The 45,067-nt window shown below is 40.7% G+C and carries 42 protein-coding genes; 19 read left to right on the top strand and 23 right to left on the bottom strand.

Features of this window, described 5'->3' with window-relative positions:
• Positions 1-145: 145 nt before the first annotated feature.
• Both FN732_RS07030 and FN732_RS07035 read right to left on the bottom strand, forming a co-directional pair.
• Positions 146-1,063, bottom strand: coding sequence for a transglutaminase-like domain-containing protein (locus tag FN732_RS07030; protein ID WP_142935860.1), 918 nt, complete (start codon positions 1,061-1,063; stop codon positions 146-148).
• 8 nt (positions 1,064-1,071) lie between these two features.
• The gene (locus tag FN732_RS07035; RefSeq protein ID WP_142935861.1) at positions 1,072-4,587 is read right to left on the bottom strand and encodes a 4Fe-4S dicluster domain-containing protein; all 3,516 of its coding nucleotides are present in this window, start codon (positions 4,585-4,587) and stop codon (positions 1,072-1,074) included.
• Positions 4,588-4,742: 155 nt separating this feature from the next.
• Between FN732_RS07035 and FN732_RS07040 the strand changes: the two genes are divergently transcribed.
• The 3 genes from FN732_RS07040 to FN732_RS07050 all read left to right on the top strand — a co-directional run bounded on the left by FN732_RS07040 (position 4,743) and on the right by FN732_RS07050 (position 6,552).
• On the top strand, positions 4,743-5,351 hold the full coding sequence (locus FN732_RS07040; protein ID WP_185954278.1) for a DUF2155 domain-containing protein: 609 nt from the start codon (positions 4,743-4,745) through the stop codon (positions 5,349-5,351).
• Positions 5,352-5,415: 64 nt separating this feature from the next.
• Entirely contained in the window at positions 5,416-5,820 is a 405-nt protein-coding gene (locus FN732_RS07045; RefSeq protein ID WP_142935862.1) for a CBS domain-containing protein, read from the top strand.
• Entirely contained in the window at positions 5,821-6,552 is a 732-nt protein-coding gene (locus FN732_RS07050; RefSeq protein ID WP_142935863.1) for a segregation and condensation protein A, read from the top strand.
• Between the two features lie 30 nt (positions 6,553-6,582).
• On the opposite strand, the gene FN732_RS07055 is transcribed toward FN732_RS07050, so the two are convergent.
• The gene (locus tag FN732_RS07055) at positions 6,583-8,112 is read right to left on the bottom strand and encodes a lytic transglycosylase domain-containing protein (RefSeq protein ID WP_185954279.1); all 1,530 of its coding nucleotides are present in this window, start codon (positions 8,110-8,112) and stop codon (positions 6,583-6,585) included.
• A gap of 265 nt (positions 8,113-8,377) precedes the next feature.
• On the opposite strand from FN732_RS07055, the gene FN732_RS07060 reads away from it, so the two are divergent.
• The 3 genes from FN732_RS07060 to FN732_RS07070 all read left to right on the top strand — a co-directional run bounded on the left by FN732_RS07060 (position 8,378) and on the right by FN732_RS07070 (position 11,132).
• On the top strand, positions 8,378-8,536 hold the full coding sequence (locus tag FN732_RS07060) for a bacterioferritin-associated ferredoxin (RefSeq protein ID WP_142935865.1): 159 nt from the start codon (positions 8,378-8,380) through the stop codon (positions 8,534-8,536).
• A 98-nt stretch (positions 8,537-8,634) separates the two neighbouring features.
• Entirely contained in the window at positions 8,635-9,942 is a 1,308-nt protein-coding gene (gene trmFO / locus FN732_RS07065) for an FADH(2)-oxidizing methylenetetrahydrofolate--tRNA-(uracil(54)-C(5))-methyltransferase TrmFO (RefSeq protein WP_142935866.1), read from the top strand.
• Positions 9,924-11,132 (top strand): LysM peptidoglycan-binding domain-containing protein, encoded by a 1,209-nt coding sequence (locus FN732_RS07070; RefSeq protein WP_142935867.1) that lies wholly within the window; start codon positions 9,924-9,926, stop codon positions 11,130-11,132. Before trmFO ends, FN732_RS07070 begins: the two co-directional genes overlap by 19 nt.
• Here FN732_RS07070 and FN732_RS07075 read toward each other — a convergent pair.
• Together FN732_RS07075 and nadD are read right to left on the bottom strand one after the other, a co-directional pair.
• Positions 11,118-12,326 (bottom strand): phosphoglycerate kinase, encoded by a 1,209-nt coding sequence (locus tag FN732_RS07075; protein ID WP_185954284.1) that lies wholly within the window; start codon positions 12,324-12,326, stop codon positions 11,118-11,120. The two genes, FN732_RS07070 and FN732_RS07075, sit on opposite strands and share 15 nt — an antisense overlap.
• Complete coding sequence (nadD, locus tag FN732_RS07080) at positions 12,319-12,960, bottom strand: nicotinate (nicotinamide) nucleotide adenylyltransferase (RefSeq protein WP_142935869.1); 642 nt, start codon at positions 12,958-12,960, stop codon at positions 12,319-12,321. The genes FN732_RS07075 and nadD overlap by 8 nt, the downstream gene beginning before the upstream one ends.
• A gap of 65 nt (positions 12,961-13,025) precedes the next feature.
• Here nadD and leuC point away from each other — a divergent pair, with 65 nt between their 5' ends.
• The 8 genes from leuC to FN732_RS07120 all read left to right on the top strand — a co-directional run bounded on the left by leuC (position 13,026) and on the right by FN732_RS07120 (position 23,238).
• A complete protein-coding gene (gene leuC, locus FN732_RS07085; RefSeq protein WP_142935870.1) occupies positions 13,026-14,303 on the top strand; it encodes a 3-isopropylmalate dehydratase large subunit in 1,278 nt (425 codons plus the stop codon).
• 12 nt (positions 14,304-14,315) lie between these two features.
• Entirely contained in the window at positions 14,316-14,924 is a 609-nt protein-coding gene (locus FN732_RS07090) for a DUF309 domain-containing protein (RefSeq protein ID WP_142935871.1), read from the top strand.
• A 38-nt stretch (positions 14,925-14,962) separates the two neighbouring features.
• Positions 14,963-15,292, top strand: a complete 330-nt coding sequence (locus FN732_RS07095; RefSeq protein ID WP_142935872.1) for a hypothetical protein — start codon at positions 14,963-14,965, stop codon at positions 15,290-15,292.
• The gene (locus FN732_RS07100; protein WP_142935873.1) at positions 15,292-16,182 is read left to right on the top strand and encodes a selenium metabolism-associated LysR family transcriptional regulator; all 891 of its coding nucleotides are present in this window, start codon (positions 15,292-15,294) and stop codon (positions 16,180-16,182) included. Before FN732_RS07095 ends, FN732_RS07100 begins: the two co-directional genes overlap by 1 nt.
• Before the next feature lie 31 nt (positions 16,183-16,213).
• The gene (locus FN732_RS07105) at positions 16,214-16,633 is read left to right on the top strand and encodes a DUF6884 domain-containing protein (protein ID WP_142935874.1); all 420 of its coding nucleotides are present in this window, start codon (positions 16,214-16,216) and stop codon (positions 16,631-16,633) included.
• A 4-nt stretch (positions 16,634-16,637) separates the two neighbouring features.
• Positions 16,638-19,394 (top strand): ATP-dependent DNA helicase, encoded by a 2,757-nt coding sequence (locus FN732_RS07110; protein WP_185954280.1) that lies wholly within the window; start codon positions 16,638-16,640, stop codon positions 19,392-19,394.
• Entirely contained in the window at positions 19,391-20,644 is a 1,254-nt protein-coding gene (gene dpdA, locus FN732_RS07115; protein ID WP_142935876.1) for a tRNA-guanine transglycosylase DpdA, read from the top strand. The genes FN732_RS07110 and dpdA overlap by 4 nt, the downstream gene beginning before the upstream one ends.
• A 482-nt stretch (positions 20,645-21,126) precedes the next feature.
• Positions 21,127-23,238: a putative bifunctional diguanylate cyclase/phosphodiesterase gene (locus FN732_RS07120; RefSeq protein WP_142935877.1), complete on the top strand. Its 2,112-nt coding sequence runs from the start codon at positions 21,127-21,129 to the stop codon at positions 23,236-23,238.
• A gap of 12 nt (positions 23,239-23,250) precedes the next feature.
• Here the strand turns inward: FN732_RS07120 and FN732_RS07125 are convergent, their stop codons facing one another.
• From FN732_RS07125 to FN732_RS07190, 14 genes are all read right to left on the bottom strand, one after another.
• Complete coding sequence (locus FN732_RS07125) at positions 23,251-24,048, bottom strand: TlyA family RNA methyltransferase (RefSeq protein ID WP_142935878.1); 798 nt, start codon at positions 24,046-24,048, stop codon at positions 23,251-23,253.
• Positions 24,045-25,331, bottom strand: coding sequence for an RIP metalloprotease RseP (gene rseP / locus FN732_RS07130; RefSeq protein ID WP_142935879.1), 1,287 nt, complete (start codon positions 25,329-25,331; stop codon positions 24,045-24,047). Before rseP ends, FN732_RS07125 begins: the two co-directional genes overlap by 4 nt.
• Before the next feature lie 34 nt (positions 25,332-25,365).
• On the bottom strand, positions 25,366-26,316 hold the full coding sequence (gene holA / locus FN732_RS07135) for a DNA polymerase III subunit delta (protein ID WP_142935880.1): 951 nt from the start codon (positions 26,314-26,316) through the stop codon (positions 25,366-25,368).
• The gene (locus FN732_RS07140; RefSeq protein WP_142935881.1) at positions 26,294-26,851 is read right to left on the bottom strand and encodes a 4Fe-4S dicluster domain-containing protein; all 558 of its coding nucleotides are present in this window, start codon (positions 26,849-26,851) and stop codon (positions 26,294-26,296) included. The genes holA and FN732_RS07140 overlap by 23 nt, the downstream gene beginning before the upstream one ends.
• Positions 26,848-27,429 carry a YqaA family protein gene (locus FN732_RS07145; protein WP_142935882.1) on the bottom strand — a complete coding sequence of 194 codons (582 nt, stop codon included), beginning with the start codon at positions 27,427-27,429 and terminating at the stop codon, positions 26,848-26,850. Before FN732_RS07145 ends, FN732_RS07140 begins: the two co-directional genes overlap by 4 nt.
• Positions 27,430-28,188, bottom strand: a complete 759-nt coding sequence (gene surE, locus FN732_RS07150) for a 5'/3'-nucleotidase SurE (RefSeq protein WP_142935883.1) — start codon at positions 28,186-28,188, stop codon at positions 27,430-27,432.
• Positions 28,178-28,429: a nicotinamide mononucleotide transporter gene (locus tag FN732_RS07155; protein ID WP_142935884.1), complete on the bottom strand. Its 252-nt coding sequence runs from the start codon at positions 28,427-28,429 to the stop codon at positions 28,178-28,180. The genes surE and FN732_RS07155 overlap by 11 nt, the downstream gene beginning before the upstream one ends.
• Before the next feature lie 66 nt (positions 28,430-28,495).
• A complete protein-coding gene (locus FN732_RS07160) occupies positions 28,496-29,767 on the bottom strand; it encodes a thymidine phosphorylase (protein ID WP_185954281.1) in 1,272 nt (423 codons plus the stop codon).
• 14 nt (positions 29,768-29,781) lie between these two features.
• Positions 29,782-30,393: a site-2 protease family protein gene (locus tag FN732_RS07165; protein WP_246051349.1), complete on the bottom strand. Its 612-nt coding sequence runs from the start codon at positions 30,391-30,393 to the stop codon at positions 29,782-29,784.
• A gap of 81 nt (positions 30,394-30,474) precedes the next feature.
• A complete protein-coding gene (locus FN732_RS07170) occupies positions 30,475-30,900 on the bottom strand; it encodes a histidine kinase (RefSeq protein WP_142935887.1) in 426 nt (141 codons plus the stop codon).
• A gap of 161 nt (positions 30,901-31,061) precedes the next feature.
• A complete protein-coding gene (locus FN732_RS07175; RefSeq protein WP_142935888.1) occupies positions 31,062-31,478 on the bottom strand; it encodes an arsenate reductase ArsC in 417 nt (138 codons plus the stop codon).
• The gene (locus tag FN732_RS07180; RefSeq protein ID WP_142935889.1) at positions 31,475-34,597 is read right to left on the bottom strand and encodes an efflux RND transporter permease subunit; all 3,123 of its coding nucleotides are present in this window, start codon (positions 34,595-34,597) and stop codon (positions 31,475-31,477) included. The genes FN732_RS07175 and FN732_RS07180 overlap by 4 nt, the downstream gene beginning before the upstream one ends.
• The gene (locus FN732_RS07185; protein WP_142935890.1) at positions 34,590-35,774 is read right to left on the bottom strand and encodes an efflux RND transporter periplasmic adaptor subunit; all 1,185 of its coding nucleotides are present in this window, start codon (positions 35,772-35,774) and stop codon (positions 34,590-34,592) included. The genes FN732_RS07180 and FN732_RS07185 overlap by 8 nt, the downstream gene beginning before the upstream one ends.
• Positions 35,761-37,050: a TolC family protein gene (locus tag FN732_RS07190; RefSeq protein WP_185954282.1), complete on the bottom strand. Its 1,290-nt coding sequence runs from the start codon at positions 37,048-37,050 to the stop codon at positions 35,761-35,763. The genes FN732_RS07185 and FN732_RS07190 overlap by 14 nt, the downstream gene beginning before the upstream one ends.
• 89 nt (positions 37,051-37,139) lie before the next feature.
• On the opposite strand from FN732_RS07190, the gene FN732_RS07195 reads away from it, so the two are divergent.
• From FN732_RS07195 to FN732_RS07210, 4 genes are read left to right on the top strand one after another with little or no spacing between them, the layout of a single operon-like run.
• A complete protein-coding gene (locus tag FN732_RS07195) occupies positions 37,140-37,874 on the top strand; it encodes a sulfite exporter TauE/SafE family protein (protein WP_142935892.1) in 735 nt (244 codons plus the stop codon).
• 10 nt (positions 37,875-37,884) lie between these two features.
• A complete protein-coding gene (locus tag FN732_RS07200) occupies positions 37,885-38,265 on the top strand; it encodes a rhodanese-like domain-containing protein (protein ID WP_142935893.1) in 381 nt (126 codons plus the stop codon).
• 3 nt (positions 38,266-38,268) lie between these two features.
• Positions 38,269-38,655 carry an ArsR/SmtB family transcription factor gene (locus FN732_RS07205; protein WP_142935894.1) on the top strand — a complete coding sequence of 129 codons (387 nt, stop codon included), beginning with the start codon at positions 38,269-38,271 and terminating at the stop codon, positions 38,653-38,655.
• A complete protein-coding gene (locus FN732_RS07210; protein WP_185954283.1) occupies positions 38,624-39,289 on the top strand; it encodes a carbonic anhydrase in 666 nt (221 codons plus the stop codon). Before FN732_RS07205 ends, FN732_RS07210 begins: the two co-directional genes overlap by 32 nt.
• Here the strand turns inward: FN732_RS07210 and FN732_RS07215 are convergent.
• Positions 39,286-40,260, bottom strand: a complete 975-nt coding sequence (locus FN732_RS07215) for a GDP-mannose 4,6-dehydratase (RefSeq protein WP_142935896.1) — start codon at positions 40,258-40,260, stop codon at positions 39,286-39,288. The two genes, FN732_RS07210 and FN732_RS07215, sit on opposite strands and share 4 nt — an antisense overlap.
• A 77-nt stretch (positions 40,261-40,337) precedes the next feature.
• Here FN732_RS07215 and smc point away from each other — a divergent pair, with 77 nt between their 5' ends.
• On the top strand, positions 40,338-43,832 hold the full coding sequence (gene smc / locus FN732_RS07220; RefSeq protein WP_142935897.1) for a chromosome segregation protein SMC: 3,495 nt from the start codon (positions 40,338-40,340) through the stop codon (positions 43,830-43,832).
• Here the strand turns inward: smc and FN732_RS07225 are convergent.
• The 3 genes from FN732_RS07225 to FN732_RS07235 all read right to left on the bottom strand — a co-directional run.
• Complete coding sequence (locus FN732_RS07225) at positions 43,829-44,245, bottom strand: NIL domain-containing protein (RefSeq protein WP_142935898.1); 417 nt, start codon at positions 44,243-44,245, stop codon at positions 43,829-43,831. The two genes, smc and FN732_RS07225, sit on opposite strands and share 4 nt — an antisense overlap.
• Positions 44,246-44,456: 211 nt before the next feature.
• Entirely contained in the window at positions 44,457-44,744 is a 288-nt protein-coding gene (locus FN732_RS07230) for an HU family DNA-binding protein (protein WP_142935899.1), read from the bottom strand.
• Between the two features lie 35 nt (positions 44,745-44,779).
• On the bottom strand, positions 44,780-45,067 hold a 288-nt coding region (locus FN732_RS07235; protein WP_142935900.1), incomplete at its 5' end, for an integrase core domain-containing protein.

A 45,067-nucleotide genomic window follows, 5' to 3' on the forward strand; every position in this document is an offset into this window, starting at 1 on the left:
TTGAATTTCTTTAATTGTTTCATTGGTGGACACCTCCTTTTGTTGGAGTTCAAATCTTATTTTAGGGTGTCCACCTTCTTTCTGAACTTCAACACCCTTTTTTCAAATTTTTTATGTAAAAGGGAGCTCTGGAGCTCCCTAAAAGTTACTTCACTTTAACTACTTTAAATTTGGTCTGAACATCCTGGTTTGGTTTTAAATCAACCTCTTCATAGGCTTTGTACAGGTAGTTAAGTCTCTCGCCATGCTGGGGAGGATTTAGGAGAATATCCCTTCCTCTCGTTATACCGATTCTATGGTCGCAAAGGTGACCAAAATAGTACCTTCTCTTTTCAGGGTGTTTTGAAGCTTCAGAAGCATCTATTCCGTACGTATAACCCTTAGGGAAAGCCATAACCCAACAGTGGTATCCTTTTACCTCTCCATTTCCATTTATCGGAAGGCCAATTTCAAAGACAGCAGGAATTCCAGCAGCTCTACATAGAGCTATGAATAGGGAGTGAAAGTCGGTGCAGTTACCGTGCTTTGCGCTACAGGCCCATATAGCATCTCCCCTTCCCCAACCTTTTCCTGTTTTACTGTACCTCATATGGGAAACTACGTAGTTGTAAATTGCTTTCATCTTCTCAAGGTCTGTTTTCTTTCCTTTCGTTATAGCTTCTGCAAGTTTCTTGAACTTCTCAACTGGAACGAGCCTATCTGAAAGGTAGTACCTTGCAGGAACAGGACAGTTTCTCTTTGTAGGTGACACTTCCTTTCTATCTATTAAGGTCTCTATTCTGATTCTAAACGGTTCTTTAATTCCATTTTCTTTTCTTACGTAGATAAATCTGTTTCCATACTCATCTTCCTTTGTTAAAAGGTATGGGTAGGGGGAGGAAACCTCAATTTTTCTGATTTTCTGCCATCTGCTTTCGTAGGGAATGGGAATCCAGATTTCTACCAATTTGGAATTGGGTTGAGGTTTAACGTCAACAGTTTCCGTAAGTTTATAGAGAGCTCCAAGGGCTCCCTGAGAGATAAGAGTTAAAAGAAGAGTTACTGTCATTAAAATTCTATTCATTCTCCCTCCTAAATCTTTTCTATCTTTACTCTTGTACTACTGAAATCGGGAATTCCTCCTATAGGTTCAACTAATGGGAGATTGAAGAGCTTTTCATCAAGTCTTGTCAGTTTGTTCATTGTGACTCCAACGCCTCTCCTCTTATCAACCCTTGTCCAGTTTCCTCTTGCAACCTTTTCTCCTCCTAAGAGAACTTTAGGAGCTCCCTCTATGTAAACGGGTGATGCTCCGTGCTGCCAGTGGCCAAAGTGATGGGAGTAGGCAACCGTTCCCGGACGAACGAGGTTTGTAACTTTAACTTTTGTAACTACCCCCTCTTTGTTACTCTTTGAGTAAACCCTTACTCTATCTCCGTCCCTTATTCCCAATTTTTTAGCATCTTCAGGATTTACCTTAAGCTCAAAATCGGGGTCATAGATGAGAGCCTGGTTGTAGACAATAGTCCTTGACTGTGTGTGTAGTGCCGACTTGTAGGTAATTACGTTAAAAGGATACTCTTTATCTACTTCTTCAATTGGCTTTCCAAAGTAGTCAGTTGATGGATAGTATTGGAGAGTTCCCCATAGTTTTTCCCCGGTCAGTGAATTTCTGCTCGTTCCAAGTTTTTCGTTCCAGATACATACCTTTGGAATTCCAAATTTGAAGTTACCGTTTTTATCAAAGGTTTTCTCGTAAGGAACGAAAACACCTCCTCTTACAAGGACTGTACATACTCTTTCCCACTCTTCCTTTGAGAGAGTGTTTTTAAACTTTGAAACTGGATAGTTTTCATCAACAAACTTGACCTCCTCCCTTGGAGCTCTTTTAACGTTTGCATTGTATGCAAGGTTTGAAATACCCCTCAGATAATAGTCTTCAGGAGTTACAAGTGGATAGAGTTTTCCGTCCTTTCCAGGAATTGCTCTCTCTCCGTATCCAGGAAGTTTTAAGTACCTTGATACGTCGATAATAAAGGTCTCCATACAGAATGGTCTTCCATCCTTTGTTCTTCCTGTTAGCGGTTCAACGACAGGTGTTCTTACAGCTGTAAACTGGCACCCCGGAGCGTGAGGTGTCAGAAATCCATAGTGGCCTTCGAGGTAAGTTACATCGGGGACTATATAGTCTGCATAGATGTTTGTCTCGTTTATTGTCGTGTCAATAGAGATGTAGAGGGGAACCTTTCCATGGTCTTTGAGTGTTTCTATGAATCTCCTTCCTCCAGGCATGCTGTAAATGAGGTCTGAGAAGTAGGTAATAACAACCTTAGCTGGATATGGATACTTCTGGTCTATTCCAGAGATTGCGGAGACGGATAGTCCTCCCTTTGTGAATGAGAACCATGGAAGCTTTGAGGGATAGCCTTTCTTCTTAAATTCTGTTGATTTTTCGTACTTTGCCTTCTCCCTTGATATTTTTACTCCCTTGGGCTTTTTCATTCCCGGGAACTTCTTAAGGTCGTACAGACCTCTTTGCCAGCTTGCAGCTCCCCTGCCGTTGCAGAGGTAACCACCCTTTTTGTTTATGTTTCCAACGAGAGCGTTCATCATTGCAAGGGCGTAACTAGCGTACGTTCCACCAACATAGTTGCCACCTCCGTGGTAGGCGTATGCAACTGCGTACGGAGAGTGTTCCCAGAACTCCTTTGCAATTTCTTCTATCGTTTTCTCATCAATACCCGATTCCCTGGCATAGAAGGATAAAGAGTGTTTCATAACACTGTCCTTCATGAGTTTAAACGCCGTCGCGACCTTTATTCCGCTAATTTCTCCTTCCCACTCAAGGAGAGCTCTATCTACAGAGGTTGAAGGGACAGGCCTCTCTGTTTCAGGGTTAATTACCACTTCCTCTTCCCGTCTTCCTTTCAGCCCTTTTACATCCCTTACTCTGAGAATTCTTCCAGCTTCCGGGTGTTTATCGTCGACAATTACCAGGTGAGTAGCATTTGTGTAAACGTTCCTCCCTGCCCTTTTTGCAGACTTCATTGATGGTATAGAGAGGAAATCCCTGTCGAACCACCCTCTTTCAAGCATTACCCTAATAAATCCCATTGCAAGAGCTCCGTCCTTAGTTGGCCTTACAGGAAGCCACCTGTGAGCATGGGCGACTGCCTTTGGAGCTCTCGGGTCTATTAGAACAAGCTTTAACTCTCCAGAGGCTATTCTCCTTGCTATTATTGCTCCCGATGTATTTACTCCCGGCTGTTGGGCAGAGTAGATGTTTGAACCAAAGACCAACATGTACTTGCTGTTCCAGTAGTCTGCCTTAAACTCTGCCTTCTTTCCATCTGAAAGTGCATAGTTACCCATCCTAAAACCGATACCGCAGATATCGGTATGTGCCAGGTAGTTCTTACTTCCTATTGCATTGAGTACCCACCTCTTTATAAAGTGGCTTCTGCCCCCCTGAGAGCGACCTGTAAACCAGACCAACTGGTTGCGTTTAGGTCCAAGTTCCGGAGCTTCCGGGTCAACAGGGTCGTCTGAGAGAACGTCCTTTATTCCCGGATAGTACCTGTTATCCCCTATCTCCTTAAAAAGATATCCCCCTTCAGAAACCTCCCTTATGAGCTGTTCCCAGCTTATGGGCTTAAACTTCCCCTCTCCCCTTTTTCCTACTCTCTTTAAAGGTTGTGTTATTCTGTAGGGATTGTAGAGGTAATCGTTGTCCATTTGGGGTTTTGCACAAGTTGTTGCAACGGCCTTAAAGCTCCTTTCAAGAGGTGTATCGTAGGGTATTTCCTTTCCTGAACGGTTGTAAGGGTGGTATGGATTTCCATCTACTTGAATCAACTTCCCATCCTTCACCGTAACCCTAAGTCCGCAGCGGGCATTACAGGCCAGACATACCGTATTAACGATTCTGTCTCCCTTTGGCTTCTTAGTTTCTGGGTAGGAATAGGGGTTTCCATTTTCTGTCTCTGGAACTATCACTGAGTGGTGGTTTTTAAGGAGGGTTCTTCTCACTTCAGGCCTTGAGTTTAAAAGCTCGGCCAACGGCCCTTCTGGTTTGTACAGGTTCCCGAAAATAAGAGCTCCACTTGGACAGACAGAGACACACCTTGGAATATCTCCTTCCTCAATAGCTCTCTCAAAACACATATCGCACTTTCTTGCCTTTCCTCTTTTATCAATTACTATTGCATCAAAGGGGCATGCAGGAACACACTTTTCGCATCCTGTACACTTTTTCTCATCTATAACAACGACTCCTCCTTCCCTTACAGAAATTGCATCAAATGGACATGCAGAAACGCACAGATGGTCAAAGCACTGTTTGCATATCTTCTCCTGGTCAAAGATTAATTTTGCCTTTGGATACTCTCCTATTTCCCTCTCCTTTATCCAAAAGAGGTTAATTTCGGGAGTCCCATTCAGTCCGTTTTCAAGCTGGCATGCTGCCATACATGCCTTACAGCTCATACACCTTCCCTGGTCGAAAATAAGAACAGGCTTAAATACTTCAGTTTGAGCCTTTCCGATTTTTACTCTGGCACCTAAAAGTACAGTAAGTCCAGCTACTTTAAGAAACCCCCTTCTATCCATACTTTCCTCCAAGGGTTTAATTCACACGTAATTTTAGAGAAATTTCTTCAATATTATAAATAGATACTATCTATTTAACTTTCCCCTTTGATAGCTGTTGTTTAAATACCCCAACTTGGTAGAATAAGGGAAAATTTTTATTGAAGGAGAGTGCGATGAACTTAAGGACAGCACTGATAGGTTTAGCTGTGTGTTTGACTGCCTTTTCATGTGGAGAAAAAAAGGCAGAAACTTCCTCAAAACAGACTACAAAAAGTGAAGTTGCTCCTAAACCCTTAACTTCCCTCGAAGAAGGGAACCAATCCAAACTTCCTCCAGGACATCCTCCGGTGAACAAGGAACTCCCTCCTGGCCACCCTGCGGTTAACAAGGACATCATGTCAATGCACACGAGTAAGGGAATGACAAAGTTTGACCGTCCAATAAACATTCCTGAGGAGGTTCAAAAAACCTGGAAGGTTGCGACCTTAGATATCGTTGATAAGGCCTCAGGAAAGGTTGTCAAAGAGTTCAAAGCTCATAAGGGGGATACTTTAAAGTACGAAGGGCTTCAGATAAAAGTTCTCTACATTGTTCCCCACTTAGTTCTCGACAACGGCTACACTTCAGGTTCTAACGAACCTCAAAACCCTGCTGTTCTCATAGAGGTTAAGGAAAACGGAAAAACAATATACGCTGGACCTATCTACCAGAAGTTTCCATCGATGTACAACATAAACCACCCTAAGTTTGTAATTCTCCTAAAGGGTATATCAAAAGGTTAATCCCTTTATCTCTCCCTCCTAAAGCCTTATTATTAGTATTAGAATACCTAAAAAGGAGGGAGAGATGCCTGTTAAAGACCTAATAAAGAGAAAAGTTGTTGTTATTGAGCCAGACGACCCAGTAAAGCTTGCCGCAAAGAGAATGGAGGACAAGTTAGTAGGAAGCTTAGTTGTCATTGATGGGGATAAACCAATAGGAATTATTACAGACAGGGACATTGCAATAAGGGTTGTTGGAGGGGAAAAGTCTCCAGATACTCCTGTCAGAGAGGTAATGACAAAGGACCCAATAACAATTAGTGAGGATGCTTCCTTCTTTGAGCTTACAAAGACATTCAGAGATAGTGCAGTTAGAAGGCTTATAGTTGTTGATAAGGAAGGAAGGTTAGTTGGTTTAATTTCAATTGACGATGTGATGGAGCTCCTTACAACAGAGTTTGCAAATTTGATTAGTGCTATAAGGGGATAGATGGAAATAAGGGTAGAGACTCCTGTTTTTGAGGGGCCTTTAGACCTTTTAGTTTACCTTATAAAGAAGAGGGATTTAAGCATATACGATATTCCTATTGCAGAGATTACTGAGGAATTTCTCAACTACATATACACAATGCAGGAGCTCAACATTCCCCTTGCCTCTGAGTTCCTCCTGATGGCCGCTACTCTTGCAAGAATAAAGTCTGAGTACCTCATTCCTAAGGAAGAGAGTGAGGACCCGAGAAGGGAACTGGTTCAAATAATAGAGGAGTACCTAAAGTCAAAAGAGGCAGCGAAGAAGTTAGAGAAACTGGAGGAGGAGGCTTTAAGGTCTTTTACCCATGACCCTTCTGATTTGATATTTCAGTTTCAGGATAGGATAAAGATTTCAAATACTGTTAACGATTTAAAGGAGGCTTTTAAGAGGGTTTTAGAGAAAGAGGAGAGAAAAAATAAGTTTAAGATAGGTATAAGAATTTCAAGTGAGACTTTTAAGGTTTCCGATAAGATAGAAGAGATAAAAAATGAAATGAAGGAGAAATACTTAATTCCTTTTACAGAATTTTTAAGAAAAAGTTCCTGTAAGGCTGAGCTTATAACCTACTTCTTAGCGATTTTGGAGCTTTCAAGATTGGGAGAGATAACAACTTTTACAGATGGAGAAGAAATTTTCATTTCCCGCCTCTTTCCCTTGAATAGGAGTACTAAACTATTAATTGCTAAATAAAAATTTATCTTCTATAAGGTCTGTTTTGTTTTAATGCTCTCTCGAATCTTTCTGTTGATGCCTCGAGAAAATCTTCCACTCGTTTCCCTTTCCATAGAGGTTTGAATAGAAGTACAGATTAACGTAGGTTCTTTTAACGTAGTTTCTCGTTTCAGAAAATGGAATGAAAACCTCATTTAAGAGTATCAAATCTTTAGGAGTCTTGGGAAACTTAAAGAGTTTGATAGCTCTCCTCACCCTTGAAGGACCTCCGTTGTACCCAGCTGCTGCAAGTGGGAAGAGTTTAAATTCTCTAAGGAGATTGTGTATGTAGTATGAGCCAAATCTGTAGTTCGTCTCCTCATCAAAGAGGTCTGAGGATTTAAACGAAGAGACCTTTAGTTTTTTAGCAATGTATTTTCCCGTTTTTGGCATTATCTGCATTAACCCTATTGCTCCACTTCTTGAGAGAGCTCTCTTTTCAAAGAGACTCTCCTGTCTTGCAATTGAAAGGGAGTAGACGTCATTCTCGAAAACAGAAGGTTTAGGATAGAGAACTGCAAGTAAATAAGGATACTTATTTATTTTTTTCCTAAAGGGAAGGGCCAATTTAATACCCTTCTTATAGTTACCACAGAGATACTGGGCAAGGGCATTTTGGGGAGATGGCCTATCTATTAGGGAGATAACATAGCATAGATTGTTTTTGTAGAGCTCTAAAAGTCCTTTGTTCCTTAATTTTAAGCTTCTAAAAACACTCTTTCTTCCAACTAAAAATTTTTTTGGAGGAGATAGGAGAAGGGAGTAAAAATCGGTCTTTCCCTTCCATTTGAAATGCTTAACACCACAGGCCTCCTCAAGAGCCCTTACTTCTCTACTCTGTGGTAGTTTCTTTAACTTTTCGCACTGGAAGTTGAATACGTAGTACCTTGCTAAGTAGTAGTTGTATATGTCTGGAAAGACCCGTGACAGCTCAAGGGCTTTCCTGAATAGGCCGAAATCGTTCATAAAAAACTTGTCTAAAATGTAAACGGATGCCAGTCTCTTAAAGGACTTTCTTGCCGAGCTCTTCATCAGTTTTTCATAGTAAAAAAATTTCTCTGGATACTCCTTTGACAGATAGGTCAGAAAGAAAAAGCTCTCCGGAACGGTGTCCGATGCCATTTTAAAAAACTTTTTAGAAAGTTCCCTCTTTCCTGCCTTTAAAAGTGTATAGGCTAAGAGGTACCCGTAAAATGGATCATCCTTGAGATAGTCTAAGTAAAAGAGAGCCTTCCCAATTTCCCTATTCTTCGCTGCTCTCCAAACTTTTCTTCTTAAAACTTTTGGTTTAAACAGATATTCAATTTTTCCTGAATTTTCGGTTAAGATATCCTCATCTAAGGAGTTGGTCTCCTTGAAGATTTCTGAGTAGATTTCTTTAGCTTTTTCTTCACTACCAATTTCCTTTAACGCTTTAGCTATTTCTAATTTTCCATAGGGATTTTTTGGCAGTGGAAGATTAGATACTACTTCTTTCGAGCAGCTGGATGAGGAGAGTAATAGAACAACTTCCCTTAAATCTGTTTTTTCCAGTTCCAAAAATGTTTTGGAACAAAAATCCTTATTTTTGAGGCTATTTATGAATTTCCTTGCGTATTCCTTTTCTATAGCCTGACTTTGGGATATGAACAGAACAAAAATAAGAAAAATGATAATTAACAATTTGTTCATGCTTTGTATATTATATCGCATTGGGTAATTGAGTAAAACTTGGCTGAGCTAAATTATCATGATTTGTTGACTTACGTTCTACGGCTTTACTATATTCCATCCAGAAAACTTCAGAAATTTTCGGAGCTAGTTCGTGGCAGGACTTGTTTATTACTATTTTGGATGTACAGATGAAGACATTAAAAACGATGTTCTCAAACATAGAGGAATATCCACAATTGCCAGTAAGATTGTAGGGATGAAGAAGGAAGGACTTTGCCAGTGTGAGGTAAAGCATCCTGAAGGGAGGTGATGCTTGTCTGACGTTCACCGAGTTGTGAACGAAGCTATTAAAGAGATGGGAAAATCAAAAAATTTTGAAAATAAGTAAATTTTTTAACGGATGAAAATATGGAAAAGGTTATTAACGTCATAGGTGGTGGTTTAGCCGGTGTTGAGGCTGCTTACAGGGCTGCAGAAGAGGGAAAGAAAGTTGTACTCTTTGAAATGAGACCACGGAAATCCACTCCAGCTCACAAAACGGACAAGTTAGCAGAGCTTGTCTGTTCAAACACTCTTGGTGGGATTGATATAACTACACCAAGAGGCCTTTTAAAGGCAGAAATGGAAAAGATAGGTTCATTAATTATAGAAGCGGCCAAGAAAACGAGTGTCCCTGCCGGCGGAGCTCTTGCAGTTGATAGGGAGAAGTTTTCAGAGTATATAACAGAAAAAATAGAGAAAAATCCAAATATAGAAGTTATTAGAGAGGAAATTACCGAAATTCCAAAAGAGGGAGTAACAGTTGTTGCAACTGGTCCCTTAACCTCTGATAAGTTTTCAGAATTTTTGAGAAATTACTTAGGAGAGGAGGAGTTCCACTTCTACGATGCCATTTCTCCAATAGTTTATGCAGATACTATCGACTACTCTAAGTGTTTCTGGGGGTCAAGGTACGGAAAGGGAGGGGACGATTACCTTAACTGTCCTATGACTAAAGAGGAGTACGAGAGGTTTTACAGGGCTCTGATGGAGGCAGAAAAGGTTCCTCTGAAGGACTTTGAGAAGGCCTGTTACTTCGAAGGGTGTATGCCAATAGAGGAGATGGCAGAGAGGGGAGAAAAAACATTACTCTTTGGTCCTTTAAAGCCTGTTGGTTTAATAGACCCAAGAACAGGAAAACAGCCTTATGCAGTTGTTCAGCTGAGAAAGGAAAACAGGGAAGGAACTCTTTTAAATTTGGTAGGTTTTCAGACAAAGCTAAAATATCCTGAACAGAAAAGGGTCTTTAGGCTCATTCCGGGCTTAGAGAATGCAGAATTTGCAAGATACGGGAGTATCCATAGAAATACGTTTATAAATTCTCCAAAACTCCTTATGAGAACTCTACAGCTCAAAAAGAACCCTAACGTCCTCTTTGCAGGCCAAATAACGGGAGTTGAGGGCTATCCTGAATCTGCTGCTACAGGTATAGTTGCAGGAATCAATGCATCGAGGTTGGTTGAGGGGAAAGATGCAGTCTATCCTCCAGAAACAACAATGATTGGGGCTCTCCTTAAGTACATAACATCTGCTGACCCTAAACACTTCCAGCCCATGAATGCCAATTTCGGCCTTCTTCCTCCTCCTGATAGGAAAATAAGAGGTAAACTTAACAGGAGAAAGTATTTAGCTAAAAGGGCTTTAGAGGATTTAGAGAAATGGTTAGGAAGTTTATAGTTTCCCTTCTTCTTTCAGTTTTCCTATTTTCTAATGCACTTTCCAACGTTTATCAAATTAACATTGTCAAGGAAAGAAAACAAAAGAAAAGTAAGAATAGTTTCATTCTTTACGTAGTAAAAAAAGGTGACTATCTCTCAGAAATTTTAGAAAAGTTTTCTATTCCTCTTAAATTTCTCTACCGTATAGTAGAAATGAACGGTATAAGAAACCCTAACTTTATCTATCCTGGCCAGAAATTAAAAATACCTTCATTCTCCCTTACAGGACATAAAGCAAGAAAAATTAACTCTGATACGTATGAAAAATTGGATTTGCTCAGGAAATTGGGAGCTAAGATAGATGATAAGGGATACATATTTTTGGGAGATAGAAAGATTTCTCTTAGGAAAAATCCAAAAATTATAGTGGGAAACCGTGAGTATTTAGTAGATTTTGGGAACCTGTCTGTAAAAGATATCAAATTTTTAACTTCAGTAGGAATTAATGTTTTGGAACCAAAGCAGTTGGGAAAAATCATCGATAAATTTATAGAATCCAATTTCTCTCAGGTTTTAAAGAATGGAAAATTTATTCTCGGAGCAAGTGACATACTCATCTACAAGTACGATTACTTAGTCTATGATACAGTCTCTGGGAGGAGGATTGTTATTAATAAGGAACCTGATACTCCACCTGCCTTAAGAGGACTTTTAAACTCCTACGGAATTTATGTTGTTGAACCTAAGTTTGTTAACCCAAACCCATCAGAGGGACTTGGTAAACTGGTAATTTTAAAGGGAGAGGGAATAAGCAAAATTTCCAACCTCCTGTTTCTACTAACCGGAAAAAAATTCAAAAGGATAGAGGACGGAGTTATCTTTCCAGACTTAAAAATTGCAGTGGTTTACGATTCAATAACTCCTGAAGAGTCTGTAAAGCTTAAACTTGAGGGAAATAGAGTTTCTGTTTTAACAGGAAATTTCCTCTACGATGTCAAGAATATTCTCTCGTTGGTTCCAGTCGCCAACAAGGAAGTAGTACTTGTTCTAAATGAACCTCCAGAGACAAACGGTAAAAGAGCCCAGTTTAAGAAGAGGGGACTTCTCATAACAACTCAAAAGAGGACCTGGTTTATGGTTGACGATGTGGAGAAACCGGAGGAGATACCTTACCTCCGGTACAGGGGCGTAAATTTAATTTTCTACTGATTTATCTGTAAGGGCAACAACTCCAGGGAGCTCCTTTCCAGCTAAAAACTGAAGGAAAGCACCACCTCCGGTTGAAACGTGGTCAACCTCGTGCTCAAGGCCTAAGAGCTCTATTGCAGCAACGCTGTCTCCACCTCCGACTATTCTCAGGGCCTCCTTGTGTTCTGCAACTATTTTTCCTACTGCCATCGTTCCGAATCTGAACTTCTCGAACTCAAATACCCCCATAGGACCGTTCCAGAGGATTGTTTTTGCATCCAACAGGGCCTCCTTGAAGAGCTCAACCGTTGCAGGTCCTATGTCAAGTCCCATCATGTCGTTAGGAATCTCCTTGTATGTTGTGAGTCTTGACTTAGCAGTTGGGGAGAACTCCTCGGCATTGTTGCTGTCAACTGGTATGTAGAACTTAACTCCGTTCTGGTCTGCTTCCTCCATGATTCTTTTTGCAGTTTCAATAAGTTCCTCTTCTACCAAGGACTTTCCTACGTTGTAACCTGCCGCTTTTAAGAACGTGTATGCCATTCCGCCACCTACGAGCATCTTATCAACAATCTTTAGCAGGTTTTCTATGACCTCAAGTTTTCCAGAAACTTTTGAACCTCCAATAATTAGAACTAATGGCCTTTCGGGATTATCCAGAGCTCTCTGCAGGTACTTGATTTCCTTTTCAAGTAAAAATCCTGCAACTGCAATCTTCACAAACTTTGTTATTCCGTAAGTTGAAGCGTGCTTTCTGTGGGCAGTGCCGAATGCATCGTTAACGTAAATGTCTGCAAGTTCTGCAAGTTTCCTTGCAAATTCGGGGTCGTTCTTCGTTTCCTCAGGGTAGAACCTGACGTTTTCAAGGAGGGCAACTTCTCCAGGCTGGAGCTCCTCAACAACCCTCTTAACCTCCTCTCCGACACAGTCAGGGATGAACTTTACCTCCTTCTCAAGGAGCCTTGAGAGCCTTTCGGCAACAGGTTTTAAGGAGAGCTTAGGGTCCCAACCCTTAGGCCTGTCCAAGTGGGAGCAGAGAATTACCTTTGCACTGTGGTCCAACAAATAATTAATTGTTGGGAGGGCAGCTCTTATTCTCTTGTCGTTCTGAATTACGCCATTTTCAATGGGAACGTTGAAGTCAACCCTAACAAACACCTTCTTTCCTTTTAGCTCCTCAGGGGGAATATCCCTCAGCGTCATCTTGTTAAACATTTTCCTGTAGGCCATTCTCCCACCACCTCCTGATTTCTTCCTCTACAACTTCTGGAACCAAGTACTTAATTGATTTGCCCAATTTTAACCTTTTCCTTACTTCCGTTGAACTGATTTCCAAGAGCCTTCCCTCGTAAATGGCAACTCTCCAGTTCCTTTCCTCTACATTTCCCCTTTTAAATCTCCTTACGGGAATTTCTACCCCTATTCTCCTTAAAATCTCCTGTGGATTAAAGTCATACCCAGGACGGGAGAGAATCAGGATTTTTGAAAGTTCTAAAATTCTTCTTGGCTTCTTCCATCTATCAAAAGAGAGGAATGAGTCTGCTCCCATTATAAAAATTGGTTCTTCGTTGTACTTTTTTCTAAATTCCTCAAGAGTTTGATACGTGTAGGAAACTCCCTCCTTTTTTACTTCGTAGTCCCAAACGGAAAAGTACCTTTCCCCCTCTACCGCCATCTGTAGAGCTCTCAACCTCACCTCTGGAGGGATGAGGAGCTCCCCCTTTAGAGGCTGAACGTAGGCTGGAACAAAGATAACCTCTGAAAAATTAAAGTCCTCCAAAACGTCCCTTGCCAGTATTAAGTGACCGTTGTGAACTGGGTTAAAGCTTCCTCCAAATAAAGCCCTCATTTATGGAAAATCCCCTGCCGTTGCTATAATTTCAAACCCTACAAATCCCTTAAAGGAGTTGCCAGATGGGAATGACAATTACACAGAAAATATTAGCAGACCACGCTGGGAAGAAGGAGGTTTACCCCGGCGAACTCATAATGTGTAAGGTTGATGTTGCACTTGCAAATGACGTTACGGCTCCCATAGCAATAAAACAGGTGAAAGCCTTAGGAGCAAAGAAGGTCTGGGATAGAAAGAGAATAGCCTTGGTTCCTGACCACTTTGTTCCAGCAAAGGATATAAAGGCAGCAGAACAGGTCAAGATGATGCGGGAGTTTGCTAAAGAGTTTGAAATTGAAAACTTCTGGCCTGAGGGAAGGGTCGGTATAGAGCATGCTCTTTTACCAGAACAGGGAGTTGTTGTTCCCGGAGATGTTGTAATAGGGGCAGACTCCCATACATGTACGTACGGAGCTCTCGGAGCATTTTCAACAGGAGTAGGTTCAACCGACATGGCCTACGCCTGGTTGACGGGGGAAGTCTGGTTCAAAGTTCCGGAGCAGATGAAGTTTATCTACTACGGTAAGAGACAAAGATGGGTTGGTGGTAAGGACATAATCCTCTACGTAATCGGAATGATTGGAGTTGATGGAGCTCTCTACAAGACAATGGAGCACACCGGAGAGGCTATAAGGGAGCTCCCAATGGACGATAGGTTCACAATATGCAATATGGCAATTGAGGCTGGTGCGAAGAACGGAATTATCGAACCGGACGAAAAGACTGTTGAGTACGTGAAGGGAAGGGCTAAGAGACCTTACAAGCTCTACAAATCTGACCCTGATGCCGAGTACTCAGAGGTTTACGAGATAGACGTTTCAAAAATAGAGCCTCAGGTTGCATTTCCCTACCTTCCATCAAACACAAGACCTGTGACGGAGGCAACCCACGTAACAATTGACCAGGTTGTTATTGGTTCCTGTACAAACGGTAGGATTAGCGACTTAAGAATTGCTGCAAAGATACTGAAGGGTAAAAAGGTCAATCCGAACGTTCGCTGTATCGTTATACCAGCAACTCAGGAAATTTACAGGCAGGCCCTTAAGGAAGGATTGATTGACATATTCTTAGATGCTGAGTGTGTCGTATCGACTCCAACATGTGGTCCGTGTCTTGGTGGGCATATGGGAATACTTGCAAAGGGAGAGAGAGCTGTTGCAACTACAAACAGGAACTTTGTCGGAAGAATGGGGCATCCAGAGAGTGAAGTTTACCTTGCATCACCTGCAGTAGCAGCTGCCTCAGCGGTTTTAGGAAGGATAGCCCACCCAGATGAAGTTGTTGGAAGTGAGGAACAGTAAGGAGCTTTTTGAATGGACTTTTTTGAGATTAGAAACTGGTTTGCCCATAACCTCTGTGACTATTTGAGGGAGAAGGAGGAGAAGGAGCTGAAAAAGCTCCTCTCCGTAATTTCCATTTTTGAGGATGTTGAGCCTCCAGAGGAGAGTGTCCTTAAGGAAGTTTCTGAGGAGGCTCCAATTTTTAAGTTGGAGGGAGGAAAGTTCACCATCTCAGAGGACCCCTTTACTGTAGATTACGTAAGAGAAAAGACTGAAAAATACTGGGAATTTTTAAAGGAGCTCTCAGAAAACTTTGAACCGGTAGGGGAAGACCTTAAAAAGAACGTTGAAATAGCAAGGGAGCTCTTTAAAAAGGGGCTCTACTTTGAAGTTCACGAAATTCTTGAAGAGGTCTGGATGGGGGAGTTTGGAGAGTACAGGGACTTCCTTCAAGCTCTAATTCAGATAGGAGTTGCCTACTACCACAGGGAGAACTACAACGAAAGGGGATTTAAGCTCTTGCTTGAAAATGCACTTGAGCTTCTGTCGTGTTACAATGGTGAGGTTTTGGGAGTTAAAGTTGATAAACTGAAAGAGGATATTAAAAGGGCTAAGGAGGAGGGAACGTTAATAGAATTTTGATAGAATTTAAACTGATTTGAATTTTATTGGGGGATGATATGGCAAGGGTTAAGAGCTTTTCAGACGGCCTTGCAAAGGGTCTTGGTTTAGGAGCAACAATTGTAGGACTTTACATGATGACAATGTTTTCCCTTCTTCCTTTAGGAATTTTCTCAAAAGTGCTGAATTTAAAGGACTTCTTTGGCCTTAAAATTGGAATTGCAGCTGTTTTTTCTCTGATAACTTTTATTTACTACGTTCGCTATGTTAAGTCCCTCAAACTCCCTCCTATTGTTTGGGGATTTGGGGCAATGATTTCTCTAATTATGTCTGGTGTTCTAATGTTCGTAACCGTCGATGTAATTCTTAAGCTGATAGGACTTGAGTAATGGACATTAAACAGTTAGAGGTTTTTGCAAGGGTTTTTGAGAATAACAGCTTTTCAAAGGCGGCCCACAAGTTGGGTCTATCCCAACCTACCGTTAGTGCCCACATACAGAACTTAGAGGAATCTATAGGTAAAAAGCTCTTTGATAGGGTAGGTAGGAGGATTGTTCCTACACAGGAGGCAAAGATTCTATACAGACACGCCGTCGAAATTTTGAAAAAGAGGGATGAGGCCCTTTCGGAGCTCCGCTCCCTCAACGGTAAGGGATTTTCAGGCCTCGTCAGAGTTGCAGCAAGTAACATACCTGGGGATTACTTCGTCCCCCACATGCTAAAAAGGATAAGGGAGAAATTTCCAAAGGTTCTCTTTAGAGTTGAGATTTTAGATTCGAGCAAGGTTCTAAAGGCCTTAACGGAGCAGATTCCAATCTACGACTTGGGTTTTGTTGGAATGGAGCCTCAGAATAAGAGGCTTGAGTCAAAAAGGATTCACGATGATGAGATTGTCCTTATAGCTCCTCCGTACTTTAAGAAGGAAGAAGTGGAACTTAAGGAGGTTCTCCAACTTCCACTCCTTTTCAGGGAGGAGGAATCTGGAACGAGGAAAACGGTGGAGGGAGCCCTGAAGGAGTTGGGAATAGGAGTGAGCTCACTCAACGTTGTGGCCTACCTTGGAAGTAATACGGCAATAAAGGAGGCTGTAAAGAAGGGAATAGGGTTTGGTCTCGTTTCAAGGTACTCCGTTCAGGACGATGTTAAGTGTGGAAAGTTAAAAATTGTTAAGGTTAACGGATTGAATATAAAACGCTTCTTCTACGCGGTTAAGAGAAAGGACATTACTCCCCTTCCTGTTGTCAAGGAAATCTGGGATAGGTTGGAAAAACTCCTCTAATACCTTCCTGCCGGTTAAACGGAGTGAAGAGTTGAGATTGGCTTTGGTAACGGCCTGTGGGGGAAAAAAAGAAGGGACAAAGAGAAAGGCCGGGCTTCTCTACAAATCTGCAAGGATAAGACACCTCTATAGGAAAAGTAAGGAACTTAAGATTCCGATGTTTATAATCAGTGCAAAGTACGGTCTTGTTTCTGCAGATGATGAGATAGAACCCTACGAAGCTGTGATGACCGATGAGAGGTGCAGGGAGCTCCTTCCGACACTTTTAAAAAAATTAAAGGACTTTGACGTTGTTATCTACTTTCGGGGAGGGGCAAGGAAGGAGTACTACAACTGCATAAGGGAAGCGGTAGATACTTTAAAAAAGGAACTTGTGGTCTTTGGCTACGGAAATATGGGGGATATAGGGAAACTCCAAGGGATAGTAGAAGAGGTTAGAAGTCGGGGATGAGGTGTTGTTAAACAGGGAGCAGTTGGACGTTGTTAACTTTGAAAGGGGAGTTTTACAGGTCATTGCAGGGCCGGGAACTGGAAAAACAGAGGCACTTGTCAGCCGGGTTGTAAACCTCTTAAAGAAAAAGGTTCCTCCCTCCTCTATTATGGTCGTTACCTTTACGAGAAAAGCTGCTGAGGAGTTCCTCTCACGGCTCCTTTCAAGCTGCCGTAAGGAGAACGTTGACCCTGTAGGGATTTACTGTGGAACCCTCCACTCCCTCTGTTTTTCCATTTTGGAGGAGTTTGGGTACGGTGAAATTTCAAAAAAGAAATTGGTTGAGGAATTTGGAAGGGACGTTCTAATATTTGACCTGTTTAAAAACGTTGGATTTGAGAAGTTTGAAAACCTATTTGGCTTTATTTTCGGTGATAAATGGAAGGAAAAGAGTGAAAGGCAGCTCTTTGAAGCTCTAAAGGGTCTCATAGATAGGATTTCCCTCTACAGTGTAGACCTTGAAAGGCTGAGTTCGCAGGGAAGGGTCGGCTTGGAAGCAGCAGAGGCCTATAGAATCTATTCAGAATTCGTGGAGAGCAGGAGTTTCATTGACTTTAACGGAATAGAGAAGCTCTTTTTAGAGTTCCTCTCCTCCAATCAGGGAAGAGAATTTCTCTCTAAAATCTCCCACCTTTTAGTGGACGAATACCAGGATACAAATCCCTTAGATGAGGAGATTTACTTTAAGATAGCTGAAAATTGTGAAAGTTTTGTTGTTGTGGGGGATGAGGACCAGGCCCTTTACGGATTCAGGGGAGCTACCGTTAACAGCTTTATCCTCTTTGAGGAGAGGGTAAGAAGAAAACTGAAAAAGAGGTTCAAGAAAGTTTTTCTTAAGAGAAACTACCGTTCAAATCCTGACATCGTTGATTTCCTCAACTACTACATAAACAGCTTTACCGAGCTCCGCCGTGTCGATAGAAAACCTAAACTGAAATGTGAGGCTAATACCGATTTTAAGGAAAGGTCGGTCGGTTTTTTTATAAGAAGGAGAGGGGAAAATTTAGAGGACTTTGTCAGTCGGTTTGTCAATCTCCTTGAAAAACTTGTTGAGTATGAAATTGTAGGGAATCCTTCGGACTGCGTCCTACTGGTGCCTTCGGCAAGGGAAAGGGAGGGTTCCTTTGTTGAAAAACTAAAGGCCATTTTGGAGAGAAGGGGAATTAAGGTCTACAATCCGCGGTCAAGGAACTTCGGAAGAAAAGAGGGAGTAAGAAGAGTTATTGACTACTTGGAGTTTATAGTAGGAAGTACGGACCAGTTAAGAGGGGTAGATTCTCTAAAGGAGGAAATTGAAAAACTGAGAGAGGAGTTTGAAGAAGGAAATTTGGGACTCCTTGACTCCTACTACGTACTGCTCTCTCTTCTTGACGTTCCAAACTCTGAAAATCCTGAGGAGCTCTTTGACTACTCCCACCTTTCACAGTTTATATCCCAGTTTGAAAGCGTTTACAGTAGAGGTGAAATTCCAGAGAAGTTCTCGTCGGTTTTTATTCCGTTTTTAGAGTCAACCGATGAACCGGAAGTTCCCCCTGACTACCTTCCCGAGGACCACCTTCCGGTAATGACGATTCACCAGGCAAAAGGCCTCGAGTTTCCGGTAGTCTTTCTTGCCGTTGACTATTTGAGAGAGGACGAGAGGGAGGTCACTTTAGATATTGTAAGGGAGGCCGTTCCAGAGGAGGTGAGGGAGCTCCTTCCTCCAACTCCAGACTTTGAAACTGTTAAGAGAAAGCTCTACGTTGCCTATTCAAGGGCTAAAAACCTCCTCATCATCGTTGATGGAAGGGAGAGAAGAAACAGGAGTGATGACGAATCCTCTCTCTATCCCGATGGGAACTTGAGGAGTATAAGGAGTTATTCAAAGGGTTCCTCAGAAAGGTTGGACTTGAAAAAATTCAAAAACAGACATTTTTCGAAGGAAAAGTTTCTAAGGCCTAAGGTATACTCCTTTACAGGTGATATTGTTTCATTTCAGATATGTCCGAAACAGTACGCCCTTAAGAAATTCTTTGGATTCTCTCCAACAAACTCAGTTCAAGAGTGGTTCGGAACGGCCATCCACAGGACGTTGAGGCAGGTCTACATCTTCTTTAGAGATAAAGGAAGAATTCCAAATGGAGCAGAAATTGAGGAGCTCTTTAAAAGTGTTTGTGACTACTTGAAGTTGGAGGGAATCAGTCCAAGTGATGAAAAGAGGAAAAAAACTGCCTTAAAGGTTGTCAAGGCCTTTGTTGAAAGGGAGGGAGAGGAATTCTACAGTAATTTGAGGGGAGTTGAGTACAAGGTAAGTATTGAAAGGGACGGTTATCTAATTCAGGGAACTATCGATGCCATCGTTGAGGGAGAGGACGGTTTGGAGATTTGGGACTTTAAATCAATGAGGAACTTAGAGAGAACGGGGAGACTCAAACACTTGGAGCTCTACAAAAAACAGCTCCTCTTTTACAGTATCCTCCTAAACAAAGAGAAGGTGAGTAAACTTGTCCTCTACTTCCTCAACGAGCTTCTTGAGGACTCTTCAATGGAAAAGTTTGTATTTCTCCCGGAGAGAGCCGATGAGTTCTGGGAGGAGATTAGGGGAATTATTGAAAAAATTGAGGAGTGCAGAAGTAGAAAACACTGGCCTTACGCCGATTCAGTAGATGAAAATACCTGTAAGGTATGCGACTTTAGGTACAGCTGCTCAACCTGGAAAAAATACAGAGAGGAGCTCCATTGAAGTACTTCCTTCCCTACTGGGAGGACTGGGTTCACGCCGATTTTGACCCGACTTCCGACACCTACTCAGGCGGCTTTAAAAATGCCCAGTTTACCCATGAGATTTTTGAAACTCCTCCTTACGATGGTATTCTCCTCAGCCTTGGAATGTTCGAATTCAAACTGAAACTCCTCAGGGTAGATGGGAAACCCACAATAAGGGGATTTGAAAACGTAAGGGACTACTTGAGGCTTCATAGGTTTCCTGAAATTCCCGTCATGGGGGACTGTGGAGCCTTTACGTACGTCAATGAAAAGGAGCCGATTCTTAAGGTTAGCGATGCCTTAGAGACTTACTCAAAACTCTCCTTTGACTACGGAATTTCAGTTGACCACATCTGCTCAGAGTGGATAACTGTTGAGAGGGGAAAGGAGGAGCTCTTCTCCTATACAGAAGAGAAGGAGAGCAGAGGAAAGCTAAAAATTAAACTCTCCGAATCCGAACTTGAGTGGAGAAGGCAGTTGAGTTTAAGGAACGGTGAGGAGTTTTTAAAAAAGGCTGAGGGATTTCATCCCATCGGCGCAGCCCAGGGTTACTCAATACCTTCCTATGTTGATAGTGTCGGAAGTTTGATTGATATGGGTTACGACTTTATAGCCATTGGAGGATTGGTTCCAAGGAGGAGCAGTTTTATATCAGAGCTCCTTTTGGAACTCTCCAAAAAAGGACTTCTGAAGAAGGCGAGGTTTCACCTCTTAGGGGTTTTGAGGGAGGAACTCCTTCCTCTGATGAGAGAGTTGAAAATCTACAGCTTTGACAGTGCTTCATACCTTAGAAAGGCCTGGCTTAAGGCGGTAAGCAACTACTATGGAGTTGACGGAAGGTGGTACTCATCCATAAGGGTTCCCGACTGCAAAAATAGAAGGCTTTTAAACAGGACGAAAGGACTTCCTTCCAATATTGATAAAGTAGAGAAAAAAATCCTCAAAGGTTTGAGGGATTACGATAGGGGGAATTTAAAAAACTTTGAAGAGCTCTTGGAAGAAATTGTTGCCTACGATAAACTCTTTCTAAGAAACGAGTTTAACGAGGAGAAGTACAAGAAACTCTACAGGGAGCTCTTAGAGAGCAAAATCTGGAAGAGGTGTGACTGTCCCATTTGCAGGCAGTTAGGAATAGACGTTGTGATTTTCAGGGGGGCAAATAGAAATAAAAGAAGGGGATTTCACAATGTTTGGTTGTTTTATCTCTTCCAAGTGAAAACTTCTTAAAATTACCTCTGGTAGACGAGCTTAAAACACGCAGAGAGTGAGTGGCTAATTATAAAGAATTTCCTTAGAATTTTATTTTATTGCTATAATTAATGTTCGTATAACCTTTATTAACCTAATGGAGAGATTAAGTTGAGGCTATTTAGCCTTCGTACTTTTGTATGGCTTGTTAGTGTATTAAGTTACGTTATACTATCCCTATTTTTAATTTACTCTCTTAACCAAAGGGCTAAGAGTATTCTTGCAGACCATACATTAAATATGCTAAAAAACATTGTAAATAAGGAAATTAATGAAAAAAAAAATGTCCAATTAATGATTTAAAAAATTTTGGTTTTGTCAACTATCCTTTTAGGTCAGAAGTTCACTTTGATAACTTTGAAACTAAATATCTTCTCCAAGATGGCAAACTTTATATTAAATTTCCCATTAAAGTAAGGAAATATTGCATTGATTGTCATAAGAATTTTTCTTTAGATAGTGTGAATATTATAAAGATTGCCTATCCATTAGAAAATGAATTAGAAAAAATGAAGTTTTCTCTATTACAAGTTTTGGCTTTCCTTATTATTATCCCCTTAGTCTTTGGTACAGTTATTAGCGAGTCTATCAGAAGATTAATACTTAACTATGTCGTTAGAATACAGAAGATTATACAAAAGAACCAATCGTTAGAGGAAACTATTTGTGATTTAGAGCAGTTTTTGCTGACTGAAAAGTCTGGATTTGAAGAAATAGAAAAGTTAAGAAAGAGTCTTTATCTTTTATTGGATAAAATAGAGAAGCTTTCCGTAGATAAAACTACCTTGGAGAAGCAGATAAAAGTTTTGAATAAACTTATTATTACTTCAGATATTTTAAAGGATTGGAAAGAGCCAGTTGAAAAGATTTTTAAAGTTGTATCCGATGTAGTAGATGTAAAACTTGGTTTTCTAATCTTTGATTTTAGAAATAAAGATAATGAAAATAGATATTATGTTTACATATTTTGGTTCTGTAAACCTGATGATAAGTTTTTGGTTGCTACAGAAGAAATTATAAAGGAATTGATAGGAACAGAGAGTATAAAAATTAAACATAAGTTTATAAAAGATGAAACTAAGGAAAATAAGTGTTCTTTCTTGGAACCTTCGCAGGAGGAGATAAAAAATCACTTAAAATACTTAATTTTCCCTGAATCTAAGGTTGGAGGAATATTAGGTGTAGGGTTTTTACCTTCAAAAAGTAGTTCTGAATCACAAAAGTTAACATTAGAAAGTTTGTTACCAACACTTTTAAGTGCTGCTGGTTCTATAAAAGCTATTAATAAATACACGAAAGAGATTGAGTATTTTGCTACTCGTGACCCATTAACACATTTATATAACCAACGTGTTTTTTGGGAACTTCTTGAGTATGAAATAAACCGTGCTTCGAGAAGAGGATACAAATTTACTTTACTTGTTGTAGACCTCGATAATTTTAAGTTTGTAAACGATACCTATGGACATAAGTTTGGTGATGAATTCTTAAGGAATTTTGCGAAACTACTTAAAAAAACTATTCGCAAAGAGGATATAGTAGCAAGGTTTGGTGGGGATGAGTTTTGTGTCATTATGCCGGAAACGGATAAAGAAGAAGCCCTTATAGTAGCGAAAAGGATTTTAGAAGAAGCTGAAAATAAATCTATCTTGGCTCCTGATGGAAAGACCATTATGGCTACAGTTTCAATAGGGGGAGCTGTTTTTCCTGACCATGGAAAAACTGCAAAAGACTTATTCAATGTTGCAGATAATATGATGTATAAAGCAAAGAGAGAGGGAAAGGACAGAATAAGATTTCCTTCAGATGAAGACTTAAACATGTTATTTAAAGAACAAGAAAAGGTAGCTATATTAATCACAAAGGCTATCAGAAATAGAGATATTATACCATTTTACCAGCCTATAAAGTCTTTAAAGTCAGATTCTATAGATGCTTATGAAGTGCTAATGAGAATAAAGGATGAAAATGGGAAGCCTATATCTGCTTATAAATTTATAGAGTTTGCTGAGCAATTGGGTTCTATTTATAAAATGGAATTGATTCTTTTTGAAAACTTTACAAAATACGTGACATCTTGTCAATTTAATGGAAAAATATTTTTTAACTTCTCTCCGAAATCTATAACTAATCCAGATTATCTAAATTCTATTAAGAGTATTGCTTCTAATTATCACTTAAGTCCAGAAAATATTGTCTTTGAAATAACTGAAAGAGAAACTTTAAAAAACTTGGATATACTAAAGTATTTTGTAGAGGACTTAAAGGATTTAGGGTTCAATTTTGCTATTGATGACTTTGGTTCTGGGTATTCATCTTACTTATATCTTAAATATTTGCCGATAGATTTTGTAAAAATAGAAGGAGATTTCGTCAAGGACATGGTAAGAAGTAGGTTAGATTTTGCAGTAGTCAACAGTATTTCCGTTTTATGTAAGGATTTAGGAATTGAAACAGTCGCAGAATTTGTAGAATCTGAAGAAATCTATGAACTCTGTAAGAAATTAGGTATTGACTTTGTTCAAGGATACTTTATAGGTAAGCCAAGTGAAAAATTGCAAAACTGTAACTAGTAAAAATTTTTCTTAGTCAATTTTAATCCTTACAACTTTTTCTATGGTATTTTTGTCCACTAAATCATATTTGCTATCTTGAGATAGAAGTGTTAGAAACTCTTTGTTGCCTTTTGGTCCTTTTGGTTTAGAGACGGTTAATTTTTCAGGAAATAGTCCTATTCTCCTTGAGAAGTTGAGAACTTTATTTATTGCTTTCTTGTGGAGTTCCTGACTTTTAATAACTCCTTTTCCCTTATCGACCTCTCTTTTTGAAAGCTCAAACTGAGGTTTTATAAGGGCAACTATCCTTCCGTTAGGTTTTAAAAATTTCTTTACAACGGGGAGAATCTTCTCAAGGGATATAAACGAAACGTCAATCGTAATGAGGTCAACCTTTTCAGGAACTTCCTTTTCCGTTAGGTACCTTGCATTAAATCCCTCAATTGAAATTACCCTTTCATCGTTTCTCAGCTTCCAATCAAGCTGTCCCCTTCCAACATCAACAGCGTAAACCTTCTTAGCTCCATGCTTTAAAAGGCAGTCTGTGAATCCTCCCGTTGACGCTCCAACGTCAAGGCATGTAAATCCAGTAACGTCCAATCCAAATTCCTTAATTGCCGTCTCTAACTTTAAACCCCCCCTTGAAACGTAGGGAATGTCCTCTCCCTTTAATTCAATTTTTGAATCAATAGGGACCGAAGTTCCTGCCTTATCAACAACCTTTCCGTTAACAAGAACCTTCCCTGCCATTATGAGAGCCTTAGCCCTCTCTCTGCTCCTTACAATACCCCTTTCAACTAACAGTTTGTCTAACCTTTCCCTCTTCATTGGCTAACCAATCTCATTATGTCGTTGTAGAAAACTATTATCATTAAAAGCCCTAAAATCAATAGGCCAACCTGTTGGAACTTTTCCCTGAACTGTGGCGATAGACTCCTCCCTTTCAGAATTTCTATGAGGAACAGCAGGATAAGTCCCCCGTCTAAAACGGGAAGGGGAATTAAGTTGAAGTATCCTAACTGAAGGCTGATAAATCCCATAAAGTAGAGGAAATTTGAGATTCCGGCCTGTGCAGCCTTTCCTGCAACTTCAGCTATCAAAATTGGCCCACCTAAACTCTTTATAGATGCCTGTCCTGTGATGAGTTTGTAGAGAAATGTGAAAAAGAGGTTGGTCTGGGCTTTGAATTCCTCTACGCTCTTCTTTAGTGATTCTGATAAGGGATACTTCATGAATACCAAATCTACTTTTGGAACAATACCAATCGTGTATCTTCCATACTTTTTGTTAAACTCCGGCTTAACCTTTAACGTCAGTTGTTTTCCGTTTCTAAGAATGAGGAGCTCTACCTCCTTTCCGTTGCTCTCTCCTATTGTCCTTACAACCTGTTCCCACCTTGTGATTTCCACTCCGTTTATTTTAAGAATAACATCTCCCGGCTTTAATCCCGCCCTATCGGCTGGCGAATTGGGAAGAACCTTTCCTATTACAGGTTTTACAGCCGGGACTATCGGCAGAACCCCTATTCCGTTCTTTTTATCAACTAACGTGTGAACTTTAATCTCCTCAACTTTGTTTCCCCTCTTAATCTTTATCCTTAAGTCTCTATCAGGGTTAAGGGAAACTATCTGATTAAACTCCTTCCAGTTTTTGACTCTTTTACCGTTAACCTCCAATATTAAATCCCCAGGTTTTAGCGGAACTTTTTCAGAAAGGACAAATCCCACCCTTGCAGATTCCACCTGGTACGAAGGAACGTACCTTCCAATCGTGTACGATGCAGCAAAAAAGAGGACTGCCAGAAGGAGGTTCATTAGAGGACCTGCCAATGCTATAACTATTCTCTGCCAGGGAGGTTTTGCGTAGAACTCATCGGGACTTTTTGGAGGTTTATCGGGGTCCTCCCCTGCCATTTTAACGTATCCACCTAAGGGGATGAGGCTTACTGCAAACTCCGTTTCGCAACATCTGAACTTAAAGAGTTTTGGTCCAAAACCTATTGAGAATGTTTCAACTCTTACGCCAAAGAACCTTGCAGCTAAGAAGTGTCCAAGTTCATGGACAAATATCAGAACTCCGAGGGCTACTATAAAGTAAAAAAGTGTTGCCATTCAACCTCCCATTTCGTTTGAAAGGAAATTTATGTTAAAAGCTTCTGAATTCAAAAATTAACCGCTTAAGGGCTTCATCCCCTGTTAACTTTCCCATTTTCACCGAAAACTCAGTCTCATTTAGGGTTTTCAGTAATTTTAGGGCCTTTAAAATTCCCATTTTTCCCGATGCCAACTGAACTTTCTTGAGGACTTCCTTTGGAAGTTTTACCTGTCTCCCAGATAGAACGTTAACGATTTGTCTCGTTTGTGTCTGAAATAAACCTATAATTTGGAGGGGTTCTGTTCCTTCGTTTAAAAGTTTGTTAATTTTATTCAGGTATTCCCTCTCTTCTCCATTGATGAGAAGGAATATTAGTTCAAACACGTTTACCTTTCCACTTGATGAGAGGAGAAGCTTGACTACTTCTTCATTAAGTTCCCCAGGATAGTTCAGGAGCTTGTCAGTTTCGTTTCGGAGCTCCCTAAGTTCTGCTCCAACAGTTTCAACTATTAGGGAAAGTATTTCATCGGATACGTTTTTCTCTAAAAGTTTTTTCCTTAAAAGTTTCTTCAATGCACTTTCTGAGTAAAAATCCGAATAGATAACTACTTCCGAAAGGTTTAAAATTCCCGAAAAGAGCTCTCCCTTTAAACTCCTGTAGTCTAAGTCTGAAAAGGATGCAACTATAAACTTATTAAGCCCCTTCAACTTTTGGAGAAACTTTTCTATCTGTTTTTTACCTTTTATTACTGAGGGAAGGAGCTCCCCGTGAACGATTACCGGAACGGGAGACTCTCCAAAGAGAGAAGTTCCGGTAAAGGAGAAAAACTCGTTAATGTTTTCAGGGTAGAAATTCTCTGTCTTCCACCTTTTAGAAAACTTCTTTAAAAACTGTTCCGTTAAGTAGTCCTCAGGACCGTAAATGAATATTTTATCTCCAACACTTCCTTTCTCTATTTTTTTTAGGGCTTCCTGAACCTTAACCTTCCCCTTTGACTTCAACCTTCACCATCTCTATCGATTTTGGATTTGTGGGACAGGAGTGGATACACCTCCCGCAGCCAATACAGTGTTCAGAGTGAAATTCGGGATAGGTTACATCAATTAGTGTAATTGCTCTATCCATCTTAGGACAGCTCCAGTAACAGCTCTGGCAGAATATGTGTTCAAAGGCTACACAGGTCTCTTTTTTAAGCCTTGCCACCAACTTAAACTTTTCAAGGTTTTCCCTTTTGAGAGCTCCACTCTTACAGGCATCTATGCAACTGTAGCACTTTTCACAGTAGTTGTTTTCAAAGTTCATGTATGGAGTATCTAAAACGACGGGATGCATGTCCTTCACTAAATTCAAAACCCCCGTCGGACAGCTCTTTACACACTCTCCACACTTTGTACAGAGCTTTAAGAATGTATCCTCATCTGCACTTCCCGGAGGCCTAACGTACTCTTTGTTGGGTTTTGTTGCCTCGTAGGTAAATTCGGCTGCAGCCTGAGCTATTGACTTTCCTAACAGTTTAAAGAAGCCTCTTCTACTCATGGAAGAACACCCTTTCTATACCTTCTGTAGATTATAAAGCTGACCAAAATCAGAAGACCAATTATTAAGGATATTAGGTTCAAGTTTCTCAGTGCAAAGTTCTTTACATCCTCACCGAAAAAGTATATCAGAGCTCCCTCAGCGAAGAACCTGCTTCCCCTTCCAATTAGGGAGAAGATAAAGAGTTTCTTAAGGGATGCAAAGAGAACCCCAGACGTTACTGTAAAGAGTTTATATGGAAGGGGAGAAAATCCTGCAAGGAGAATTATTACACTCTCGTAGGACTCGTAGAGCCTGTGGACCTTTTTGACCTTTTCCTCCCCGAAGAACCTCTCTGCAAGGGGCTTTCCCCCGAAGTAGCCTACGTAGTAGCCAACAACGCCACCCAACGAGGAAAAGAGGGTTGCAACGATTGCATAGAGAAATGAATTTTCTGGATTTGTTAAGCAGAGTGTAATAAGGAGAACGTCAGGCGGTATAGGGAAAAAGATTGCCTCTATGAAGGCATTAAAAGCTAAAGCATAAACTCCGTACTTTAATGCTAAGGCCTTCCAGAAAGCAACTGTTAGAAACTTCATCTACCACTCGTAGTTTTTCAGGATTTCAAGAGCTCTGTAGTCTGTCAGGTCCAAATGGATTGGAGTTATTGAAACGTATCCATTTTTAACTGCCCAGTAGTCCGTTCCAGGCTCAGCCTTCCAGTTTGGTTCCTCTCCACCTATCCAGTAGTACACCCTTCCCCAGGGGTCTCTCCTCTCTTCAACCCTTTCGGTGTAGTCCTTTTTTCCCTGTCTCGTGACCTGAACTCCCTTCACCTCCTCGTAAGGAAGGTTTGGAATGTTTACGTTTAAACAGCACCCTTCGGGAATTCCCTCCTCTAAAACCCTCTTTGAAATTCTCTTAGCCCACCTTGCTGCACTTTCCCATTGGAAGTCCTTAAATGTTGCAAGGGAGAAGGCAATCGATGGAATTCCAAGGAGAGCTCCCTCCATCGCAATTGAAACGGTTCCAGAGTAGGTTATGTCCTCTCCCAAGTTCGGTCCCCTGTTTATTCCACCAACTACCATGTCCGGCTTTCTCTTCATAATGGCATGGATTCCTATGTAGACACAGCTTGTCGGTGTTCCATCAACTGCATACCAGTTCTCATCAACCTTTTCGCACCTTAAAGGCCTGTGGAGCGTAAGTGCCCTTCCAACTGCACTCCTTTCCCTATCTGGAGCCACAACTGTAACATCTGCAAACTCACTCAGAGCTTCGTAAAGAACCTTCAGTCCTTCCGACCTTATCCCATCATCGTTTGAAAGGAGGATTCTCGGCCTTTTATCAACTTCCATTGTTTACTCCTATGAACACCCACCTTATTATCCCTACAATCTCAACAGTTCCATAGATTAGAGAGCTTACCATTATTCCGTACTGCTTCGTTAAGTAACCGTAAGTCGCATAGAGGGCAGATGCAAAAAGGGCTATTACGAATCCAACCTGAGGGTAGCCCAAGGCAGTAATCAACAGGGCTAAAACGCCTATTACAGAGGCAACTATTTCAAGAAATTTTTGGAATTTCGTTCTCTCCAAAACTCCTCCTTTAAATTGCTGTTGTGAAAGATAGAAAATAGAGAGGAAATCTGAAACTTCAAATTGTTATTGAACGAACTTCTTTATTATCCTTGGCTTGTCAACCTTTTCATTCCCTATTCTGTAGGAGGATAGGAACTTCCTTTTAAACTCCTCAACGTTTCCTCTGTTGTAGTAAATTTCTCCAATAGGTTCTCCCTTCTCTACCTTGTCCCCTATCTTTTTGAAAAACGCCAGTCCAACGGAGTAGTCTATACTATCCTCAGCCCTTTTCCTTCCTCCTCCCATCTCTACCACAAGCCATCCTAAACTTTCACCATCTATCGACTGAACGTATCCACTTAGTGGAGATTCAACTAAGAGTCTCTTTGCATTCACTTCCCTTTGAAGGTCTCCACCTAAATACTCAATCCAACTTACAAACCTGTCTCTTGCCCTTCCTTCCCTTATTACCATTTCGGCGTCCCGTTTCCCTTCCTCAAAGCTTCCCCTCTCCGTAAGCTCGTAGAGAGCTCCAACCAAGGAGGAAACAACCTCTAAAAGGTCAGGCTCTATACTTCCACCTAACGCATCTAAGGCTTCTCTTACCTCTAAAAGATTTCCTGCAAAGAGTCCCAAAGGTTGCCCCATCTCCGTTATCAGAGCTCCAGCCCTTTTACCGTAGAGCTTACTCACCTCAACCAATCCCTTTGCAAGCTCCTCAGCCCTTTCCATCGTCTTCATAAATGCACCGCTTCCCACTTTTACGTCAAAAACAATTGCATCTGTATTTACTGCAAGCTTTTTACTTAAAATACTCGACACAATTAGAGGAATACTCTCAACCGTTGCAGTAGCATCCCTGAGGGAGTATATCTTTCTATCGGCAGGTGCTATTTCAGGAGTCTGAGCTGATATTGAAAATCCAAACTTCTCAACAACTTCCGAGATTTCGTCAGAGGAGAGCTCCACCTTCATTCCCGTACTTTCCAACTTATCTATCGTTCCACCTGTAAATCCAAGAGCTCTCCCTGCAAGAAGTGGAGCCTTAAATCCCAACTCTGCCAAAACGGGAGCTATGACCAGGGAAACCTTATCACCAATTCCGCCGGTACTGTGTTTATCAACCAACGTTCCTCTTGTCTTTACCTCTATTTTCACTCCCGAATTCAGCATAGAATCGGTTAAGTAGAGGGTTTCGTTGTAGTTAAGCCCCCTGAAGAAGACTGCCATCAGAAGGGCAGCCATCTGATAGTCTGGTGTTTCACCCCTTGTGTAGGATTTAACTATGAAGTCTATTTCTTCTTTAGAGAGTTCCTCTCCATCCCTCTTTTTCTTTATAAGTTCTTTAAATAGCAACCTTACCTCTGCAATCAGGTTAAAGTTAGAATTACTCTAACAAATCCATCTACAAGAGGAATTAAAATCCAGTTTATAACAGGGGTAATAATTAAAATTATCAGAATGATAGGGCCGTAAGGTTCAATTTTCTTGTACTGAATCCAGTATTTGTATGGAAGGATAGCTTCTAAGATTTTTGAACCATCGAGGGGAGGAATCGGTAAAAGGTTAAAAATTCCGAATGCTACATTTATAAACAGGGAGTATTTGAGCATCAAAAAGAGGGGTTCAGAGATTGATGGAGAAATGGCGTAAAATGGGAGGTACTTGAGGAGTAGAGCGCTAACAAAAGCACTCAAGAAGTTAGCTAAAGGTCCTGCAAATGAGACTAAAATTTCTCCCGTTCTCCATGAGGAAACCTTGGTGAAATTTCTAGGATTAATCGGAACCGGCTTTGCCCATCCAAAGTGAACTAAAAATAGAGCAATAAAACCTAATAGGTCTATGTGGGCAATCGGATTTAAAGTTAACCTTCCTGCAAGTTTTGGTGTAGGGTCCCCTATTTTGTATGCCACGTAACCGTGGGCAAACTCGTGAATTGTAAGAGCCCAAAGTATCCCCGGTAGAGCTATGAGTAAGTTCAAAATCCAGTCCTGCAGATTGACCTCCCTTTAGCACAGTTTTAAACACATATAACTTAATTCCAGTAATTTAATTTATGCAAGCTATAGCTTTTTATTCTTTAAGTACAACTCTTTAGAAAGGATTAAGCTTTTTCTTAATTTTTCAAGGGCTTCATAGATACTTACTAAATCCCTATCAGCTAAATAGCTGATATTCATCTTAGTTTCCAAATTCCCCCTTGCCAGTTCTTTTGCTAGGTTTTCTACAGTTTCATAATCTTTCGATGCATTTACAGTGTAAATTATAGTAAATAGAAAAGGGAAAAAACTAAGAAGCAATGCATATAGAAATAGGTCCTTTATTATTTTAACGGCTCCTACATTAACAGGATATTTTACAGTTAATACGTAGTAAGCACTAATTAAGAAAAAACCGACGATTAACCAGAAGAATAGTGCCATTCTAAGTGGGTAGGATAGTCTGATTTTGACGTTTGAGAGAAAGAGTAGTCTTAATAGTTTCTTCATAGTACCTCCTTAATAATTTTTAAATAATTATAAATAAATTTAAGTGGAAATCAATAATGATTTTAATTATATTAAGCGTCCTGAATATTTTGACATTTGTACAATTAAGGAATCAGGAAAATTACTTAATAGAAAAACTTGGAAGTAGAAATATTTGAAATTTATAGAGATTCAATAAGTTTCTTCACACGTTTGATAACTTCGTTTCTAACCTCTCTAAAGGCTTTTAATTTTTCTTCTATTGTTCCTTCCACCCTTACCGGGTCGAAAAGTCTCCAATGTTGGACGTTAGCTCTAGGTACAATAGGACAGTTCTCAGCTGCATCTCCACAAAGGGTTACAGTTAGGTCAAGTTTATTTAAAGGAATTTCTTCAAGGGATTTGGATTTTTGTTTTGATATATCAATTCCAATCTCCCTCATAACCTCTACTGCAAGGGGATGTACGTATCCGGCAGGACTTGAGCCTGCCGAGTAAACTTCAACGTTCTTTCCTAATTTCTTTGCGTAGTATTTAGCAAAACCCTCAGCCATCTGGCTTCTTGCAGAGTTTCCGGTACATATAAAACCTATTTTCACTTCTCTTCTGCCTCCTGAGGTTTTCTAATCAGGTAATCCCTTATATCCTCGATGAGGGATACTAATACGGGAACGAAGAAGAGGGTCATAAACGTTCCAAAGATGAGTCCCCCGATTGCTACCACTGCGAGGGGAGCTAACCTCTCAAGTCCTAACGCCCATCCCAGGGCAATGGGAATCATACCAACGGCCGTTCCAAATGCTGTCATTAAAACGGGACGAGTCCTGATTTTTATAGAGTTTATAACTGCATCCTTTGTTGACTGTCCCTGCTCCTTTGCCCACTTGAAGAAGTCTATGAGAAGGATAGAGTTTTTAACGATGATTCCTGCAAGGAGAATCATTCCCATAAAGGAAGGCATACACTGGGGTTTGTGGGCAAGGAGCATTGAGAAGGCTGCTCCAATCATAGCAAGTGGAATTGCTGCAACTATAGATATTGGATAGGTAAACGAGGAAAATGCAGGTACTAGTGAGAAGTAGAGAATGATTATTCCTATTAGAAGAGAGTGCATCAATCTTGTAAAGCTCTCCTTCATCTGCTTGATTTCACCCTCGTGAGAAATTCCGTATCCTACAGGAAGTTCTAAAAGCTTGTTTTCTAACTTGTTTACCTGCATTTGAAGGAATGTTGTTGGAGCTGTTGAACGGTAACCGTAAACATCTACAGTATTGAGTAAGTCCTGATGAGTAATTCTGCTTTGAGTATTCTGCTCTTTTAATTTCACAAAGTAAGAAAGGGGAACAAAACCCTTTTTTGTAGGAATAGGAACAGACTTCAACTTATCTGCAAAATCCCTTTCATCGTTAGGCAGGATTAGCCTTATGATGATTCCATTTTCCATAGGAACAACAAATGAGGAAGCAGGAATTCCCCTTACGAATCCTCCTACGTAGGAAGCTATTTGGAGTGGAGTAAGTCCGTAGTTTGCTGCTCTGTTTGAATCAATCTGAATTATTACCTCTTTTTTATCGAGGTACCAGTTTCTTGAAATATCTGTTATTCCACGAACCTTTTTAAGAAGACCTGATAATCTCTCTGCGAGTTTGTCAAGAACTTTAGGGTCTCTTCCGTAAATCATTTCATCAATTGTTGAGGCAATTGATGATAGAGGTGTTGCTCCAAAGTCCATTATTGTTACGTATCTGAGGTCTGGAATTTGATGGAACTTTTGACGGAGCTCCTCCTCAATCTGCCAGATTGTCTTTTTCCTGTGGAACCTATCTACAAACTGAATTTTCATTTCTATCTGCTGAGGAGTTTTTCCACTTCCAAAGGATAGGACTCCAGGTTCAGAACCTATAGTTGATGAAACCCTTACAACACCAGGCATTGAATAGAGAACCTTTTCCATTTTTGATAAAACTTTCTCAGTTTTCTCAAGGGATGTATTTGAATCCGTTTCTGCTCTAACTATGACAATTCCAGTATCCATAGGTGGCATTAAATCCCTTCCCAAAACGGGAATTACGTTTTTCATCGTTATCACAAAAAGGAAAAATCCAACAACTACAACTATCAGTTTGAGCCAGAAGTGGGGAAGTAAAGGCTCTGTTATTCCTGCATAGAAATTCCTCAATCTATAAACTACTGCCTTAACAAAGTAATCGTAGATTTTTCTCTCTAGCCAGTTCTTATCGGGTGTTTTCTTCAAGATATAAGGAGCAACAATTGGAATTACCGTTACTGCAACTACGTATGAAACGACAAGGGCAATAATCAAGGTTAGCGAAAGGGGTCTTAGTATGTGTTGAACGTATCCACCTATAAAGACTATGGGAATCAACATTGCAACCGTTGTGTACGTTCCACTTAAAACGGCAAGCATTATCTCCTTTGTTCCATCTATCGTTGCCTGCCAGATGTCCTTTTTAAGTTCAAAGTAGTGCCTTTCGATGTTTTCAAGTACAACAACTGCATCATCTGTAAGCATACCTAAGGCGAGGATAACGGCCGTCAGTGTTACGATGTTGAAGTTGAATCCAAAGAGCCACATAAGTCCTATTGTTATTAAGTAGGTTACAGGAATTGAGAAGAACGAAACTATTAGCATTCTTACGTTTGCTAAGAAAATGAATATGACGAGGAGTGTAAATACAACGGCATCCCTTAAGCTTTCCAACATGTTTTTGTTAGAGAGCTCTATCAGCCATTCTTGAGTATCTGCAACTTCAAAGTTAAGTTGTGGATACTCCTTTTTGAGTTTCGGTAGAAATGCCATAACAGACTTTATTGCTGGAAGCTCGTAACCTTTTGGAGAGCGGAGAATAGATATTCCAATGGCCCTATGTCCGTTTCCGTGGTAGGCTGAAAGTCTGTCCTTGTACCCCCACTCTACCTTTGCAACGTCCTTAAGCTGTACGTTTGGTTTAATGTAAATATCCTTTAATTCCTCAATTCTCTTGGCCTCATCCTCTAACTTTAACATTAAAAGGCCGTCCTTGCTTATGAGGAGTCCAACTGGAGCGTTTCTGTTGTTCTGTCTAACGGCGTCAGCAAGCTGTTTTAGAGTTATGTGGTATTTGGCCATTTTTATGTAGTTGGGATAAATTCGAATTTCCCTCTGGTATCCTCCAAATACCTCAACATCGGAAACGTGAGGGAGGTTAAGGAGTTCATCCTTTATCTCGTTTTCAGCCAATTCCCTAACTTGTGCAAGGGAGAGGTGAGAACCCTTTTTGGGATAGACTGCAAGGATTAAAACTGGCTGCGTTGCATCTGTAATTTTGTAAACCTGTGGAGGGAGGATATCCTTAGGGAGAAATGGGAGAACCTTTGAGAGTTCGTTTGAAACGTCGGTTGCTGCAGAGTCTATTCCCTTCTTGTACTCAAACTCGACAGTTACAACCGAAACCTCATCCTTTGAAACTGAGCGAACAGTTCTTACAAGGTCTAAAGTCTTTAACCTCTCCTCAATAGGCCTTGTTATATGGGATGCTACATCCTCAGCAGAAGCTCCAGGCTCAACTGTTACAACGGCTATTTGAGGTCTATTTGCATCCGGAAAGAACTTTCTCGGTATCTCTATGTAACCTATAATGCCTATTGCACAGAAGAATAGGATGAATGCCAAAACGCCGTGAGGTTTTTTTACGTACCAGTCAACCAATTTACCCATTGAAGGCCTCCACAAGGTTTACATTCTTAACCCTTAAAACCTCTAACAGCTTGCTTTCCCTTCCAACTACTACCTTTTCACCTTCCAATAGGTTACCTGAAACGACTACCCTGTTGTTTACCCTCTTTATTACCTTAACTGGAACGGCCTTTACTGAATGTCCCTGAACGGTTAAAACGTAACTTCCATCCTTTAGGTGGAGAATTGCTGAATAGGGAAGAACAAAACCTTCGTAGCTTTTCCCCTCTAAAACAGTTTCTACTAATTCACCCGGTTTAATTCCTTTGAGTTTGTTTAACCTTATTTCAACTGTGTAGAGGCTGTTTTTCTGGTTTGCTGCAGGGTAGATTTTCTCAACTCTTCCAATTTCAAGGCCTTCTACCTTTACAGGAGAACCCAACTCAGTTTCTCTTGCATCCCTTGGTGGAACGTTTACAAGAACTCTGAATCCGTCACTGTCGTAAAAGACCTTCATTATTGGTTTTCCAGGGAGGGCTTCATCCCCTGGATAGAGGAGAACGTTTGCAACTGTCCCACTTTTGAGAGCTCTGATTTCTGTGTACTTCAGTTTTGAAGCTACAGATTTTTCCTGCTTTTCAATTGAAATTATGGCGTGCTTTAACTCTCTCATTTGTGATTTAATGGTTTCAACCCTTGCTTTTGCACTTTCGTAGAGATTTTGATACTTTTCAACAGCTTCCTTTGGAACAGCTCCCCTTCTAAAAAGAAAGAGCTCCCTTTCGTACTCGTTCCTTGCATTTTTCTCCGCAACTTCAGCCGCCTTTAGCTGTGACTCCAAACCCTTTAAAAGGGACTCCTTTGCCTTCTTTTGATTTTCAAGGGCAAGGATTGTGTTCTCAATTTCGGAACTATCAATCCTTGCTAAGAGCTCTCCCTTTTTGAAGTGTTCACCTTCCCTCTTGTATACTTTCAAAACTGTCCCGGAGACCTTTGTTGAAATGGATGCGTAGGTGTACGGTAAAACCTGACCTAAGTATTTAAACCTTTCGTTAATATTTCCCCTTTTTACAACTGCATATTCAACTGGTAAAGGGTAGCTTTTAGGTGGTGTGTACGAGAGGAGCTCCACCCTCCTCTTCTTTATGAGAACTTTTCCAACAACAACACCTAAAGCTATTAGAATAACCAGGACTAGTATTGCCTTAGAGCTCTTCATCTTCAACCTCCAGTATTGTTTCTATCCTTCTCTTTTCAATTTCCCAGTCGTAGTAAGCTCCAGAGAGCTCCGCCTCCGTCATGTAAAGGTGGGACTCTGCAAGGAGGAGGTGGTCCATGTCTCCCTTACCGCTCTTGTACTTCAACCTCTCTATTCTCTCAACTTCCTTTGCATAGTCCAACTTTTTCCTGTAAGCCTCAATGTCAGACTGAATTGACTTTATCCTCCCAATTGCCTTTGAGAGCTCCCTCTTTATCTCAAGTTCTGTAGATTTGAGTTCCTTCTCCTTTGAAAGCTTTTCCAACTCCTTTGAAAGAACTTCTCTCCTTTTTCTTCCCCATTCAAAAATCGGATATCTAACCTCAAAGGATAATGAACCTACTCCAATATTTTCACCAGAGTCAAATCCATAATTCCTTGTATAAGTTCCAGAGATTAAGAAGTTTAAGCCGTACTTCGAAGCTGTTAACTCCTTGGTCTTTTCCGATATCTTTACATTCCTCTCCTTTGACTTAATTAGACTGTTTCTCTTTAAAGCCTCACTGTAGAGGTCTGTCAGTTCGAAGTTTTTCGGTGAGTATTCAAATCTGTAGGGTTCAATTCTGCTGATTTTCTTCCCAATGAATGTTTCAAGAACTGTCTTTATTGTTTTCTGGTTTTCCTCTACCTCTGAAATTCTTGATTCAACGTCTTTTAGAGAGTACTCAACCTTTAACAGGTCAACCTTTGCAAACTTTCCAAGTTTTACACCGTAGGAGACGTCAGAATAGAGCTTTTTAAGACTATCCCTGTACTTTTTTAGAGCTCCCTTTATTTTTTCAAGCTTTAAGTACGTTAAATAGAAGGAGTCAACGTTGAACCTAATCTGCCATGCCGTTGCCTTCTTTAAATTCTTAAAAAGTTCTGACTTCAGTTTTGATATCTCCTCTCTCCTTGAAATTGTTCCTCCCAAGTAGATAGGTGCAGTGTAGCTGATTCCGTAGATGAACTTCTGACTGTCAAATGGAGGGGGATTTTTAGGATTCATCATGTGGTACATAGGAGTCAGGATGAAGTTTTTGTTGTAGGTTGTGTAGGTTGATAGGAGATTGACCGTTCCAAGCCTTTCCCTCCTTACAGCCTCTGCTTCCTTAAGGGAGCTCTCCCTTAAAAGTTCCAACTTCTTTATTTCTGGGTAGTTTTTAACTGAAAGTTCCTCTGCCTCTTTTAGGGTTATAGAATTTCCGGTTGAGGAGAGGAGGAGAAAAAGTGTTAATATCGAAAGAGTTTTTTTCAATTTCTCCCCCAAAATTAGGTAATTGACGAAATTATCAATCTTGAATAATATATTAGCACATCCGAAAGATAACTTCAAGGAGAGGAAGAATGGTAAGCGGCCCGGTCATTGGAGCAGTTTCATTTGTAGCTTCTTTCATATTTGCCCTCGGTGGCGTTGGAGCAGCTGTAGTAATTATTCCCATTTTAGTATTCTTAGGGGTTCCATTCTCAGTTGCCAGACCTGCAGGACTCTTTGCAAACTTCTGCTCAATGACTTCTGCAACTATCCATAACCTAAAGGAAGGCTTGTTAGACTTTCGACTCGGAATACCTATAGTTGTTTCCTCAGTAATTGCTTCTCCGATTGGAGCCTATACCTCCCACCTACTTCCCGAAAGAATCGTAGGGATTGCCTTTACACTCTTTCTCTTCTTTGCAGGAGCAATGGTTTACATACCTAAAAAGGAGGTATTTGAGGAGAAAAGTAGCCTGGTTTATCCAACCTTCGTTGGAGCTCTTGCCGGCTTCCTTTCGGGACTACTTGGAGTTGGAGGAGGAGGAGTAATCTCTCCAATGCTCATAATTGCCGGATACCATCCAAAGAAGGTAGCTTCAGTTACACCTTTTACTGTCCTATTTTCATCCTTTACAGGTTTTCTTGCCTACTGGAAATTAGGGAGTGTCGATTGGAAAATAGTTCTTTGGGCTGCCATTCCAGCTGTTATTGCTGGATACCTTGGAGCTTTTATCACCCACAGGTATTTAAAGCCCTCTCACGTAAAGAAACTATTAGGGATTATATTTTTCCTTTTAGGAATTAAGTTCCTGTTAAAATTCATCTAAGGAGGTGTTTATGGAATTGAGGGAATTTGTATCCCAGTTTGACCTTAAAGGAGTTTTGGAGAAGGAACCAAAAATCTCCCTTGATGGATTCCTTGAGAAGTGGCAGAACGGAGAGGCAATTCTTTTGGATGTAAGAACAAATGAGGAACAGGCTTTAACTCCACTAACGGCATTTGGAATTCACATTCCTTTAAACGAGCTTCCCGAAAGGCTCTCAGAAGTTCCAAAGGACAAGTTGGTGTGTACACTCTGTCCTGGAAAAATAAGGGCTACAATAGCCCTCTGCTATTTAGTTTCAGAGGGTTTTGAAAACGTTAAAGTTCTCAACTCATCTCCTTCAGAAATTGTTGATAAAATGAAACCACCAGTAGTATCAAAATTGAGGAAGTAAACTTTGGAATTTGAAAGGTTTGTTGAAGCTTTAAAGGTTCTTTCAGACGAAACGAGAATAAGAATTCTCAAACTTTTGGAGAAAAGCCCGGCCTACCTGTGTCAGATAACGGCAGTGCTGGGCTTTTCCCCTTCAACAGTTTCTGCTCACATGGTAAAACTTAAACACTTCGGTTTTGTTAGTGAAAAAAGGGAAGGAACTAAGGTTCTCTTCTCCCTTTCTGAGCCGGAGGACGAGAATTTAAGAAAAGTAATGGCCTCGATTTTGGAAAAGGCCGAGAGTTTTCCCTCTGTTCTTGAGGATAGGCAGAAGTTTAAGGAATCGACCCTTGACAGGGTCTGCCCTCCCGGAGGAATTGTTGGAAAGAAGAAAAGCCGAAGAGGTAGTTAAGGAAATCCTTTTAGACAATGAAACCTTTGTTTCAGATAGGGGAAGGGAATTTTTTGAGGACCATATAGAAGAACAGCATCCCACTGTAACATTGGTAACCTGTTCTGATTCAAGGGTTCATCCCACAGTTCTTTCCAGGGAAGTAATGAATAGGGTTTTTGTCATTAGAAACATAGGAAATCAGATAGAGAACTCCTTAGGCTCTGTAGACTACGGAGTCTTTCACCTTAAAACGCCCGTTCTTCTCATTTTAGGTCACGTCAACTGTGGGGCTATAAAGGCATTTTTAGAGGGTTATGAGGATGAGAGGGAAAGCATAAGGGGAGAGCTTGATCACTTATGTATTCCCGTTTCAAGGTTTAAAAGGACAGGGGACTTTAACAGTGATTGGCTAAGGGCTATTGAGGAGAATGTAAATTGGCAGGTTAGAATTGCCCTTGAAAGATACGGAATTTTAATAAGGAGAAATCTCCTTGTCGTTCTTGGTGCTATCTATGATTTTGCAAATGTCTACGGTAAGGGTTACGGAAGGATTGTTTTAAAATCTGTGAACGGAATTAGGGACAGGGAGGGGATTTTAAAACATGGAGCTCTCTCCTTAATTCCCCAGGAACTAAGGAAAAATTTTGTTTAAGGTAGGGGAATTGTTCTGACAAATTCCCTGTTTTCAATGTGCCACTCTACAGTTCTCTTTAGTCCCTCCTCTAATGGAACGTTTGGTTCCCAGCCTAAGATTTTCCTTGCCTTTTCAATGTCAGCCCACGTTGCCTTGAGGTCAGCCTTGTGGAACGGTTTGTATACAATTTCCGCCTTCTTTCCTAAAAACTTTTCAATGAGTTCAATAACCTCATTCAGCTGGTGGGGATGGTTGCCCCCTAAGTTGATAATTTCGTATCCAGTTTCGGTTTCGTAGGCTTTGATAGTTCCCTCTGCTATGTCGTCAACGTACGTAAAGTCCCTGCTCTGGGTTCCATCTCCGTAAACAGTTATAGGTTCTCCTTCATCTATCCACTTAATAAACCTGAATATGCACATGTCGGGCCTTCCTGCAGGTCCGTAGACTGTAAAGTACCTTACAACGGTAACGTCAAATCCGTACAGATAGTGGTACGTATAGGACATAACCTCTGCAGCCTTTTTACTTGCTGCATAGGGGGAAATGGGGGTATTTACAGGTAGGTCCTCCTTAAACGGCATAGGTTGACCTGCATACAGTGATGATGTTGAAGCGAGAACAAACTTTTTAATTCCAAACTCCCTCATAAGTTCAAGGAGGTTCAGCGTTCCAAGTGAGTTTGTCGTTTCGTAAACGAAGGGATTTTCAATGCTGTATCTAACTCCAGCCCTCGCTGCAAGGTTTATGACTCCTTCCGGTTTCTTTTCTTGAAAGATTACCCTTAGAGCTCCCCTGTTTTCAATATCAACCCTGTAGAAAACGAAATTTTTATTTTCACTCAACTTCCTTAATCTGTACTCCTTTAACTTTGGGTCGTAGTAGTCGTTTAAGTTATCCACTCCAATCACTTTGTATCCCTTTTCCAAGAGCTTCTCGGCAACTTTGCTTCCTATAAACCCTGCTGCTCCGGTAAGTAAAACCTTTTTCATCCCTTACTCCTTTCTTTACTCCCCTAAAATTTGAAGTACCATTATATTTCCTTCAAAAGAATTTAGGGAGCGTAGAGTTGATTAGAAGTTTAAGGTTGAAGGGATTTAAATCCTTTGCAGATGAAACAGAGATAAGGTTTACAGAGGGTATTAACTGCATTGTAGGACCGAACGGCTGCGGAAAGAGCAACATTGTTGATGCCCTAAAGTGGATAGTTGGGGTTACTTCAGCAAAGGGAATGAGAGCTGACAACATAAGGGATTTAGTCTTTAAGGGAACGGAAAGCAGAAGGCCATCGAGGAGCGCTGAAGTTTCCGTTGTTGTCTCATCAAGGGATTTAACAGTTCCGGAGACGGAGGTAACGAGGAGAATAAAGTCTGACGGTGATAGTGATTTTCTCATAAATGGTAAAAAGGTAAGGTTAAAGGACATTCAGGAGCTCTTTTCAAAGTTAGGAATCTCAAACAGGGACTACGCCTTTTTTGAGCAGGGGCAGATTGACAGAGTTTTGAGAATGAAGCCCTCTGAAAGGAAGGCTCTCATAGATGAAGCTGCAGGAATTACTCCATTTAAGGAGAGGAGAGAGGAAACTTTAAGACAGCTTGGAGAGGCCGAGCAGAATCTTGAGAGTACGAGGGGAATAATTGATGAGGTTGCAAAGAACCTGAGGGTTCTCAAAAGTCAGGCAGAAAAGGCTAAAAAATTTAAGGAACTCAGAGAAAAGGAGAAGAAATTAGAACTTTCTCTTTACGGATTTAAGCTCAAAAGGGTTCAGGAGGAGAAGTCAAAGTTAGAGGGTATTCTAAAGGTTTTCCAAGAGGATAGGGCATCTTTGGAGAGGGAGAGAGCTCTCTTAGAGGTAGAGATTGAGGATAGGAGAAGGGAATTAGAGGAGTTAAACAGAGAGGTTGAAGGGACGAGAAGTGAGCTTTACGAGGTGGAGAAGAGTAAAAAGGAAGCTTCTGTTAAGGGAGAGTTTCTAAAGAAGGAAATTGAGAGATTGGAAGGTGAAATTGAAAAGAAAAGGGAGGAAATTGAGAAAAAATTAAGCAAAATTTCCATTCTAAAGGACGAGATTGAAGAACTTGGTTCCAAAGAGAGGAAACTCGTTAAAAAACTCTCTATTTTGGAAAAGAGGGAGAGGGAAATTAAAGGGAACTTGGATAAGCTAAAGGCTGAAAGGGAGAGGTTGGAGGAGATAGAAATTTCAACTTCACGGAAAATTTCCTCGATAAACTCTCAGGTAAGTAAACTCCAGTTGGACCTTGCAAGAGAGGAGGAGAGATTTAAATCACAATCTGCCCTTTTAAAGAGAATTCCTTTAGAGAAACAGGAGTTGGAAAAGGAAAGGAAATACTACGCATCCCAAATAGATAGGATTGAGGAAAAAATAGAGAATTTAAAAAGTGAAATTTCTCAGATTGAAGAAAAACTCAGTGAAAAGAAGAGTGAACTGAGGGACGAAGAGGAGAGGTTTGAGGACTTTAAAGAGAAGTTGGAGGAAAAGAGGAGGGAGCTCCTTAAACTAAATACCGAGATTGAGAACACTGAAAGAATAGTATCGTCCATGAACTTAAAGAAAGTTGAGCAGAAGATAGTTGAGAGTGGAAGAGAGGGGAAAGTAAAGGGATTTTTAGGACTCCTTCTGAATTTCTTAGAGGTTGAACCCGGCTGGGAGAGGTTGGTTGAAAATTACGTTCGTCAATTTGGAGCTGGTATTGTCTTAGAATGTGCAGGTGACGTTGTCTGGGTGAAGAATAGGATAAGGGGAAAGGGAAGAATTAATCTACTGTTCTCTTCTGTACCGGAAGTTCCAGACTCTCCCGAAATTGAGGGAGCTCTCCCCGTTGAAAAATTCTTAAAAGTGAAGGACAGTAAGGTAAAAAACTTGGTAAAAGCCCTATTCCACAAGGTTTACTACTCACCTGAGGCTGCACCAAAATTGGCAGAGAAATATCCAGATTCCGTTTTTATCGATGGTGACTTTAACGTTTTCTCTGCAAAGGGATGTATTGTAGGAAAGGGAAGAGAATTTTCATTTTTGGAGCTTGAAAGGGAGTTGAAATTAAAGAGGGAGCTTGTTAGGAAAATAGCAGAAGAATTAGGGGAGCTTTCCAATAGGAGGAGTGATTACGCAACTGAAATTGAGAGAGTAAGGGAGATAATTGACGACCTGAAGGGGGAGCTCCAGAAGAGGAGAATGGAGCTCTTTGAATCTGAATCAAAGCTGAAAGAGATGAGGAACAGGCTTAGAGAGGTTGAAAGGAGAGAGAGTGAACTCCTTGAAAAGTATGAGAGGGCTAAGGAGAGTATAGGGTCCTTTGAAAGGAGGAAGAAGGTATTTGAGGACAAAATTTCAAAGCTAAATGAGGAAAAAACCTCCCTAATTGCGAAGTTGGGGGAGTTAAAGAGAAAAAGGGAGGAGGTTGAAGGGGAATACGACAGGTTAAGGGAGGAGCTCTCAAAGGAGAGGTCCGAATCTTCAGTCTTAATTGAAAAGCTCTCCTCCCTCAGGGAAAAATTAAAGTCAAAGGAGGGATTCTTAAGGAACCTTCAGAGGGAGATTTCAAACTTGGAAAAGTCGTTAGAGAGGGATAGAGAGGAGTTTAAAAGGGCAAAGGAGGAACTTTTAAAGACAGAGGAACTCCTTTCTGGGGTTGATGAGGCTATAACCGACATTAAAGAGGAACTGAGAAGGCTTGAGGAAAAAAGGGGAGAGCTCTTAGAGATATTGGGAAACAAGGAGAGAGCTCTAAAGCAGAGACAAAGGGATTTGTCTGAAGTTTCAAAGAAACTGAAGGAGGCCGAAGTAAAGCTTGCCAAGCTGACGGTTCAGGAGGAGGAGCTCCTTGGTAAGATTGTTGAAATTGATGGCTCTGTTTCTGAGGCTTTGGAGCTCTCTGAAGGTGTAGAAAGTGAGGAGGAGTTAAGAAGGGAGCTCACAAACTTAAAGGAGAAAATAAGCAGAATGGGTGCAGTTAACATGCTTGCCGTTGAGGAGTACGAAAAAATTAAGGAGAGGTACGGATTCATCCTCCAGCAGGAAAAGGACTTGATTGAATCTATTAAAAATCTGAAGGAAGCCCTCAAAAAGCTTGATGAGGAGATAGAGAAGAAGTTCTTTGAAACCTACAAAAAGTTGAATAAGCACTTTAGAGAAACTGTTGAGAGGGTTTTCAACGGAGGTAAGGGTAGGCTCATCTTAACCTCTGAAAAGCTATCGGAAGCCGGACTTGAAATTGAGGTTAAGCCTCCAGGAAAGAGACACGCAAATATAAATCTCCTATCGGGAGGAGAGAGAACCTTAGTTGCAATAGCCTTCCTCTATTCCCTCTACTCTGTAAGGCCGGCTCCGTTCGTTGTTTTGGACGAGGTGGATGCAGCCCTTGACGATGTCAATACTCTAAGGTTTACAGAACTTCTGAAACAGATGGCGGAGGAGACTCAGGTTATCGTTGTAACCCACAACAAGCTGACTATGGAGGCTGCAGATTCAATTTATGGAATAACTATGGAGGTTCCAGGGATTTCAAAGGTAATAGGAGTTTCCTTTGAAGCCATAAGCACTTAAAACTCCGCAGAGTATATGATTCTCAAAGGACAGGCTGGAATGCAGTGCCCACAGCCCACACACTTATCCTTGTCAAACTCGACCCTGTAGGTTTTAGGGTCTAAATAGAAGGCATTCGTAGGACAGGGAGCTATGCACGCTCCACAGTGAACGCACTTTTCGTCCTCTCTGAAGATATCAAGCTCTAAGGGTTTTATTTTTATCTTTAGATTCCTTAGAAACTTTACAGCTTCTCCTATCTTTTTTCTGTCTCCACGGAGCTCCACAACTGCAGAGCCTTCCATCTTAGGGAGAATTTCAGCCCTGAGTATGTTTACAATAAGGTCGTAGTCCTTCACAAGCTTATAGATTACCGGTTTATCCCAGGTTTCCTTTGGAAAGTGCAAAACTAACCTTGTTGAGGTTTCTTTCAATTTCCCTTACCTCATACCGAAATTCAAGTTCCGTTCTAATTTTAACTTAATTTGTTGAAATTAGTATTCATTTGCAAGAACCAACAGTTTTATTAATTAGGGTGTAATTTTAGAACCTTAGAAATTCCAAAAGTTTCCTATAGTAACAATTATCCTGATTGCTATGGAAAATAGCTTAACGAAGCCAAATAGGGGGGCAAGCCCCCTAAATTTACTTCTTGATTTCCTTTTCTGTTGCTTCTTTTAGGTCCTTTCCAGGCTTAAAGGCAGGAACCAATTTAGCAGGAACTTCCACTTTTTCTCCAGTTTTTGGATTCCTTGCAACCCTTGGAGCTCTCTCCTTCATGAGGAAGGTTCCAAATCCCCTAATTTCTATTTTGTCCCCCTTCTTAAGAGCTTCCTCAACAACTTGGATGAAGGCATTGAGAGCTGCTTCTGCATCCTTCTTTCTAATTCCTGCCTTTTCGGCAATAGCTGCTACGAGTTCGCTTTTTGTCATGCCACTCCCTCCTAAATGGGTTTTACTTTGGATTTTCAATACCTTAAGACGAAAATACTATTTAATTCCTTTATTGTCAAGGCTTTGTTCTCGTTCAATACATGGTGGACACCCTGGAGTTTTTTAATATATTCCTCAAACTTCTCTACTGGAGTCTTATAACCAAGACCTTGATGAGGCCTAACGAAGTTGTAAAAGCTTAGATACCTAAATAGTTTCCTGTTCATTTCATCAACTGTCGGCTCAGTCCCTTCTATCATCCACAGTTCCTTCTCCACCGTCTGTATGAACCTTTCAACATGTGCATTGGTCTTGGGAGACCT

Source organism: Balnearium lithotrophicum (assembly GCF_900182585.1).
Lineage (GTDB): Bacteria > Aquificota > Aquificia > Desulfurobacteriales > Desulfurobacteriaceae > Balnearium > Balnearium lithotrophicum.

Coding starts and splice junctions, on each gene's coding strand:
- FN732_RS07230 (WP_142935899.1), bottom strand. CDS start 44,744: ATGACAAAAAGCGAACTCGTAGCAGCTATTGCCGAAAAGGCAGGAATT.
- FN732_RS07200 (WP_142935893.1), top strand. CDS start 37,885: ATGGAATTGAGGGAATTTGTATCCCAGTTTGACCTTAAAGGAGTTTTG.
- FN732_RS07030 (WP_142935860.1), bottom strand. CDS start 1,063: ATGAATAGAATTTTAATGACAGTAACTCTTCTTTTAACTCTTATCTCT.
- FN732_RS07215 (WP_142935896.1), bottom strand. CDS start 40,260: ATGAAAAAGGTTTTACTTACCGGAGCAGCAGGGTTTATAGGAAGCAAA.
- nadD (WP_142935869.1), bottom strand. CDS start 12,960: ATGAGGGCTTTATTTGGAGGAAGCTTTAACCCAGTTCACAACGGTCAC.
- FN732_RS07090 (WP_142935871.1), top strand. CDS start 14,316: ATGGACTTTTTTGAGATTAGAAACTGGTTTGCCCATAACCTCTGTGAC.
- rseP (WP_142935879.1), bottom strand. CDS start 25,331: ATGGCAACACTTTTTTACTTTATAGTAGCCCTCGGAGTTCTGATATTT.
- FN732_RS07045 (WP_142935862.1), top strand. CDS start 5,416: ATGCCTGTTAAAGACCTAATAAAGAGAAAAGTTGTTGTTATTGAGCCA.
- FN732_RS07125 (WP_142935878.1), bottom strand. CDS start 24,048: ATGAAGAGGGAAAGGTTAGACAAACTGTTAGTTGAAAGGGGTATTGTA.
- FN732_RS07050 (WP_142935863.1), top strand. CDS start 5,821: ATGGAAATAAGGGTAGAGACTCCTGTTTTTGAGGGGCCTTTAGACCTT.
- FN732_RS07145 (WP_142935882.1), bottom strand. CDS start 27,429: ATGAAGTTTCTAACAGTTGCTTTCTGGAAGGCCTTAGCATTAAAGTAC.
- FN732_RS07170 (WP_142935887.1), bottom strand. CDS start 30,900: ATGAAGAAACTATTAAGACTACTCTTTCTCTCAAACGTCAAAATCAGA.
- FN732_RS07035 (WP_142935861.1), bottom strand. CDS start 4,587: ATGGATAGAAGGGGGTTTCTTAAAGTAGCTGGACTTACTGTACTTTTA.
- leuC (WP_142935870.1), top strand. CDS start 13,026: ATGGGAATGACAATTACACAGAAAATATTAGCAGACCACGCTGGGAAG.
- FN732_RS07095 (WP_142935872.1), top strand. CDS start 14,963: ATGGCAAGGGTTAAGAGCTTTTCAGACGGCCTTGCAAAGGGTCTTGGT.
- FN732_RS07140 (WP_142935881.1), bottom strand. CDS start 26,851: ATGAGTAGAAGAGGCTTCTTTAAACTGTTAGGAAAGTCAATAGCTCAG.
- FN732_RS07075 (WP_185954284.1), bottom strand. CDS start 12,326: ATGTTTAACAAGATGACGCTGAGGGATATTCCCCCTGAGGAGCTAAAA.
- trmFO (WP_142935866.1), top strand. CDS start 8,635: ATGGAAAAGGTTATTAACGTCATAGGTGGTGGTTTAGCCGGTGTTGAG.
- FN732_RS07070 (WP_142935867.1), top strand. CDS start 9,924: ATGGTTAGGAAGTTTATAGTTTCCCTTCTTCTTTCAGTTTTCCTATTT.
- FN732_RS07180 (WP_142935889.1), bottom strand. CDS start 34,597: ATGGGTAAATTGGTTGACTGGTACGTAAAAAAACCTCACGGCGTTTTG.
- FN732_RS07185 (WP_142935890.1), bottom strand. CDS start 35,774: ATGAAGAGCTCTAAGGCAATACTAGTCCTGGTTATTCTAATAGCTTTA.
- FN732_RS07040 (WP_185954278.1), top strand. CDS start 4,743: ATGAACTTAAGGACAGCACTGATAGGTTTAGCTGTGTGTTTGACTGCC.
- FN732_RS07100 (WP_142935873.1), top strand. CDS start 15,292: ATGGACATTAAACAGTTAGAGGTTTTTGCAAGGGTTTTTGAGAATAAC.
- surE (WP_142935883.1), bottom strand. CDS start 28,188: ATGGAAGTTGATAAAAGGCCGAGAATCCTCCTTTCAAACGATGATGGG.
- FN732_RS07195 (WP_142935892.1), top strand. CDS start 37,140: ATGGTAAGCGGCCCGGTCATTGGAGCAGTTTCATTTGTAGCTTCTTTC.